The 51,967-nt window shown below is 29.4% G+C and carries 41 protein-coding genes; 12 read left to right on the top strand and 29 right to left on the bottom strand.

The window, feature by feature from the left end:
- Both BLS77_RS14005 and BLS77_RS14000 read right to left on the bottom strand, forming a co-directional pair.
- Positions 1–261 (bottom strand): transposase (locus BLS77_RS14005; RefSeq protein ID WP_139164846.1); only part of this gene is annotated, 261 nt, incomplete at its 3' end.
- A 95-nt stretch (positions 262–356) separates the two neighbouring features.
- Positions 357–752 carry a DUF2871 domain-containing protein gene (locus tag BLS77_RS14000; protein ID WP_089971148.1) on the bottom strand — a complete coding sequence of 132 codons (396 nt, stop codon included), beginning with the start codon at positions 750–752 and terminating at the stop codon, positions 357–359.
- 156 nt (positions 753–908) lie between these two features.
- Between BLS77_RS14000 and BLS77_RS13995 the strand changes: the two genes are divergently transcribed.
- Entirely contained in the window at positions 909–1,550 is a 642-nt protein-coding gene (locus tag BLS77_RS13995; RefSeq protein ID WP_089971146.1) for an undecaprenyl diphosphate synthase family protein, read from the top strand.
- Between the two features lie 219 nt (positions 1,551–1,769).
- Here BLS77_RS13995 and metA read toward each other — a convergent pair whose 3' ends face one another.
- Together metA and BLS77_RS19520 are read right to left on the bottom strand one after the other, a co-directional pair.
- Complete coding sequence (gene metA / locus BLS77_RS13990; protein WP_089971142.1) at positions 1,770–2,702, bottom strand: homoserine O-acetyltransferase MetA; 933 nt, start codon at positions 2,700–2,702, stop codon at positions 1,770–1,772.
- A gap of 253 nt (positions 2,703–2,955) precedes the next feature.
- Positions 2,956–5,070: a DNRLRE domain-containing protein gene (locus BLS77_RS19520; protein WP_139164845.1), complete on the bottom strand. Its 2,115-nt coding sequence runs from the start codon at positions 5,068–5,070 to the stop codon at positions 2,956–2,958.
- Between the two features lie 262 nt (positions 5,071–5,332).
- Between BLS77_RS19520 and ade the strand changes: the two genes are divergently transcribed.
- Together ade and BLS77_RS13975 are read left to right on the top strand one after the other, a co-directional pair.
- On the top strand, positions 5,333–7,069 hold the full coding sequence (ade, locus tag BLS77_RS13980) for an adenine deaminase (RefSeq protein WP_089971139.1): 1,737 nt from the start codon (positions 5,333–5,335) through the stop codon (positions 7,067–7,069).
- Positions 7,070–7,106: 37 nt separating this feature from the next.
- Positions 7,107–8,132 carry a lactonase family protein gene (locus BLS77_RS13975; protein WP_089971136.1) on the top strand — a complete coding sequence of 342 codons (1,026 nt, stop codon included), beginning with the start codon at positions 7,107–7,109 and terminating at the stop codon, positions 8,130–8,132.
- Positions 8,133–8,237: 105 nt separating this feature from the next.
- On the opposite strand, the gene hydF is transcribed toward BLS77_RS13975, so the two are convergent.
- The 17 genes from hydF to celB form a co-directional block, all read right to left on the bottom strand.
- Positions 8,238–9,422: a [FeFe] hydrogenase H-cluster maturation GTPase HydF gene (hydF, locus tag BLS77_RS13970; protein WP_089971134.1), complete on the bottom strand. Its 1,185-nt coding sequence runs from the start codon at positions 9,420–9,422 to the stop codon at positions 8,238–8,240.
- An 8-nt stretch (positions 9,423–9,430) separates the two neighbouring features.
- Positions 9,431–10,807 carry a [FeFe] hydrogenase H-cluster radical SAM maturase HydG gene (gene hydG / locus BLS77_RS13965; protein ID WP_089971132.1) on the bottom strand — a complete coding sequence of 459 codons (1,377 nt, stop codon included), beginning with the start codon at positions 10,805–10,807 and terminating at the stop codon, positions 9,431–9,433.
- A gap of 109 nt (positions 10,808–10,916) precedes the next feature.
- A complete protein-coding gene (gene hydE, locus BLS77_RS13960; RefSeq protein ID WP_089971129.1) occupies positions 10,917–12,017 on the bottom strand; it encodes a [FeFe] hydrogenase H-cluster radical SAM maturase HydE in 1,101 nt (366 codons plus the stop codon).
- A gap of 77 nt (positions 12,018–12,094) precedes the next feature.
- Positions 12,095–12,343 carry a TM1266 family iron-only hydrogenase system putative regulator gene (locus BLS77_RS13955; protein WP_089971126.1) on the bottom strand — a complete coding sequence of 83 codons (249 nt, stop codon included), beginning with the start codon at positions 12,341–12,343 and terminating at the stop codon, positions 12,095–12,097.
- A gap of 672 nt (positions 12,344–13,015) precedes the next feature.
- Positions 13,016–14,743: a sensor histidine kinase gene (locus BLS77_RS13950; protein ID WP_175490864.1), complete on the bottom strand. Its 1,728-nt coding sequence runs from the start codon at positions 14,741–14,743 to the stop codon at positions 13,016–13,018.
- 37 nt (positions 14,744–14,780) lie between these two features.
- Positions 14,781–15,461, bottom strand: coding sequence for a response regulator transcription factor (locus BLS77_RS13945; RefSeq protein ID WP_089971119.1), 681 nt, complete (start codon positions 15,459–15,461; stop codon positions 14,781–14,783).
- A 272-nt stretch (positions 15,462–15,733) separates the two neighbouring features.
- Positions 15,734–17,647, bottom strand: a complete 1,914-nt coding sequence (locus tag BLS77_RS13940) for an ABC transporter ATP-binding protein/permease (protein WP_089971117.1) — start codon at positions 17,645–17,647, stop codon at positions 15,734–15,736.
- A complete protein-coding gene (locus BLS77_RS13935) occupies positions 17,647–19,617 on the bottom strand; it encodes an ABC transporter ATP-binding protein/permease (protein WP_089971114.1) in 1,971 nt (656 codons plus the stop codon). Before BLS77_RS13935 ends, BLS77_RS13940 begins: the two co-directional genes overlap by 1 nt.
- 247 nt (positions 19,618–19,864) lie before the next feature.
- Complete coding sequence (gene hcp, locus BLS77_RS13930; RefSeq protein WP_089971111.1) at positions 19,865–21,523, bottom strand: hydroxylamine reductase; 1,659 nt, start codon at positions 21,521–21,523, stop codon at positions 19,865–19,867.
- A gap of 99 nt (positions 21,524–21,622) precedes the next feature.
- A complete protein-coding gene (locus BLS77_RS13925) occupies positions 21,623–22,834 on the bottom strand; it encodes a phosphopentomutase (RefSeq protein WP_089971108.1) in 1,212 nt (403 codons plus the stop codon).
- Positions 22,827–24,002: a YhfX family PLP-dependent enzyme gene (locus BLS77_RS13920; RefSeq protein WP_089971105.1), complete on the bottom strand. Its 1,176-nt coding sequence runs from the start codon at positions 24,000–24,002 to the stop codon at positions 22,827–22,829. The genes BLS77_RS13925 and BLS77_RS13920 overlap by 8 nt, the downstream gene beginning before the upstream one ends.
- A 124-nt stretch (positions 24,003–24,126) precedes the next feature.
- Positions 24,127–25,035: a phosphotriesterase family protein gene (locus BLS77_RS13915; RefSeq protein ID WP_089971103.1), complete on the bottom strand. Its 909-nt coding sequence runs from the start codon at positions 25,033–25,035 to the stop codon at positions 24,127–24,129.
- A gap of 11 nt (positions 25,036–25,046) precedes the next feature.
- Positions 25,047–26,306 carry a YhfT family protein gene (locus BLS77_RS13910; RefSeq protein ID WP_089971100.1) on the bottom strand — a complete coding sequence of 420 codons (1,260 nt, stop codon included), beginning with the start codon at positions 26,304–26,306 and terminating at the stop codon, positions 25,047–25,049.
- A 1-nt stretch (position 26,307) separates the two neighbouring features.
- Positions 26,308–26,682, bottom strand: coding sequence for a DUF2620 family protein (locus BLS77_RS13905; RefSeq protein WP_207648694.1), 375 nt, complete (start codon positions 26,680–26,682; stop codon positions 26,308–26,310).
- Between the two features lie 59 nt (positions 26,683–26,741).
- Entirely contained in the window at positions 26,742–27,101 is a 360-nt protein-coding gene (locus BLS77_RS13900; RefSeq protein WP_089971099.1) for a PRD domain-containing protein, read from the bottom strand.
- Positions 27,102–27,120: 19 nt separating this feature from the next.
- On the bottom strand, positions 27,121–28,044 hold the full coding sequence (yhfZ, locus tag BLS77_RS13895) for a GntR family transcriptional regulator YhfZ (RefSeq protein ID WP_089971096.1): 924 nt from the start codon (positions 28,042–28,044) through the stop codon (positions 27,121–27,123).
- Between the two features lie 216 nt (positions 28,045–28,260).
- Positions 28,261–29,598 carry a PTS cellobiose transporter subunit IIC gene (gene celB / locus BLS77_RS13890; RefSeq protein WP_089971094.1) on the bottom strand — a complete coding sequence of 446 codons (1,338 nt, stop codon included), beginning with the start codon at positions 29,596–29,598 and terminating at the stop codon, positions 28,261–28,263.
- A 580-nt stretch (positions 29,599–30,178) separates the two neighbouring features.
- Between celB and BLS77_RS13885 the strand changes: the two genes are divergently transcribed.
- The gene (locus tag BLS77_RS13885) at positions 30,179–31,876 is read left to right on the top strand and encodes a methyl-accepting chemotaxis protein (RefSeq protein ID WP_089971092.1); all 1,698 of its coding nucleotides are present in this window, start codon (positions 30,179–30,181) and stop codon (positions 31,874–31,876) included.
- A gap of 79 nt (positions 31,877–31,955) precedes the next feature.
- Here the strand turns inward: BLS77_RS13885 and BLS77_RS13880 are convergent, their stop codons facing one another.
- The 3 genes from BLS77_RS13880 to BLS77_RS13870 all read right to left on the bottom strand — a co-directional run bounded on the left by BLS77_RS13880 (position 31,956) and on the right by BLS77_RS13870 (position 34,499).
- Positions 31,956–32,624 (bottom strand): nitrite/sulfite reductase domain-containing protein, encoded by a 669-nt coding sequence (locus BLS77_RS13880; RefSeq protein ID WP_089971089.1) that lies wholly within the window; start codon positions 32,622–32,624, stop codon positions 31,956–31,958.
- A 280-nt stretch (positions 32,625–32,904) separates the two neighbouring features.
- On the bottom strand, positions 32,905–33,708 hold the full coding sequence (gene yidA, locus BLS77_RS13875) for a sugar-phosphatase (protein ID WP_089971085.1): 804 nt from the start codon (positions 33,706–33,708) through the stop codon (positions 32,905–32,907).
- Between the two features lie 125 nt (positions 33,709–33,833).
- On the bottom strand, positions 33,834–34,499 hold the full coding sequence (locus tag BLS77_RS13870; RefSeq protein ID WP_089971084.1) for a DUF3862 domain-containing protein: 666 nt from the start codon (positions 34,497–34,499) through the stop codon (positions 33,834–33,836).
- Between the two features lie 289 nt (positions 34,500–34,788).
- Between BLS77_RS13870 and BLS77_RS13865 the strand changes: the two genes are divergently transcribed.
- Positions 34,789–36,873, top strand: a complete 2,085-nt coding sequence (locus tag BLS77_RS13865) for a bifunctional metallophosphatase/5'-nucleotidase (protein ID WP_089971081.1) — start codon at positions 34,789–34,791, stop codon at positions 36,871–36,873.
- 142 nt (positions 36,874–37,015) lie between these two features.
- On the opposite strand, the gene BLS77_RS13860 is transcribed toward BLS77_RS13865, so the two are convergent.
- The gene (locus tag BLS77_RS13860) at positions 37,016–37,582 is read right to left on the bottom strand and encodes a glycerol-3-phosphate responsive antiterminator (RefSeq protein WP_089971079.1); all 567 of its coding nucleotides are present in this window, start codon (positions 37,580–37,582) and stop codon (positions 37,016–37,018) included.
- A 440-nt stretch (positions 37,583–38,022) separates the two neighbouring features.
- Here BLS77_RS13860 and BLS77_RS13855 point away from each other — a divergent pair, with 440 nt between their 5' ends.
- The 5 genes from BLS77_RS13855 (at position 38,023) to BLS77_RS13835 (ending at position 43,682) form a co-directional block, all read left to right on the top strand.
- Positions 38,023–39,462, top strand: coding sequence for an NAD(P)/FAD-dependent oxidoreductase (locus BLS77_RS13855; protein WP_089971075.1), 1,440 nt, complete (start codon positions 38,023–38,025; stop codon positions 39,460–39,462).
- A gap of 15 nt (positions 39,463–39,477) precedes the next feature.
- Complete coding sequence (locus tag BLS77_RS13850) at positions 39,478–40,737, top strand: NAD(P)/FAD-dependent oxidoreductase (RefSeq protein ID WP_089971072.1); 1,260 nt, start codon at positions 39,478–39,480, stop codon at positions 40,735–40,737.
- A gap of 6 nt (positions 40,738–40,743) precedes the next feature.
- The gene (locus tag BLS77_RS13845; protein ID WP_089971069.1) at positions 40,744–41,112 is read left to right on the top strand and encodes a DUF1667 domain-containing protein; all 369 of its coding nucleotides are present in this window, start codon (positions 40,744–40,746) and stop codon (positions 41,110–41,112) included.
- A gap of 285 nt (positions 41,113–41,397) precedes the next feature.
- Complete coding sequence (glpK, locus tag BLS77_RS13840) at positions 41,398–42,888, top strand: glycerol kinase GlpK (RefSeq protein WP_089971065.1); 1,491 nt, start codon at positions 41,398–41,400, stop codon at positions 42,886–42,888.
- A gap of 86 nt (positions 42,889–42,974) precedes the next feature.
- On the top strand, positions 42,975–43,682 hold the full coding sequence (locus BLS77_RS13835; protein WP_089971062.1) for an MIP/aquaporin family protein: 708 nt from the start codon (positions 42,975–42,977) through the stop codon (positions 43,680–43,682).
- Positions 43,683–43,778: 96 nt separating this feature from the next.
- Here the strand turns inward: BLS77_RS13835 and BLS77_RS13830 are convergent, their stop codons facing one another.
- Complete coding sequence (locus BLS77_RS13830; protein ID WP_089971060.1) at positions 43,779–45,224, bottom strand: DEAD/DEAH box helicase; 1,446 nt, start codon at positions 45,222–45,224, stop codon at positions 43,779–43,781.
- A gap of 232 nt (positions 45,225–45,456) precedes the next feature.
- Between BLS77_RS13830 and BLS77_RS13825 the strand changes: the two genes are divergently transcribed.
- The gene (locus BLS77_RS13825) at positions 45,457–46,608 is read left to right on the top strand and encodes a hypothetical protein (protein WP_089971057.1); all 1,152 of its coding nucleotides are present in this window, start codon (positions 45,457–45,459) and stop codon (positions 46,606–46,608) included.
- A 132-nt stretch (positions 46,609–46,740) separates the two neighbouring features.
- Here the strand turns inward: BLS77_RS13825 and BLS77_RS13820 are convergent, their stop codons facing one another.
- On the bottom strand, positions 46,741–47,901 hold the full coding sequence (locus tag BLS77_RS13820; protein WP_089971055.1) for an aminotransferase class I/II-fold pyridoxal phosphate-dependent enzyme: 1,161 nt from the start codon (positions 47,899–47,901) through the stop codon (positions 46,741–46,743).
- On the bottom strand, positions 47,898–48,380 hold the full coding sequence (locus tag BLS77_RS13815) for an Lrp/AsnC family transcriptional regulator (protein ID WP_089971052.1): 483 nt from the start codon (positions 48,378–48,380) through the stop codon (positions 47,898–47,900). Before BLS77_RS13815 ends, BLS77_RS13820 begins: the two co-directional genes overlap by 4 nt.
- Before the next feature lie 447 nt (positions 48,381–48,827).
- On the opposite strand from BLS77_RS13815, the gene BLS77_RS13810 reads away from it, so the two are divergent.
- Entirely contained in the window at positions 48,828–49,970 is a 1,143-nt protein-coding gene (locus tag BLS77_RS13810) for an AI-2E family transporter (protein ID WP_089971050.1), read from the top strand.
- Between the two features lie 64 nt (positions 49,971–50,034).
- On the opposite strand, the gene BLS77_RS13805 is transcribed toward BLS77_RS13810, so the two are convergent.
- The coding region (locus tag BLS77_RS13805) for a YhgE/Pip family protein (RefSeq protein WP_175490863.1) at positions 50,035–51,967 on the bottom strand (1,933 nt) is incomplete at its 5' end.

The following is a 51,967-nucleotide window of genomic DNA, read 5'->3' as shown; positions in this document are numbered from 1 at the left end:
AGATAACTTTCCATAAAAATATTCCTCAATTGCTTTAAGTTTTAATGCTGAAGAATAAGATTTATTATGTGGTTTATGATAAAACACTGATTCTCCGAATTCTTGATATTTCTTAGCCCAGTTACGTATGATACCGCCTCTATTGCAACTATAACGAATCCCTAATTCTGTACATATTTGATAGATGCCCTTGATACCCGATAGATAATCCTCAACTGCTTGAATTTTATCTTCGGGAGTATACTTATATTTTCGTCCCATAAAAAATACCTCCAAAGTAGATTTTGGTTATTTACCATGTCTACTTTGGAGGTATCATATCATTATTTTGCAATAGCCTTATTTTTTTAAATGCTTTATTTAATTGACTTTTTTAGAATTACCATAAACCAAACTAAAGAAATTCCAAATATAGCATGTGATAAACCAGCAATATGGCTAAGTCCTGAAAAATCTTTACCAGTTACTTGTAAAATACCTCTTGCTACTAATGTTGATAACATATATATTAATGCAACATTGTGGAATATCAACCATTTTCCAAAGTGTTTTACCTCTGATATTTTGAAATTCTTTTCTAATAATAAAACTATTAAGAAAAATAAAAATCCTAACACTAAAACATGTGAATGTACCGCTCCTAGAACTGTTTGTCCCTCAAATCCATTAATCTTAGTAAATTCTCTATAAAAAACTCCTAAAACTAATCCTAAAACTAAATAGAACATTGATAAATTTAAATATTTTTTCATTATGTTTTCATCCACTAATTATTATCTTTTGATATTTATTATTCATTCTATATCTTATTTCTTTTTAAATCAATTATTATTTTATTATATTTATTGTATTTAAAGATTATCTATAGGTAATACTTTAATAAGAATACTTTTAAGGAGGAGATTTTTATGAGAGTACCAAAACATATAGGTATAATCCCTGATGGCAATAGACGATGGGCACTTGGGCAAGGTTTCTCTAAAGATATGGGGTATGCATCTGGTATAGATCCTGGACTTCTAGTTTTCAAGCTATGCCAAAAAGAAAATGTAGAAGAATTAACCTACTATGGTTTTACAACCGATAATGCTAAACGTCCTACAGTTCAAAAAGAGGCCTTTATCAAGGCGTGTATTGATGCGGTTAAATTAATAGAAAAGGAAGATTCTGAAATACTTGTAATGGGAGATAGTGAATCTCCTGTTTTTCCAAAAGAATTACTTCCATATACCACTCGCAGGGTCTTTGGAAAAGGTGGAATTAAAGTTAATTTTTTAGTAAATTATGGATGGGAATGGGATTTAAATGCTTTAAAATCTTCTGATTCTAAAAGAAAAAATATCACAAATAATATTATGTCTAGCGATATTTCTCGTATAGACTTAATTATACGTTGGGGTGGTCGAAGAAGATTAAGTGGTTTTTTACCTGTTCAATCTGTGTACTCTGATTTTTATATTATAGAAGATCTTTGGCCTGATTTTATTGAAAAACACTTTTACGATGCAATAAATTGGTATGATAAACAAGATGTAACTCTTGGTGGCTAACCTTTTTTTATATAGTAAACATTCAAATAAATATCAAGTCAGTATGCTATTTTGCATCATACTTTGTTGACCAGATCTGCCTATAGTACACATTATCAAAGGAACCGGTCTCCTTATCTGATGCAAAATATATGTTTCATCCTGACTTGTTATTTATTTTCATGTACCTAAGTCATCTTTGTAACTTATTGGCTTAGTCAACTTCATAAGCTAAATGAATTATATTAAAGTCATATTTTTTATATCATTAATATTAAATGGAGTGTTTTGATAAACACAATAATTTAACCAATTTCCAAAAACTATGTTAGCACTTCCACGCCATCTTACCATTGGTGTACAATCTGAATTGTCATTTGGAAAATAATTTTTAGGAACATTTATTTTCAATCCTTTTTCGATATCCCTTAGATATTCATCCCTTAATGTATTTCTATCATATTCTAGGTGACCAGTAATAAATATTTGTCTTCTTTCTTTTGTTGCTACAATAAATACTCCTGCATCTTCTGACTCTGATAATATTTCTAATCCTTCTACCTTTTCTATGTCTTCTCTTTTAACTTCTGTATGCCTTGAGTGTGGCGCATAAAATATATCATCTAACCCTCTTGTAATGTCAGCATTAGGATTATTTACCCAATGAGGAAATACTCCAAACATCTTTTCTTTTAGTGGGTATTTTTCAATTCCATAATGATAATATAATGCAGCTTGAGCGCCCCAACAAATATGTAATGTTGAAAATACATTTTCTTTACTCCATTCCATTATTTCTTTAAGTTCATCCCAATATAATACTTCGTCAAAATTCATTTGTTCTACTGGTGCCCCTGTAATTATTAACCCATCGAACTTTTCCCCTTTTATATCATCAAAATAATTGTAGAATTTTTTTAAATGCAAAAGAGATGTGTTTTGAGAAGTATAACTTTTAGTTTGTATCAGCTTTACCTCTACTTGTATTGGAGTATTTGATAAGTATCTTAAAAGTTCATTTTCTGCCTGAATCTTTTTTGGCATTAAATTTACTATAGCTATTTTTAAAGGTCTAATGTCTTGAGTCTTAGCTCTTTCCATATTCATAACAAATATATTTTCACTAGACAAAACCTTAAAAGCTGGTAATTCAACTGGAATCTTAATTGGCAATTATACCATCCCCTTATAAACTAATTAAACCATAAATTGGTTTAATTTTAAACATCAATATAATTTTAGGTTATAAAAAAATATTAAATAATATATACAAAGTACTTAGACTTGATAATTTAAAAATATCTTACTAAAACAAAAAACCTTAGCAAAGAGTATACTTTAAGGTTTACCCAATGCTAAAGTTCTTTTAAAACATATTCTAATTTAAAATTATTTGTCTATTATAAAAACTATAACAATATAGTTTTTATACGTTTGCTCCTGTATAACATGCACCTGTATAAGTTGATGGAATACCTGATATTTGATCTATATAACACATACCAAGAACAAATCTGTTTCCACCTTTTGTAACGCTTACTACAGATTGCCCAACAGTCTCTATAACCACATCTGTTAAAGAAAATCCATTACCTTCTACATCTATATCTATTGCTGTAGTAGGAATAAATGTTTGTAGGTTACATAAAGAATTTTTAACAGTATTTGCACATCGGCTACAAGTATTAGGAATATTACATCCAGTAGGAATAGATACTGGTGTTGTAGTATCAACTCTAAATCCTGAAAGACTACATATAGGATATAGACTAAAATCTCCTTGAGCATCTGCTAAAACAACAGTAAAATCATTTATACATTTAATTACATCATTTGGTCCCCCTACCGATCCTATAGTTGTATTTACTGTTGCTAATTCTATACCAGTTACTCCAATAACTTGTATTAATGCTGAATTCATACCGTCAAGACAACCTTCTTCACCACAAGGACCAGTCGCTCCTGTTGCTCCAGTACAACAAGGACCAGTTGCTCCAGTTGTTCCTGTTACTCCAGTTACTCCAGTTACTCCTGTTACTCCTGTTACTCCTGTTGCTCCTGTTGCTCCTGTTGCCCCAGTTCCCCCAGTTCCCCCAGTTCCCCCAGTTGCTCCAGTTGCTCCAGTTGCTCCAGTTGCTCCAGTTACTCCTGTTGCTCCTGTTGCCCCAGTTTCTCCTGTTGTTCCAGTTGCGCCTGTTGCTCCTGTTGTTCCAGTTTCTCCTGTTGTTCCAGTTGCTCCAGTTGTTCCAGTTGCTCCAGTTTCTCCAGTTGTTCCAGTTGCTCCTGTTGCGCCTGTTGCTCCAGTTTCCCCCGTTGTTCCAGTTGCGCCTGTTGCTCCAGTTGCTCCGGTTGCTCCAGTTGCCCCAGTTGCTCCAGTTGCTCCAGTTGCTCCTGTTGCTCCAGTTTCACCTGTTACTCCAGTTGCTCCAGTTGCTCCTGTTGTTCCTGTTACTCCTGTTGCCCCAGTTGCCCCAGTTGCTCCAGTTGCTCCAGTTGCTCCAGTTTCACCTGTTACTCCAGTTGCTCCTGTTACTCCAGTTGCTCCAGTTGCCCCAGTTGCCCCAGTTACTCCAGTTGCTCCTGTTGCTCCAGTTGCTCCTGTTGCTCCAGTACAACAAGGTCCAGTCGCTCCTGTTGCGCCTGTTGCGCCAGTTACTCCGGTTACTCCGGTTACTCCGGTTACTCCAGTTGCTCCAGTTCCTCCGGTTACTCCAGTTGCTCCAGTTACTCCGGTTCTTCCAGTTGCTCCAGTTGCCCCAGTTCCTCCTGTTGCTCCTGTTGCTCCTGTTGCTCCAGTTGCTCCGGTTCTTCCAGTTGCTCCTTTCCTTCCTCTACGACCTACACAACAACAACAACAATTATCATGACATTTATCATGACATTTATCATGACATTTATCATGACATTTATCATGACATTTATCATGACAATCATCATGACATTTATCATGACAATCATCATGACATTTATCATGACACTCATCATGACAATCATCATTGCAATCATTGTGACAATTATCTCTATATGAAACAATTAAATAAGGTGGGTTAATAACATTTATAGAGCTAAATTTACAGAATAACTCTTTATTTACACCTTCTATTATTATTCCATAATTCTCTTCGCCCTCTTCCCATTTATTAACAATATTACTTATATCTATTTTTATATATCTCCCACTATAGGATTGGTTTACCATAAACTTAGATGACTTATTATAATCAATTTCATGTATGTTACTTAAAGTAACACTATTTGCATCAAGTCCTTTAATATTTCTTTTAACTATAAAATTACTCTCATAACAATTACTATTTGATATAACTTCCTTTACAAATAGATACAAATATGCAGATTTAATTATTTTATATTTTATTTCTGACACATCAAATCTTATTAAAGTTTTATATATATCAAACTCATAACGATTTGTTAATCTAACTCCCGCAAATAAATCTACTGAGTCTGAGAAATTTTTATAAGGTTCTAAACTAGTTACATAACTACTATGCGTAGCCTTTATCTTAATACTATCGTCCAACCCAAACCACCGCCTTAATATTATATTTATACTTATATAATATTAATATGTGCCTCAATATGTTCATAATATATTATATTACGACTATTATATATTAAAATTAATTAACTAATTTTTAGTCACACATTTTTAAATATCTTAATAATAGTCTATTTGACACTATACTTCTTATTAAATATAATGAATAACAATAACCTTGGTATAATATATTACTATTAAATCTTAATTCACAAAGGTTAATTGGTTTAAAGGTGGTTTTATAATGGATAAAATTAATTTTATAGAACAAATTAAAGCAGCTTCAAAAACTGAAACTTGTGACTTAGTCATTAAAAATGTAACTATTATAGATGTATTTCAAAATGATTCTTTTATTTCTGATGTAGCTATTAAGCATGGATATATTGTTGGTATTGGTGAATATAATGGTACTTTTACTATTGATGGAACAGGAAAGTATATTTGTCCTGGACTTATTGATGGACATGCCCATATTGAATCTTCATTAACAACTCCAAAGGAATATTATAAGGCTGCACTTATTCATGGAATAACTTCAATAATTACTGACCCTCATGAGATCGCTAATGTTTTAGGGATAGCTGGTATAGAGCTTATGTTTAAATTAAGTGAAAACATACCCTTTGATTTTTACTTTATGTTACCATCTTGCGTTCCTGCAACTTCATTTGAAAGTAGCGGTGCAGTACTAGAAAGCGAAGATTTATCTCCTCTTTATACTAATCAAAAAGTACTTGGACTTGCTGAAGTAATGAATTTTCCTTCTGTTTTAAATTGTGATGAAAAGATGATAAATAAAATCTGGGATGCTAGATCTAAAGGATTAATTATAGATGGACATGGCGCCGGTTTTGATAAAATAATGTTAAACGCATATACTACTGCTAATATAACAACAGATCACGAATGTCATAATGCAGATGAAGTCATAGATAGAATAAGACGTGGTATGTATGTTTTAATACGTGAAGGTACTGTAGCTAAAAATCTTAAAGAATTAATAAAAGCCACTTCAATTGCTAATAGTAGACGTGTTTGTTTATGTACCGATGATAAGCATATTGATGATTTAATTGAAAATGGAAGCATAGATAATTCGATAAAAATGGTAATAGAATATGGTTTGAAACCAGAAACAGCTATTCAAATGTCCACTTTAAATACTGCTGAATGTTATGGTTTAAAACATAAAGGTGCAATAGCCCCTGGATATATAGCCGATTTCCTAATTTTAGATGAATTAAATACTTTTAAAATAAATTCTGTTTATAAAAATGGTAATCTTGTAGTTAAAGAAAATAAACTTATAAATATTGATGAGAAAGATTCTGTAATAATAAATATAAAAAATAGTATTAATCTTCCTCCTCTATCAAAAGAAAGCTTTAAAATAGATATTAAAGATAAATCTATCTTAAATGTAATTGAAATTATTCCAAACAAGCTTGAAAGTAATCACTTAAGGATTAATATTAACGAAGTTGCTATTAATGATGAGTTTACATCATCTACGACCTTAGATTTATTAAAAGTAGCTGTAATTGAAAGACATAATGCTACTGGCAACATGGGGCTTGGCATTCTTAAAGGTTTAAATATAAAAGAAGGCGCGATTGCTACAACCATTGCTCATGATTCTCATAATATGATAGTTTGTGGCTCTACAGATTCAGATATGCTATTTGCAGTTGAAGAACTTAAAAAAATAAAAGGTGGCATTATAGTTGTAAAAAACAAAACTATATTAGCTTCTATTTCGCTTGAAATTGCTGGTTTAATTACCTCACGTAAATCTGAAGATGTTATAAAAGATATTAACAACCTTAACTTAGCTGTAAATAAAATTGCACCTACTATAAACTTTAATCCATTTTTAACGTTATCATTCCTATCACTACCTGTAATTCCCACTATTAAAATTACAGATAAAGGTTTGTTTGATGTAATTAAATTTGAGTTTATACCTGTTGCAGAATAATTCACCTAAATTTTAACCATAGGAGTGATATTATATTATGAATACTTATAGAGGATATATTGGAACTTATACTAAAGGCGAAAGTGAAGGTATATATAATTTTTCCTTAGATAATACTACAGGACTAATTTCTAATATCAGCTTAGCTTCTAAAATTGAAAACCCAACCTACTTAACAATTAACAGTAACACTAGAAAGTTATATTCTGTTATAAAGTTAAATGATGAAAATAATAACATATGTGGTGGTGTGGCTTCTTTTAATATTAATGATGATTTTACTCTTACCTATTTAAACTCATCCTCTTCCTCAGGAAAGCCACCTTGTTACGTGAGTTTAGATAATATAAATAACACTGTATTTTCAGGTAATTATCATGAAAAAAATATAATTTCCTATAGCTTAAAAGAAACCGGTGAACTTAATAATATTATTTCCGAAATTATTCACAAGGATAAATCTCATATACATTTTGTAGATTTAACTCCTGATAAAAAATATTTATGTGCTGTTGATTTAGGACATGATGAAGTTATTTTATATAATTATAATCAAGGGTTTATAGGTAATAGATTAATTTTAAAAGTTAAAAAGGGATCTGGTCCAAGACATATAGTATTTCATCCAAATGGAAAATTTGCTTATTTAATATGTGAATCCTCATCTGAAATAGTTATTTTATCTTATGACTCAATTTTAGGATTTAATATATTAAATTATATATCTACAGTTCCTGAAAACTTTAATGGTATTAATTCAGCCGCTGCTATTCGCATAAGTTCAGATGGTAAATTTCTTTATGGTTCAAATAGAGGGGATAATTCACTTGTAGTTTATTCAATATGCAACTCTACTGGTAATTTAACCTTAATTAATATTTATAGAACTTATGGTGATGGTCCTAGAGATTTTAATTTAACTCCAAATGAAGATTTCATTGTAATTTGTAATGAACTAACTAATAATCTAACTGTTTATAAGAGAGATATTCTTAATGGAACATTATCACTTGTTCAGAAAAACATTAATGTTCCTACACCAGTATGTATAACTTTTTTATAATTCTCCTTATATTTAATCTATTTATATGGTTATCTTTTCACAAATTTAATATAAATAAAAGCTATCTAAATTTGAAAACTGCATAACTTAGATAGCTTTTTACTACTAATAAATACTTAATGTTCTCTTCAGTATCCCTGTTAAATATGCAATAACTACTCCATAGTTTGTTATTGCCACATTATTTTCTTTGCAGTAGTTTATTCTATTTATCACTGTTTTTCTATTTATCATACAGGCCCCACAATGAATAATTAAATCATATTTTTTTATATCTTCAGGGAAATCACTCCCTACTCTAAATTCATAGTTTAATTCTGCACCTACATATTTATTAAGCATTTTTGGTATTTTAAATCTTCCTATATCTTCATGGGAAATATTATGTGAACAGCTTTCTGAAATTAATATTTTAGAATCTTTATTTAACTCTTCAATTTTCTTTGCACCTTGCACAAATGAGTCTAAATCACCTTTTTGCCTTGCAAATAATATTGAGAAACTTGTTAGTTTAATGTTTCGCGGAACTATCTTATCTACATTTTTAAAAGCTTGTGAATCTGTTATTACTAAATCCACATCTTTAATTTCTTCTAATGCTGATTCTAGTTCTGTATCTCTCACAACATAGCTTTTTATCCCATGATCTAAACAATCTCTTATACATTGAACTTGTGGCAAAATTAATCTTCCCTTTGGAGCTTCAGAATCTATTGGCACAACTAAAATAACCTTACTGTTATAAGGTAGTAAATCTCCAACTAGAGGGGAATCCTCCTCTTCTAGTTCTATTTTCTTAATTAGTTCTTCCTTTAACTTTTCTATTCCCTCACCTGTTCTAGATGATAAAAATATTACATTTTTTAAAATTTCTTTTACTTTATTAAGCTCTTCTACACTAGCTGTATCTACCTTATTAATTACAGTAATATATGGAATATTATACTTCTTAAATCTTAATTTTATTTCATTATAATTTTCTATATCTAAATCATTAATATCCATTACATATAATCCGATATCAGTCTTCTTTAATACCTCTAAGGTTTTCTTAACTCTTATTTCACCAAGTTTGCTTTTATCATCAAGCCCTGCAGTATCAATAAACAAAACTGGTCCAACTGGGATTAACTCCATAGCCTTTGAAACTGGATCTGTTGTTGTACCACGAGTTTTTGAAACTAAGGACACTTCTTGATTTAAAATGCAGTTAATTAAAGATGATTTACCTGCATTTGTTTTTCCATATATGGCTATATGTTTTCTATTTGAGTTTGGTGTACTATTCATGACTCCTCCTAAAGATATAAATCTCTTTCACCTTTTTTAAGTTTTTCTATATTATTTTTAAGAAGTATTTTTATATCATCTCTTTTAATTCTTTCTGATTCCTTTTTGACTAAGGCTTCTGCCTTTTCTAAAATTTCTTTGTCACCATAATCTAAAGCAAATTCCATTAATGTCATCATTGCATTAGGCTCACATACATTTTGTATTTCACCTGATTTTGCAAGCTTCATAAATCTTTCACCAGTTCTTCCTTTTCTGTAACAAGCAGTGCAATAACTTGGAATGTATCCATCATCAAGTAATCCTTTTAAAACTTCTAAAGTTGATCTGCTATCTGAAGTAATAAATTGTTCTATGCTTCCACCTTTTTCTCTTTCTGTGTATCCACCTACCCCAGTGCTTGAACCTGCACTTACTTGAGAAACTCCATATTTTAATACTTCTCTTCTAATTTCTGCAGTTTCTCTTGTAGACATAATTAACCCTGTAAATGGCACTGCTATTCTAATTATTGCTACTAATTTCTTAAACATTTCATCTGTAAGAAGGTTTGGAAAATTTTCTAAAGTCATTCCCTCTGCTGGTTTAATTCTTGGCATAGAAATTGTATGGAATCCAACTCCAAATTTCTTTTCTAAATGCTCGTTGTGCATCATTAATCCTAAAACTTCGAATTTAGGATCTGCAAGCCCAAATAGTACACCAGCTCCAACATCATCAACTCCAGCTTCCATTGCTCTATCAAAAGCTGTTAAATGATAGTTATAATCTCCTTTTAATGATTTTGGATGCATAGCTTCATAACTTGGTTTATTATAAGTTTCTTGGAATAATATATAAGTTCCGATATTAGCTTTCTTTAACTTTTTATAATTTTCAACAGTTGTTGCTGCTATATTAACATTAACTCTTCTAATTTCACCATTTCTATTTTGTGTTTTATAAATTGTATCTAAACATTCTAAAACATACTCAATTGGTGCATTTACGGGATCTTCTCCAAGTTCTAATGCCAATCTTTTATGTCCCATTTTTTCTAATATTTTAACTTCTTGTGCAACTTCTTCTTGTGTTAATCTTCTTCTTTTAAATGTATTACAGTTTTTATATCCACAATAAACACAATTGTTCACACAATAATCACTAACATATAGTGGAGCAAACATAACAATTCTTTTACCATAAATAGATTCTTTTATCTCCCCAGCTATTTTATACATTTCTGATAGTTGCTCTTCATTATCAGTTTCAAGTAAAATTGCTATATCCTTGTGAGATAATCCTTTGCTTTTTTTTGCTCTATTTAATACCTCTTGAATTTCTTCTTTTGTTGCATTTTTTGAACTTTCTAAAACCTCTTCAATATATTTGTGATCTATAAACATACCCATACCGCCTTTTAATTATTATATTTTAGAATATACTTTAAATATTCTAATTTGATTTTCATATAAATGTTTTCCAAATTATTATTTGCTTTTTATATACTATACTCTAATAATCACCCTCTAAAGTAAATGTCCTTTTAACATCATTTTTAATAACTTTTTTAGTTTGCCAAGCTATGTTATCCCCTCTTGTAATTTCCACTTCAAACCCTGCACCTTTAATTCTATTTTCTATGCATAATCTACATTCAGCGGCTTCATCACCTGTACATATTTTTCCATCATATAATGAATATTTTTCCCTAACACTTGTTGGCGAAAGATTTGGCATAACAACATTTCCACCTGCCTTTATTCCCTTTTCTCTCCCCTGTGTATCTATGCTTCCAAGTGCTGTAGTAGATGGAAGTAGCACATCTGGATTCATAAGTCTTATTAATGCTAGCATTGTAGTTGTTTTATCTACACTACCACCAATTTCATTTGCAAGGTTTGTATCCTTATGTGGTATAAATGGTCCTATTCCACACATTTGTGGCTCTAAATCTTTTACAAACCTAAGATCATTAACTAAATCTTTATTTGTTTGCCCTGGTAATCCAACCATAAATCCTGGACCTATTTGGAATCCTATTTTCTTTAAATTCCATAAACACTCTCTTCGATTTTCAAAACTTGCACCAGGATGAAACTTTTCATAAAGTTCTTTAGTTGCAGTTTCATGTCTTAAAAGATATCTATCAGCCCCAGCCTTAAACATTTTTTCATAAGATTCATAACTTCGTTCTCCAAGTGAAAGTGTTATTGCATTATTTGGATATTTATCTTTTATTTTAGTAATAATTTCAACCATTATTTCATCTGTAAAAAAAGGATCTTCTCCACCTTGAAGCACATAAGTTTTATATCCAAGTCTGTCTCCTATATCTGCACAGTCAATAATGTCTTCTATTGTTAATCTATATCTATCTGCTTTTTTATTACTTACTCTAATACCACAATACTCACAATTTTTAACACAATAATTAGTAAATTCTATAAGACCTCTCATATACACTTTATTTCCATAAGTTCTCATTCTAGTAGCATGAGATTTTTCCACAAGATACTCTTTACTATCAACATCTAAATTATCAAGAATATATAATAATTCTTCATCAGTAGTATTATTTGTTTCATATAATTTGTTTATATATTTTTTTATCATCCTAAAACCTACCTTTAATCTTAGGTATCTTCAAAAAAATAATAAGTCCCTATGTCATTCTATTTTTTAAAGTTCCCTTATAATTCTTTTTTACTAATAGCTGTTTTAACCATTACTCCTTCTATATTTCCAAGTTTCCCTGTAAGACTATTTATTTCATCTAAATCTCCAATTACCGTTATTGAAATTACTGATACCCCTTCTTCAAAAGGTATTCCCATACGGCCTCTAATGCTTCCTCTAAAAGTTGAAACAACTTCATTAAACTCTTGTTGGCATTTTTCTGGTTCCTCTAATATTGCACTTACAACTGCTATTTTTTTCATTTTATTATCCACCTCTTTATATCCCCTGTAGCTCTGCTACACAAGATTTCTTTACTTAAAATAATCCTCAATTAAACTAAAAAAAACCTAGCCTTCTAATATATAGAAAGCTAGATTTAAACTCTATTATAAATTGACTTTTTATTCAGCACATCTAAACAAATCACTATTAAAGTAATTTATTACAATCTGCCATCATTGTATAACTAAACCATAGTAAACCTAAAATATTATAAATACTAATTACGGTATATTCTAAAATAACCATCTGATATAATAGCACCTTTGACTGTTATTTTAAATATTCCTAAAGCATATAACATTTATTAATATTATGCTTTCATTATTCAATAAATAATAGTTTCAACTCTAATTGCTTATTATCATAGTTTTCTTTCAGATTAGATTTAGTTATTTAAAAATAATTTATCTTTTCTGTTAGATTAATTTCTAAGTATTATTAAACAAATATATAAAGATTAATCTCTAAACATTTGAATAATAAATATCTATTTATTTATTATATCACTTACAGTCAAATTACACCATTTTTAAAATACACTTTATTTTTCTTTAATTTTTTCCTTAATTAATAAATCTATTTTTTCATCATCATCCATACTACCTATTAAAACTAATTTACCCAAATTCACCTTTATCTTAACTTAATATCTAATTTGATAAATTATTTTCATAACATTCTAAGTCAAAGAAAAATATAACACTATTACTACCACTTTCTACACCAAAGTTACTTCCATGTAACTCTAGAATTATTTTAACTATAAATAGTCCTAGTCCTGTTCCCCCATATTTTTTATTTCTTGATTTTTCACCTCTATAAAATGAATTCCATATATTTTTCAAATCCTCTTCTTCTAATGTAACTCCAAAATTCTCTATAGTAAATTTATATTTTTTTCCATCTAACTCTACTTTAAGATTGATATTCTCTCCACAAGGTGTATATTTAATTGCATTTGTAAAAAGGTTTGTTATAACTTGATTAATTCTTTTTTCATCACCTACAGCAATAGCTTCATCATTTATATCAATATTAAAATTTAGTTTTTTCTTATTTATCATAGATCTTAGTTTATCATTTTCCTTTAAAATCACTCTACACAAATCAAAAGGTTCTTTCTTCAACTTAAATGCTGGTGATTCTAGCTTAGATATTTCTAGCATCTCTTTAACTAAGTCATTCATTTTACCAGTTTCCTCTAATATATCATCATACATTTCTGTGGTGTATATTCCATTTTTTATTCCACCAATAACCCCTTGTATTATAGTAATTGGAGTTTTTAATTCATGAGATATATTTGCCACTAGCTCTTTTCGTTTTTCCTCTTGAATACTTTGAATATTAATATCTTCTTTTAATTTTATATTAGAACTCTTAAGTTCATTTAGAGCTCCTTGTAAATTATCTGAAATTAAGTTTAGGGAGTTTCCTAATGTTCCTATTTCATCCTCTCTATCTACCTCGTAATTATGATTAAAATCACATTCTGATATTCTTTTTGCAACCTTACTCATATCAAGTAATGGTCTTATCATAAATTTAGAATAAACTATTGATATAATTATAACTAGAATTAATATAATAAAAAATATAATAAAATAGAAACCATTCATTGTCCCCATTATATCATTTACTTGAGATAAATTTGAAAATGCTACTACACTACCATTTCCTCTACTCTCACTATTAAGAAGTATTTCATTATCTCCACTTGGGCTCTTTAACTTAGCCTCATAATTTTTATTATTAAGTATATAATTATTTTCATCTAAACTTAAATATAAGTCTATGTTAATAAAATATGATTTACTTTCATATTTTATATTACTAACAACTCCTGAAACATTTATATTACTATTCGATGAATTCAGACTATACGCAGGTTTTAAAATCTCTGCTGCTACATTTAACTCACTTGGCACTATATCGTAAATAGGTTTGATTTCAACATTATTTACAAATATTTTACTTAGAAACACATATCCATAGTCATCAGACATACCATATGTTTCCACCCTATCTCCTTTTTTTACTTTTACATTTTTAAATTGATCGCCTAACACTATTCTATACTCATTTCCTGAAATATCATCATTAACTATAATATTTTCCGATTGCATATAGTCGTTCATATTTATATTTTCATTATAATCTTTTGATCTAAAAGCTAATGTTATTCCACTTTCCTTATTAACTGTCCTTATATAATCCATTATTTTCACTTTATCATTTTCATAATTAAGCAATGTTGAAAATTTATTCACCTCTATCTTTAGATCTTTTGCTTTTTCATTTAAATAATATTTTTCAAAATATACTGTTTGAAAAAATAGTTGTGAAACTACTATACATACTAGTATTATTAAATTCATAAAAAATAATTTGTAGAATATACTTTTTTTAAATAATTTATTCAATATCAAATTTATATCCAACTCCAAACACTGTTTTTATACAATATGACTTATGCTTTAAGCTTTTTCTTAGCTTCTTTATTTGAGAATCTACAACTCTAGTATTTCCATAATACTCATATCCCCATTTTGTTTCTAAAATCTTTTCTCTTGATATAACAATATTTTTATTTTCCATTAAATACGCTAAAACCTCAAATTGCTTAGGCTCTATTTCTATTTTTTCTTCATCTATATAAACTTCTACCTTTAATTTATCTAATTTTATTCCATTGTATTCTAATATATCTTCTTTAATATTTTGTGACATTGAATCAATTCTATTAAGTAAAACCCTAGATTTAGCTATTAAAATATCTATACTAAATGGCTTAGTTATATAATCATCTACGTTTAATTCATATCCCATTAATATATCCTCTTCCTCAGACCTTGCAGTAACCATAATCACGGGAACATTAGATTCCTTTCTAATCCGTCTTAAAACTGTAAAACCATCTAGCCTTGGCAACATAACGTCTAATATAATTATATCTATACTTTTATTAAACATTTCAATGCCTTCAACACCATCCTTAGCACTATAAGTATTAAATCCATTGTGACTAAAATAATCACAAATCATTTTATTTATCTTCTCCTCATCTTCAACTATTAATATATTCTTATTATTCATTTTGATCTCCACCTTATACAATAAATATATCACAAAAGTCTATCTACAATAATATCATCTTATACTTATATACTAATATAAATGTAACCTTTTACCCTTAATAGTCACTAAAAAATCACAAATTATTCACTATAAATTTTTAGACTAGATTTAAATTTAATCTAGTCTAAAATTAATAATATATTTTTTCTATTCATCTTAGGCACTTTCAAATAAATACACCAAAGGCGGGCAGGGCCATAGACCAATTTGCTAGTCTATTTTCAAGTGCCTTATTTTCGTAATGCTACTGCCGGTTCTGTTTTTATTAACTTCATATTTATAACATATGATATTCCTACCGTCAACACCAGGTTTAATCCCATTAGAATTAAATATGATACTACATTTAAATCTAATTTATATCCAAATTGCATTACATATACAATATCTAACACCTTAAATAAAAGTATTGATGTAACTATTGATAATGCTGAAAAATACAAACTTTCTTTAACCATTATTTTTTTCATATTTCTCATAGAATATCCTAATGCACCAAGTAATCCTACCTCTTTATATCTTTCTATAGAAATTTTATAAAGCATAACTACACTTATTAAAATTCCTATTATTAATATTAAATATGATAATACTGTGTATAATTTTATTAGACTAGTAAAAGAATCTTGGAAAGCTTTAATATCTAATGATTTTGTAAACACGCTTATATTATCAGCTTTAAGTTCTTTATCAACAGATAGAATATCATTAAAATTTTTCACATCAAAGGATACTGCTGCTGGATTATTTTCATCAATATTATATTTACCATATATATCTTTCTCCACATCTGTACTTACTATGAAGTCTTGATACGAAGAGTTACTTAACCCTGATACTGTTAACTCTACCTTCTCTATTTCATTGTTTTTATTGCTATATTCAAGATATATTTTTTCGCCTATTATATCTTCTATATTCGACCTCATCCTATTAGCTATATTTGATGAAATTACAATTTCAAAACTTCCATCCCTTGGCATGTCTCCATAAGCCATAGTTTCTTTTGAAGTTGCTGTTGGAACCTTAATTATCATATCTAAATTTTTATTATTATAAATAATTTTAAGATTCTCTAGTTTATATTGATAATATACATCCTCCACTCTATCCATAGCATTTAACTTATTAAATATAGATTTTATATCTTCATTAACTATTTTACCATTATCATATACAGGCACTTGTCCTTTATTATAAAATATATTATTCTCTTTAAACTCATTTATTAAATTATTAGTAATATTTTTAGATGCTAGTGCTCCTACAAATGCCACTGATCCAAATGCTATTATTAGCGCTGCTACTATAAACTTAACCATATGAATTTTAAAGTTTTTTAAGCTTAACTTCATTGCAGTATTATTACTTAGTTTAGGAATCAAAGCTTCTTCTTCAACACTTCCCTTATGTCTTAAATCATTTCCCTCTTCATATTCTAAGTTTTTATCTTCATATTCTAAGTTTTTATTTTCTATAATATTCACATCTGAATAAACTTTTATATTAAAATTATCTAATTCAATTACTTCATCTGCATAAGCTGCAACTTCCTCATCATGTGTTATTACTACAACTATTCTATCTTTAGATATTTCCTTTAAAATCTCCATAATACTTTTAGTAGCTTCACTATCTAATGCACCTGTTGGTTCATCTGCTAAAATTATTTTAGGATTATTTACTAAAGCTCTTGCAATTGCAACTCTTTGTTTTTCTCCACCACTTAAGGTTTCTATACTTTGATTTATTTGTCCTTTAAGTCCAAGTTTAGTTAAAAGTTCTACTGCCCTTCTCTCTTTTTCCTTTTCACTTATACTATCATTTAGATGTATTCCCATTAATACATTTTCCAATGAAGTATAACCTTTCAAAAGATTATACTGTTGAAAAATAAACCCTACATTATTAAAGCGATATTTACATAATTCATCCATACTTAAACTATTAATATTTAATTCATCTATAATAATATCTCCACTATAATCTCTATCAAATCCAGCTATTAGATTTAATAAAGTTGTTTTACCAGACCCACTTGGTCCTAAAAAACATGTAAATGAATTACCCTTAAAACTATAATTAGTATTACTATATATTTTAGATTCATCAAAATTTTTACTTAGATTTTTTAAAGTAATCATTATCTATCACCTGTACTTAAATTATTTTTCACCTTCGTATTAGCGCATATTAATGATGCTATAATGCCCATAATAATTCCTTGAATTAAAATTATAAATATTCCGAGCATTATACTTTCAATTCCTGATGCTGACATATTAAACATTTTTCCTGAAAAATTATTTATTACTGGTGATGCTACTATAAATATAGCTATTGATAGTAGGGATGTTAATAGATACTCTACTATGCTTAATTTAAATAAACTTTTATTTGAATATCCATTGATTTTAAGGATTGCATACTCTGATTTTCTTAAATAGGAATTTATTAATGTTACTGCTAATGTAACAACTATTGCTACAATTGCTATTATTAATGATATTGAACTCGATTGTTCACTTGTAGTGTTACTTATTTTAAGTATATCTTTTACAGATTCAAACTGTCCCATAGGTGTTATTCCAAGCTTATTCATTTCTTCAACAATTGGCATAATATCCTTCACTTCTTTAACTCTCATTTCAAAAGATAAATTAGTTGTGCTGCCATTAGATTGTTTTTTTAATTCTTTAACAACTGCCATACTATAAATAAATGAATCTTCTGGTTCAAATAAAATAATCCCACCCTTTTCATCCTCATATTTTACTGTTGAATCTATTACTCCTACTATTGTTAAATCATCAACTACAACTTCTTTTTGCAATGGTTGTCCTGATGACCAATCAAATGAAATACCTTTAACAGAAATTTTAGTGCCCACAACATCTTCTGACTTTAACTTTAGTCTTTCAATAACTAATTTAGGTATTGCCACTTCTCTTTTACTTTGATTTGGCATTGCACCATAAACTAATTTTTCCATACCAGGGTAGTTACCGCTATTTTCAACTTTATAATTACTCTTTATTCCATTAATTGAAATAACCATATCTGAAATTGGCTCTCCCACTATAAAATGTTCTATTCTTGAATCATTCATATACTTATCAACTAAACTTGATACATCTTGCTTTACATCTATATTACCACCATTTGAAGAATTATCTCCACTAGTACCACCTGCACTAGTAACACTAATTGGCACCATTATATCTCTTAGTTTATCACCTTTCTCACTTATTAACTTATCAATAATTTCCCCTTGCTCATTAACTATACTTCCACTAAAATTTAGAAGTAGAAAATATGATGACATTACTAATATTAGAGAGGTCAACACAAATTTAATTCCAAGGCCTTTAAAATTTTTGAACCCTTGAGAAACTGCACCTACAAATGATAACTTAGGTTTTATAACTGATTTTTTAACATTTGCTATCTTTTCTGTAGCTGATTTAGAAATTGCTTCTATTTGACCACCTTTTAAAAGAAAAGTATTACTTTCATTATCAACTAACGACTTATCATGGGTAACTACTATAACTATTTTTTCTTTAGATATTTTTTTTAAAGTGCTCATAATAACCTTTGATGATTTACTATCTAAAGCTCCAGTAGGTTCATCTGCTATTATTATATCAGGATTTTTCACTAATGCTCTAGCTATTGCAACTCGCTGTTTTTCTCCACCGGATAACTTTCCTACATTTTTTTTAGCAAGTTTTGCAATGCCTAATCTAGTAAGAATTATATTAACTTGTTTATTCTTTTCATCTTCACTTAAATTTGATAATTCTAAAACTAACTTTACATTATCTGCTACTGATAAATGATTTAAAAGCTGAAAATTCTGCCATATAAATCCTACTGAATTATAATAATACGAATCTAATTGGCTTTTACTAAAACTCTTTAAGCTCTCACCTTTAAAAAATATTTCTCCATCAAACTCATTATCAATACCACTTATTAATTTTAAAAGAGTAGATTTACCACTACCAGATGAGCCTAATATAAAATTAATGCCTCCATTAAACTCTACATTAATATTATTTAAAACCTTAACCTCATTAAATTTCTTAACAATATTTTTAAGTACTAACATTTCACTCTCTCCTTCACCTTAATCTTTTTTCAGATTTTCTAAATATAATATCCCATATATTTATGACAGTGAAATGTATTAGTTATGACTTTCATGTGCCCTTTTTCATATATACCCACCTCAAAAAAATGATACTCCTTGACCCTATGTTAAGGTCAAGGAGTATCTATGTTATTCAATAAATAATAGTTTAAACTCTAGTTGCTTATTATCATAGTTTTCTTTCAGAATAGATTTAGTTATTTTTTTAATTAGTTAATTGTCTTAAACAAGTTTTTAAATCGTCTTCTGGAGTGCTTATTGGTCTAATATCAAAAGTATCTACTAAGTATTGTAATACGTTAGGTGTTATAAAAGCTGGCAGTGTTGGTCCTAAGAATATTCCCTTTATACCTAATGATAATAATGCTAAAAGATCTGCTACTGCTTTTTGTTCATACCATGATAATATAATTGATAGAGGTAATCCATTTACATCTGTATCAAATGCATCTGCTAAAGCTGTAGCTATTTTAACTGCTGAATATGCATCATTACATTGACCTATATCTAATAACCTTGGTAACCCAGCAACTTCTCCAAAGTTTAATTTATTGAATCTATATTTACCACAAGCTAAAGTTAATATAATACAATCCTGTGGTACCATTTTAGCAAAATCTGTGTAGTAATTTCTTCCTGATCTTGCTCCATCACATCCACCTATTAAGAAGAAATGCTTTATTTTACCATCCTTAACAGCTCCGACTATTTCATTTGCATGAGAAAGTGTAGCTTTATGTCCAAAACCTACTAATATTTCATGTTTTTCTTCATCTTTTTCAAACCCTCCAAGTTCTAGGGCTTTATTTATAATTTCAGTAAAATCTTTGTAACCATCCTTATTTTTGGGAACGTATTTTATAGCATCCCAACCAACAACACTAGTTGTAAATATTCTATCTTTATAACTTGGTCTTGGTTTCATAAGACAATTTGTAGTCATTAATATACATCCTGGAATATTATCAAATTCTTTTTGTTGATCTTGCCATGCTCCACCAAAATTTCCTACAAGATGTTCATGTTTTTTAAGTTCTGGATATCCATGTGCTGGTATCATTTCTCCATGAGTATATATATTTATTCCTTTTCCTTTTGTTTGTTCTAAAAGCATTTGCAAATCATTTAAATCATGTCCTGAAACTATAATAAATGGACCCTTTTTAACCTTTACATTTACCATATGAGGAGTTGGATTTTCATAAATAGTAGTGTTAGCTTCATCTAATAATCGCATTACCTCAACACTAATTTCTCCAGTTCTCATTGTCATTCTAATTAAATCTTCTAATACAAGTTTATCATTAGTTGTTGCTTCAAGACCTAAAAAATAAAATTGATCTACTTGCTCACTATTATATTTTATAGCTCTTGCCTGATGTCCATAAGCTGAAACACCTTTTAATCCATAAACTATTGTTTGTCTTAATGAACGTATATCTGCATCTACCTCTTGGTCATACATAATACCTGCTTTTTTTGCATCTTCAAGCATTTCTTCTTTTGTATTACTTAAGTTATATGTAGCCTGCACTGGGTAGTTATCACTATATTTAGCTTTTTTTCTTAACCCTTCTTTAATTTGTTGAGATTCCTTTAAAAGTTCTACATGAACCTCTGCATCAAAATTTACATTAGTTAAAGTTGTAAATAAACAATTTTCAACAAACTCAACTATTTTTTTATCTATAATTTCTCCTTTATCAATTAAAGTCTTTGCATAAATGCTAATTCCTTTTAATTGATAAACGATCAAATCTTGAAGACATGCAACCTCTGGTGTCTTTCCACAAACACCAATCTTTGTACAGCCTTTCCCCCCTGCTGTTTGCTCACACTGATAACAGAACATAGGATTTTCCATAATCACAATCACTCCTTAATTTATTTATCTCATAATTATTTATCTCCTATTAAACTAAACTTATTCCTATAACAACTAATTTTTTAAACTTTTGACCCCTTACCCCTTTAATAAATCCAAGAAACTCTGCCCATTTTCTGTTTTATCTCCATTGAAAAAGTCGCTAACAGTTGCTCCAACATCACCTAAAGTTTTACGTTCTCCAATATTAATATTTTTTGCAGTTTTATTATAAATTAATAAAGGAACCTGTTCTCTTGTGTGCTTTGAATGTCCAATTGTAGGATCATTTCCATGATCTGCTATAACCATTAATAAATCATCCCTACTAATTAAATTCATAAGCTCACCTATATACTTATCTGCTATCTCCAAAATTTCTGAATATCTTTCTACACTTTCACAATGACCTGAAATATCAGTTTCTTGAATATTAGTGCATATAAACCCATTGTCTAAATTTTTAAATTCACTAATTGTTCTTTTCATTATTTCTTTTGTATCAACCATTGTAATACTTTTCCCCTTTATATTAGTAACTATATCTGCTACTTTTCCTATTAAAACAGACTGTATTCCCCTATCAGTAAGAATAGTTTGAACTTGTTTACTATAGTCTACACCATAGCCTAAATGTATACATCTATATCCATTTTTATAAACTCCTGTTTTTGGAGTATCTAATCCTATATATCCATTTCCTTTTGATAAAGTATTATCTTTTAGATCCTTTAACTTTACATCTTTCCCACCAAATACTATTACCCTTGAAGCCTTAGCATATTTTCTTGTAATTTTTCCAACCTCTAAAGCTTCTTCAAACTTAATCTCATCTAAAATAGTTGTTACATTATAAGCTTGACCTAAATCTGTATCTATATTATCAGCTATTACTATTCCATCATTTATTATTAAAATATAGTCCTCACCACTATAATACTTTTCTACTTTATACTCTTTTTGTAAAAGGATTTTCTCCAAATCCACTATTATAGATTTTAAAGGTTCATTAATAGGCTTTAATGGAATACTCCCCATTATCTCTTGATGACCAAAATAAGTATCTGCACCATAATGCATCAAGTTCATCTTTCCAACTACTGCCTCTTCACTATATTTCATATTATCACTTTCATATCCCATAAGATTCATTATCCCTAATTTTTCAAGAGATTTTAACCTTAAACTTTTATTATCTTCCAGGATATGTCCAAAGGTATTTGCTCCTATATCTAAAGGTCTTACCTTATAAACATCATCCATATACCCAATTCCAAATCCATCTAAAACTATTACAACCACTTTACTCATAGCTATACCCCTTTAATAAGTTTCCTTGGCTATCATATCTGCCTATTATTTTTCCTTTCCCACTTTGTATTCCTTCTACTAATACAACTGTACTTCTTGTAACAAAAATTTGAGTTCTAAAAGCCATGATAACAGTATCTCCTATATTAAATTTTTCCTCTAAAGGTAGATAATAATCAATATTTTCTAAAGGAATAGATCCAATTTTTGTTTTAACACTCTCTTCTAAACTTTTACCAACTAATGCATTTTTTAGATTTCCTCGTGGATAAAATCCACCTCCATAACAATATGCTTTACTATATATATTGTGCGATATCTCAGTTACATAAACCATTGCAGGTATCTCTTTTGCATCCTCTAACTCATTAATTGGGATTGTACCCGTTAATCCATGCCCTGGCTCTCCTTGTGTTCCCCCACACTTTCTTATTTTTTCCAAGGTCTCACAACAAGTTAAAGATGGTACATTCATTTCTGTAATATTTATTTCTGCAATGTTATTTAATATTTCTTTAGCTTTTTGCAAAGTTTTTATATTTTCTGTTGAAATTATTTCTTTATTCTCTCTATCATATATAAAACATGGAAAAGAAGTAACTCCAACTAACTTAACATTACTACAAGCTACTATTTCCTCAGCTATACCTTCTAATTCATTTAAATTTAAACCACCATATTGCCCCGGATATTTAATATCCTCATCTGAAATAACTTTTAAAAATATCTTCTGTATTTTATTTAGCTTTTTTGCTACATTATTTATTTCATGTATTTTATCTAATGAATATGAGGTTATATATTCAACACCATATTCTATTACCTTTTCCATAACACCTTTAGGAATTTGTCCTATATGCCCACAATGAGCTATAGGAATATTATTTTCCATCATAACTAATGCTTCTTGAAAATCAACTACTACTGCACCCTTATATCCCATTTCTATTAATTTCTTAGCAATCCACGGATTTCTACCTATTTGTTTAGTCATAAAAAATAATTCTATATTATTTTTGTCTGCTTCACTTTTCATAATCTCTGCATTTTCAAGTAATATATCTAAATCAATTACATAAGTATTAGGATAAATTTCCCCACTATTATGGAACTGAAACGCTGCTTTCACAAGATTTTTATTTCGTTTTATAGTTTTATCTAAAAACAATTTCCTCACCCCATTATTCTTTGAATCAATATATTTTATTTTGTATATTTACTTTAAGCGTATCCAAATAAACAACTAATCATTGTCCTTTACTTATTAGTTATTTTAATTCAGCTTAAAATAACTAATTCTTATCTATTACTCTAGCAATATTCCCACCAATTAACTTAGATAGTATCTTACTATCTACCCCATTAATTTTTAGTTTACTAATGAACTCACCTAATACAGCTGTATAACCTGTACCATTGTTAATTTTCAAATGTGATTTTCTAGTTAAATCCTGCGATAAAACTATTTTATCTTCATATCCCATTTCTAAAAGCTTTAATAGGTTGTATAATCTAACATCATCGTCTAAATAACTATTTTTTGATATTGTGTCAAAAGCCACATTTACACCACTAGATAATATTTTCTCAATAACCTTATAATTTCTATTTAAATCAGAATGTCCAATAATCACTTTATCTAAATTTATCCCACTTCTACTAAACAACATAGCTTGTTCTAATCCCATTGTTCCTAAATCACAATGTGTTGTAATTGCTGCTCCGGTTTTTTCGCTTGCTATAATACATGCATTAAACACCTTTTTTTCCAGCTCTGTAATTGTATTTAAACTAGATCCTATCTCTCCAATTATTCCGGCTCTAATATTAGTATCATCAATTCCGAAAGTTAGCTCTTTAATCATTATTTCTGCTATTTTCTCTTCTGCATTATCGCGAGCTTTATTATCATAATATTTTTCCATGTAGAAACCTGTACTTGCTACTATATTAACCTTAGCTTTTTCCGATATATATTTTAGCTTTAAATGATTTCTTCCCATACCTTCATTAGTTACTTCAACAATACTTTGTAATCCTAGCTTTTTTCCATAGCTTATCTCATTAATCATAGTTTTGCAGTTATCTAATACTGAATCTTGCTCATTCCTAATTAGTGATAAATCTATTATTATATGTTCATGTGCTAATGTGATTCCTAATTCTTTCTTATCAATTAACCCACATACTGTTTGTATCATTTTATCTCCTCCTATACTAAAGAAATAATCTTTGCCCCTATCACTACAATTATCATAGCTAACGGCCCTATAACTACCTTCATTACTTTTAGTTTAATCTTTTTATTTAATATTATTAGAAGAATAAACATTGTTATTCCTAATACCCCACCGGTTTTAAAGGTAACTAATGCCCCTCCAATTATAAGAGATATTTCTAAAATTTCCATCATTACAGTTCTTATAACATCTGCTAAATCTCTTAATTTCGGATATGTGTTAATAAGTTTCCATATTAATTTTAAAACCTTTTTATCTAAAAATAATGTTAATAAAAAAACAATTAAAAATGCACTAATTGAATTAGGTGCAACATATCCAACTGTAAATGTAAAAATTCCAATAATAGAATTAACACCCGTTATATTTATAGTAGTAATTACAAAAGGTAGAAATGCTAAAATTCTTATTAAATCTAATATTGCTCCTTGAATATTGGCTTCCTTTAATATATAAGCTTCTGACATAATATTATTGTTTAACATCATGAATAATGTTGGCTCTGATCCTCTAACAATTCCAATATTCACTACAATAGCTAAAAGCCCTGATAATATTGATATTAATATTGCTTTTTTATTAGAAAGCTTACTATCAAAACTCCAAGTATAGCTTATCTTTTCTAAACTTTTACACATATTAATAGTTATAATTACTAATATGATAGTGGCAAATATAAATGTAATAGAATTAGAATATTCATAAACATAAATATGAGTAATTATTTTCACTATTAAAGTAGCTATGCCACTAAGTATTCCTTTTGTCTTCCCAAAGAATCTGTATATAACCACTATAGGTACTAATGAAATTAGTATTATTACACTTCTAGATAATAATTCTAAACTACTTAAATCTATTCCTACAAAATTTATTAAAGTTGTAAAACTGTATAATAGTATTGTTAATGATACTCCAAAAACAAATCCACACCCAAAGGCATTTTTTTTATTTTTAGAATAAATCCCTATAATATCTGTAGGTAAAAATAGTATCCACGGATTTAATGTAGCTGTAAGGGCTGAAATTATTATTCCTAAAGAAATTATAAATCCCTTTGACATGTCAAAAGAAATCTTAGTTAGCTCCTTTTTATCCATTCTTCCATTTATAACCTCAGGTAATATAGGACGAACTCCATCATTGAATACTCCTATTCCTCTATTTGTTATAATAGCGGCTAACCCACAAATTATCCCCATAAGAATAGAAACACCTGCAAAATAATACATTTTACTTTTCTACTTTAATCTTATTAATTATTGCTTCAATTAGCATAGGAACTGTTTCCTCTATAGCTTCAACTGCCATTCCATATACTATCTTACCCATATTTACTGTTTCTTTTATTTTGTCCCTATTTGCTCTTTCACCATTTTTAACTATTGTAACGCAATTTGTATACCCAACTAAGCCTATTAATAGGGCTATAGCTGCTCCACCTCCACTGTTACAAGCTCCAAAGTAATAATCAACCTCTTTTTTTAATAGCATTTGTCCACCTTCAAAGTCATTAGACACTATTACCTTAATATCTTCATTATTAATTTTAAGTATTGCTTGCTCCATTTTTTCCTTACTTAACCCACCTATAGCAATTCTAATCATATTATCTCCCCCTATTAAATCTTGCATTTTTAAATATCTAAGAATTTTGGACTGGTTATTTATTTTACGGCTCCTAATAAAGTACATAGATGCAATATTATAAATGAATCTTCTGCTTTTTTTATTTTATAATTTACCTTTTCTTTTATATCTTTTAAAATAGCTTCTGCTTTATTATAATATTCATTAGTATAAATCTCTTCTAATAAGCTTTCATCTAAGCTATTAATTTCTTCGCCCTTCTCATCTCTACTAAAGACAGCTGAAAGATGTGTTATAAACATTTCTCCATTCTCCTTAGATAAATCTATGTTAAAGGAATTCTCTATTAGATTTATTATGGAATTTAAAGCCTCATAATTATTTCGTGAAATAACCTGAAGCTGCTTTAATAGAATAACTCTCTCATTAATATTCATAATTTTAACCTCTACTAATTTAATATTGTGGGATAATTTCACCAGCAATAACTTGTCTTTGCTTTTCTAGTACCATATTCGCATCTAAAAATTTATTAATTAACTCTTTTATTAGCTTATTATCTTTTTTTATTATTATCACGGCTTCAGTATCATCCATATTGTAGATATTATCGCTAATTAAAACATAGTTTAAATTTTCATTGCTTTTTATATTTTCATCTATAGTCCATATGGCTCCATCAATTTCTTTATTCTCGATGCTATTAATTAATTGATTATACTTTAAAGAAACTAATTGTACTTTTCTCTCGTTAAAATAGTTTAGTGTTAATTTAACTTGATCTTTAGAAGAATAATCTATTCCCACTTTAAAATCATCCTTTTTTATATCAGTTTCCCGCCTGAAAATTAATCCATGGTTATCAACATAGGTATTCTTCCCAAAGGAAGTAACAATCTCTATATCTTCCTCTTCATCTATATAATGCTTTGCTGTAAACATTGATGTTATTGCAAAATCATACCTATTTCTCATTAAAGATTCTAATCTATTATTTCCGCCTCTCATAAATGCAAAATTAAAAGGAATGTCCATATTTTTCATAGTTTCACTTATTCCAGTTGCAAGCCCTTCATATTTTTTTGAATAAGGAAGAGGCATCACACCTACAATATTATCAATTCCAGTTAATGCAATTAAAGCATTATAATCTAAATGTGTTATAAAGCTTCCTAAGTGACCTCTTGACTCTATAGCAATTAGATTTTGTTCCTGTAATATTTTTATTGCTGTTTGAACAGTTCCTCTTGAAGTTTCATATTTTTCTGAAATACTTCCTACTGTATCTATTCTATCTCCAATATTTTTACTGAAAAATTCTTCAGCTAAAGCCATAACAATTATTCCATTTTTCTGCATTAAACTTTTTTTAATATCCATGTTGTCTCCTTAATATACATTATTTCGTATATTAAGAATAACATATCTATTTAAATTTAACAATATTTATCATATTTTGAAAATTAAAATTCAATGTGCAAAATAGACTAACATATTAATCCTATTATTATTTGGAAAGTACCTTATGTAGGATGCTACTTACCGGGGAGGTAATAACTTACTCCTACATAAAGAGTACTTATTAATTATTTTAATTTAAGTATCTAAAGAAGCCCTACTCTCTGTGGTAAAAATATTTTCTTCTTCAACTTTTTTCTTGTCCCATAATTTAAAGAAAGGATAATATATACCCATAGCTAATAAAATGTTTACAAGTTGCAACACTGCTCCTGATAACTTTCCACCAGTTGCAATATATCCCCCTAAAATTGGTATCATTGTCCAATCCACAAATACTACTGGTTTTGCAACTAACCCACTACTCATTGCAAAATAACTAACAATTGCAACTACTACTGGTGCTAGTATAAATGGTATAGCCATAATAGGATTCATTACAAGTGGCATACCAAATATAACTGGCTCATTTATATTAAATATTCCAGGTCCAATAGATAATTTTCCAAGACTTTTTAATTGCTTACTCTTTGATAAAAATGCCATTAAAATAACCAAGGATATTGTAACTCCCGCTCCTCCTATAAATACAAAGATGTTAATAAACTGATCCGTTACTATATGTGGTATTGGTTGTCCGGCTTGAAAAGCTTGTGTATTTTGAACCATTAAGTCTAGCCATATAGGTCTCATTAAAACGATTACTATGGATCCCCCATGAATTCCTAAAACCCAAAGTAATTGAACAAGTATAATTGCAACTATTGCTCCACCTAAGCTTCCGCCAATAGCACCTAAAGGTTTCGCTAAAATTTGGAATATTATATTATGAACACTCCCAAATGATGTATTCTCTATACCAAGTCTTAGTAACCAAAACACTACTATACATACAAAGGCAGGTATTATAGCCATAAAAGATCTAACTACTGCTGGTGGCACTCCTTCTGGCATCTTAATTATAATATTTTTCTTTATAATAAACCTATATATTTCTATACATATCATTGCTACTATCATTGCTACAAACATACCGCTAGCACCCATTTGTGCTTTAGGTATAACATTTTTAACTGTATGTGCTACTGTTTCACCTTCTGCTGTAAATAACACTTGAAAAGGTGTTACTACGAAATAACAACTTAATGCTATTACAGTACCAGTAATGGCATCTAGTTTATATGCCTTTGATAAACTATAAGCTACACCCATAGTTACAAAAATAGCTACTAAATCCATAGTTGCACCTAAAGGATAAAGTAGCTTCTCTAGCCAACTTGCTCCAAAAATACCAGCCATGAAATCACCATATCCCGGTATAGGTAGACATCCTAATACTAAAAATACAGATCCAATCATAATACATGGCAGTGATAACATTACCCCTTCTCGAATAGCTGTTAAATGCCTTTGATTATTTAATTTACTTGCAATAGGTAATAGTTTTTCTTCTAAGTAAGATAAAAACTTTTGCATAAATTCATCCCCCTTTTTATTTTTAATTAACTATACTTTTATTTTCATATCCCCTTTCTAAATTAATTTTTTAATCAATATACAATATACTGTATATTGTATATTGATAGTTTATCACCCTCCTCCATATATTGTCAATGATTATTTTCATTTTATTAAATAATTTATTCTTTATCAATTAAAGTCCTTACCTAAACACTTATTTCTTATAATTATGTATTATATTCAAAATTAATTTATCTATAATATAACTCTTTTATATTTATGATTATCCTATAATTAAGTTAGTATATGTACTTTCAGGAAAATAAACCTCATAAAGCGACAAAAACATCTCAGAAATTGGGATGTTTTTTGCATTCTTTTTATATATATTTACTTTTCATTGTAAAATCATTTATAAATCCTTGCGTAAATAGTCGAATGTGAAATACTTATAAAAACGAAGGTTTTAGTAGTGTTTCTGTTGTATATAGGGGTTAATCCTATTTCAGTCCCTAAAGAAGTTCTTGCTTTTCTGTTATAGTGAAATCAGAATATAATATAGCTTATTCACTATCATAAGAGGGGAGATATAAAAATGAAAATTTCAAAATTTTTGAAAATTTCCGGGATTACATTTATTGTTATTGCATTACTTGCTATTTTTATGACTCTATATTTAAATACTGGGTTAAACAAGACAAATATAGCAGTTAAAAATGCAGCAGAGTTTAAACAATTAGGTATTGATTTAGCAAATTCATCAGATTATTTGACTAATGAAGCTCGTGCTTATGTACAATTTGGAGATAAAATACATTTTGATAACTACTGGAAAGAAGTTAATGAAACTAAAACTAGGGATAGTGTTGTAAAAAGATTAAAAGAGTTAAATGCTCCAAAAGATGAATTAGCTTTAATTGAAAAAGCAAAACAAAATTCTGATGCGTTAATTGCTACAGAGGATGCAGCAATGAAGGCTGTTGAGGGGAAAAATTTTGATCAAGCTAGAATTTTAATGTTTAATTCTAACTATGAAGCAAATAAAAAAATAATTACAGATCCGCTTATAGAGTTTCAAAACAAGATGAATGCTAGAGCTCAAAACGAATCTGATTCTGCACAAAAAAACTTAGATTTAATAATTAAAGCAACAAATACTCTTATAATAATAATGATTTTATTTATTATTTTTATATTTACTGTGCTTCACATTAAGATTTCTAAGCTACATATATTATCTGAAAAACTTGAAGAACTATCAAATAATGAGGGTGACTTGACCACTAGGATAGAAATAACTTCTAAAGATGAAATTGGAGATATTTCTACTGCTGTTAATAAAATAATGATCACTTTACAGACTTTAGTTAAAAATATTAATACTACAACAGCTGATGTAAACGAAGAAACTAAAAATCTTTTTAATTCCATTAAAGATATTTCAGGCAAAATGAAATATATTAATAAAGCTTCAAGCCATATATCAGATGGAACCTCTGATTTAAGTGCTATAACTGAGGAGATTAGTGCCTCTATAGAACAAGTAGAAGGTACATCTATTGATCTTAAAGACAATGCTGAAATAGAAAATGTTTCTGCAAAAGAGATAGAAGTAAGGGCTCTACAACTTAAAAGTAAAGGAATTAAATCTAGTGAGGAAGCTAAAATTATTTTCAATGAAAAAAACAATAAAGTTATGCAAGCTATAGAGGAAGGTAAAATAGTAAATGAAATTCACTTAATGACTGAATCTATAAAAAGCATTGCAGCTCAGACTAATCTTTTAGCATTAAATGCTGCAATTGAAGCAGCAAGAGCTGGCGATCAAGGAAAAGGATTTGCAGTAGTTGCAGATGAAGTTCGTAATTTAGCAGAACAATCCACTATAACAGTAGCAAATATTCAAGGAGTTGTTTCTAAGGTACAAGCTTCATTTGATAATTTATCTGAAAATTCTAAGGATTTATTAACATATATTGAAAAAGATGTTACAGAAATATATGACCTTCTTTTTCAGACTGGAGTAGATTATGAGCAAGATGCTAAAGCTGTTGCCATTAGAGCAGAAAGCGTTACTGTTGCCGCTACAACAATGTCAGAGTCTATGAATCAAGTAGGTCAAGCTGTCCAAAGCACAATATTAACTGCCGTAGAAACCGCAGGAAATGCAGAAGATATTGCTAAAAGTACAAGAGAAGTGCTTACTAATATGGAAACAATATCAGTTGTTGCCGATAGACAAAGTGAGCTAATTGAAAGCTTAAATATGCTAGTAAACAGATTTAAAGTCTAGTTTGCAATTAGGTATTTAAAAAGAAATATACCATCTAAGATAGGTTAATAAATCTTGATTAACCTATCTTAGATGTAAATTACTTTAATTTTACATCTAAAAGAACTTTTTCTTTAAAATTATCTAGTCCAACTCTATCTATAAAGAATCCCATTTTTTCTCCTGCCTCAGCATTTTCTTTATAATATTTAAATACTGAATCCACAAGGTTTAATGTCTCTTCTTCTGTTAATTCCTTAGCAATAATATCTGCAATTCTTGGGTTATACCCTGCAGAGCCTCCTACAACTACCATCATTCCTGGTTTATCTGCTATAACACCTACATCTTTACTATAAATACCTCCACAAGCATTAAGACAAGCCGCTACTCCTATTTTAGTTCTACAAGGCATTTCTTCCCATTGATATTTTTTAGAAAGTTTCATACCTATTGCCATTGTATTATGCTTTGATCTTTTACAAAATGCTGCTGGACACATTTCAACATTTTTAACAGAATTTTGTGATTTAACTGCTGGTTCCATTTTAAGTTCATCCCAAATTGCAGGTAAATCCTCATCTTGTAAATTAGTAATTAAAATTCTTTGACCAGAAGTTATTTTCAAAACTCCATGATATTTTCTTGCAACTCCTGCAATTTTTTCTAATGCCTCCGGGCTAACAAATCCACCTGGGATATGCGGAGTTATTGCGTAAGTTCTTTTTCCATCTCTAACTTTCTGTAAGTTACCATATGTATTACCCATAAATTTTTCTCCTTTTTATTTAAAGTGTATTATATATACCTATTTTACTATAATCTAATAGGCTTTGCAAAAGTTTTATTCTGTTTATTTTTACATATTAACATAGATACTATACACTCTATGTTAATATTGATTAAAAACTTATTAAAGATGGTACTGTTATTACTTCTATTAGAAGTTTAAAAGTTCACCTACCTAATTAATCTCAACACTAAAAATGCTATGAAGTAAAGATTTTTCTCTACTTCATAGCATTCTATAGTTATAATTTATATTTCTTTTAAAGTACAAATTTTTCTATAACTTTAGCTACTCCATCATTTTCATTAGTATCAGTTATATAATTTGCAACCTTTTTAACTTCTTCAAAGGCATTTCCCATTGCAACTCCAAGTCCTGCATATTCAATCATATGAAGATCATTGCCTGCATCACCCATAGTTATTATTTCTTCTCTTTTAACTCCTAAATGTTGAGCTAAAAGTTCAACCCCTGTCCCCTTATTAGCTTCTTTATTTAAGAATTCTAAGAAGAACGGTGCACTTCTAACTACAGTATATTTATCGTAAAGTTCTTTAGGTAAGTTATTTACAGCCCTTTGCAGAATTTCTGGCTCATCTATCATCATAATTTTTATCATATTATCTTCTGCATCAATATTATCAAAATTAAATTCTTTAAAGTTTATTCCATTTATATCTGCTTCTACTAAAGTATATTTATTACTTTTAGGAGTTATTAATCCTTCATTTTCAGAAAAAGAATGAATATTCACTTTAAGTTCTTTACTTAAATTATACAAATATATTGCATCTGATCCCTTTAAAGTCCTCTTTGATATTATTTCTTTATTTTTAGTTTTTTGAACTAATGATCCATTATAACTTAATACATAATCATTTTCTCCAAGCATATCAAGTTCTTCTAAATATCTATGTACCCCTTCTATTGGTCTTCCTGTTGCTAAAACAACGGTAACACCTTTATCTCTAGCTGCCTTAAGGGCATCTTTAGTTCTTTGCGAAACTGTTTTATCTTCTCTTAATAAAGTTCCATCCATGTCAAGTGCAATTAATTTGTACATAATCCTCATCCTCCGTAATTCAAATTTTATTATAATTATATCATATAATGGCGCTGCAAATAAAAACTACCCAAATTAATTGAGTAGTTTAATACATATCATCTACTGACGTGTTATTTTATTTATTATTTTAGATTAAATTGAGCTTTCATTTGAAGTTTTTCACCTGTGAATGTAAAACTTGCATTAGATCCATCTTTATTTATCCAACTATACATTACTGATTCAATATCCATAATTTTACTTCGAGATAAAATTTGTCCTTCTCCAATAATAGCTTTAACTTCATCATAAGTCATGCCTTCTTTAACTTCATCATACTTAGCTGATGTTATCTTAGCATCCATATCTTTAAGTCCCATTTGAGCTTTTCCTGTTACAATATCATTCTGAATTGTAACATTCATATTGCTTATACCAGTTCCATTCCATTGATATATAGCAGTTTTTATTCCACTAACCTCTGCTGAACTGAGCTCTTTTCCTTCTCCAAGCAATGTTTTTACATCTTCATATTTAGAACCCATGTTAATTTTATTGAAATTTTCAAAGTTTACTTTGGAGTCTTCTTTTACGCTTCCAACACTACTATTTGAAGCAGTTGTACTTTCTGATTTTTTCCCACCACTTGTAGTAGCTACTATAATTACAAATACTATTACTACTAATATTCCTGTAAGCACCTTATGCCTTCCTAAAAAGCTTCTTTGATTCTTACCACAATGAACACATTTCTTAACGCCTTTTGCAATTTCTTTATCACAAGCCTTACATTTTATCATTTTACTCATTAAAAATCCCCCTTAATTTTGAATTCCATTCAATATATTACCATGTTTTCATAATTAGTTCAATTAAATATAATATTTGCATTTATTTATAAATATAAATATCTCAAGTTAGTTTTTTACACTAACATTGTGGATATTGCTATTTCAGAAAGGTTTGATTTTTTACCAGTTATTCCATCTTGTTTTAATTCTTTTTATTGAAACCGATTGCATTAAGTGGTATAATTTTCAAGTATGTGTCAATTAATACATATAACCTACTGATTAAAATTTCTAAGGAGGATTTAAAATGAAAAAATTTATTCTAACTGCAATGTTAACTTGTATTTTTTCAATCAATTCATTCGCTCTGTCAGACGGTAAAGTTACTCCTGCTGCTGAAAATACTGATAATGTAAAAGTAACTATATTAGGTAGCTCAGATCTTCACGGACGATTTGTTCCATGGGAATATGCCTCAGATAAAGAAAATATGACTGGTAGTTTAACTCAGATATCATCCTTGGTTTCTAAATTAAGAAATGAAAATCCAAACACTATTTTAATTGATGCTGGTGATGCTATTCAAGATAATATGGTTGAAACTTTTAACAAAGGTCCAGTTCAACCTATGGTATTAGGTATGAATTATCTTAATTACGATGCTTGGGTTATGGGAAACCATGAATTTAATTTTGGATTAGATGTTCTTAAAAATGTAACTAGCCAATTTAATGGAGCAGTTCTTGGTGGAAATATTTACAATACTGACGGCTCTAGATTTATGGATGCAACTACTATAATTGAAAAAAATGGAGTGAAAATAGGAATTATAGGTATAACTACTCCTATGATAGCTCAATTTGAAAATCCTGATCATATTAAAGGAATAGAATTTAGAGATACAGTAAAAGAAACAAAGAAAGCTATTGCGGATTTAACTGGAAAAGTTGATGCTATAATTGGCGTTATGCATATGGGTCTTGAGAATGAAAATAACATTCCAAATACAGGAATCTCAGATATAGCAAAAGAATGTCCAGAACTTACTGCTATAATTGGAGGTCATATGCATGCATTAGTTAAAGAAACAACTATTAATGGAGTTCTTATAACTGAACCTAGTAAATATGGACAAGCCTTATCAAAGATTGATTTAAATTTCACTAAAAAAGATGGTAAATATCAATTAGATAGCAAAAAGACAGACGCTATAAATATTAATAATTTACCTTCAGATACAAACCTTGAAAAATTATTAGAACCATACCACAATAACTTACGTGAAAATGTTAATAGTCCTATTGGTGAATTAAAAGGAATTAATATGGTTGACGAAAATGAAATTGCTGGAATACCAACTATACATATGGACGATACTCCATTAGTTGATTTTTTCCATGAGGTATCCCTATATTACAGTAATGCAGATGTTATTGGTTTAGGTATTGATAACGATGCTCCAAAACTTGATGTTGGACCAATAAAGAAAAAAGATATTGCTTTTAATTACAGATATACTAGTGGTGAAATAACAGTGTACGAAGTAAAAGGAAGTGACCTAAAAAAATATATGGAATGGTCTGCCGGTTATTATAACACATTAAATCCTGGTGATATAACTGTAAGCTTTAATCCTAAAAGAAGAGCATCAAAATATAGTACAAATGATATGTTTGGTGGAATAAATTACAAAATAGATTTAACTCAAAAAGAAGGAAATAGAATAAAAGATGTAAAATTCAAAGATGGTAGAGAAATTAAAGATACTGATGTTATTAAACTTGGTATGAACTCATATAGAATGGAACAACTTTTAGCTAAAGGCGGAATTTTTGATGGTTTGAGTTTTAATAAGCTTTGGGATTCAAAAGTTGCTATTGGTGAAGAAGCTGGAACTATACGAAATATGTCTATAGATTATATTATGAATGTTAAGAAAGGTCTTATAGAATCTAAGAAAGAAAATAATTGGACAATCTTAGGGATTGATAGAACTTCAAAAGAATATAAGAAGGTTGTTGAATTAGTAAACAATGGAACTATTAAAGTTCCATCAACAGAAGATGGAAAATATACTAATATAGCATCTATAAATATAAAAGATCTCCCTAAAGATTCTTTAATAGATAACGCTGATACTATTACTCCTAACATTCCTAGTACTCCGGTTACACCTACCACTCCTGGTGATACTAATATTATTAATACTACTGATACAACTATTGCTACATCCACTAATGAAAGCTCAACTACTTTAAAAAGTGATATAAATAAAGCAAACGCATTACCAAAAACAGGTAGCATTTTAGATGCTACTGCAATTATTACTTTAAGCTTAATTAGTTTAGCATTAGGTGCATTCTTATTAAGAAAAAAACATAAGGTATTGTAAAATAAATGTAATTAATAATTAAAAACCACCTTTCATAGTGATTTTGACACTTAAGTCAAATTCACTCTATGAAAGGTGGTTTTCTATATTTTTAGGAATAATAAATATGTATAAATGTTTACTTTTAGATTCCTTACTATTCCTAAGATAAATTCCATAATTCTTGTTTTGTTGTTGAAATAGCCATTGCCCCTGCACTAATTGATTCCATTATATCTTTCTTAGTCTCAATTAATCCCCCTGCTATAATTGGCACCTTCACTTCATTTCCCATCTTTTTAATAATTTTACTTGCAACTCCAGGCATAACCTCTACTGCATCAGGAAGTACTGATTGTATATTTCTTATTCCGGTTTCTAATGATAAAGAATCTACTGCAAATATTCTTTGTATTGCGCAGAATCCTAATTTTTTCCCATTTTTTATATTTGTTGCTCTTGTAGATATAATTCCATAAGGTTGTCCACATTCTTTTATAAAAAGCATCCCTGTATGATCGCCCTTTAACCCTTCTATTAAATCTACATGTACGAATACTACTTTCCCAGCCTCTTTAAGCTTCTCACATATCTTCTTTATAGTCATTATGCTTCCATATAATACAAAAACAATAAGAACCTTACTAGTAATTACATTTTTCAAATCTTCATCATTTCTTATGGCTGCAATAACTGGATTCTCTATTAGCCATTCTTCTAATTTCTCCAATGATGTTTCCTCCAAAATTTTATTTTAGTTTAGGCATATCCAAATAAATTACAAGAGCACTTACTTGTTATTTATTTAAAAATGTCTTCTATAATATACTGAAAAATAGCGACATAAATTAAGGGGCTACTTCCTTGAATTATGTCGCTATTATACTTAGTATATCCTAATTAAATCCAGTTTATCACAATCTTATTTTTCTTTCAAGTAAATTGGTATTATTATATTTTTATTGAAAATTAATAAAAAATTTACTTCTTAATTTTAAAATTATATTTAATAAAAAGCAATTTTTTTAAATTAGGCTTGTATTTTTTCAATTATTCTGTTAATATAAAAATACAATAATGTATGGGCGGAGAAAAGAGAGCCTTGATTTATGGGTATTTTATACCTATTAGTCAAGGGTCTCTTTTTATTTGCATTTAGGAGGTAAAATAATGTTTGACGTAACTATTGTTGGCGCTGGTATTATTGGCTGCGCAATATCAAGAGAATTGTCTAAATATAATTTAAAAACATGTGTACTTGAAAAATCTATTGATGTTGCTTCTGGTACAACAAAAGCAAATAGCGCAATTGTGCATGCAGGCTTTGATGCTAAGCCTAATAGCTTAAAAGGAAAATTAAACGCAAAAGGCAATGCAATGTACACACAACTTGCAAAGGAATTAGATTTTCCCTTTAAAAGGAATGGCTCATTAGTTCTATGCTTTGATGCTGAACACATGGTTGATCTTGATTCTTTACTAGCTCAAGGTAAAAAAAATGGTGTTCCTGATTTAGTTATTCTTGATGGAGATCAAGTTAGAAAAATGGAACCTAATGTAACTGATAACTGTGTTGGTGCACTATATGCTCCTACTGGAGGAATAGTTTGTCCATATGAAATGACTGTTGGTTTTGCTGAAAACGCATACATTAATGGTGTTGAGTTTAAATTTGAAACTGAGGTTACTAATATAGAAAAAAATTCAAATAATTATATTGTAAAAACTAATAAAGGTGATATTGAAACAAAAATAGTAATAAATGCAGCTGGTTTATTTTCAGATGACATTAATAATATGGTGAGTAATGAAAAGCTTAAAATAATTCCAAGGAAAGGCGAATATGTTTTATTTGATAAAGCTGTAGGAAATTTAGTAACAAATACTATTTTCCAACTTCCAACTAAACTTGGAAAAGGAATTTTAGTTACTCCTACTGTTCATGGTAATCTTCTAATCGGACCTACTGCTGTAGATATAACTGATAAAAATAATCTTTATACTACACAAGAAGGTATTGTTGAGATTGTTTTGAAGGCTCAACTTAGCATTCAAACTCCCCTTCCTATGAATATGTCTATAACCTCTTTTGCAGGTAATAGGGCAACTAGTGAATTAGATGATTTCATAATTGAAGAAGTTTCTGATGCTAAAAACTTTATTAATGTTGCATCAATTGCATCTCCTGGGCTAACTAGCGCCCCAAGTATTGCTGTAATGGTATCTGATATGATAGTAGAAAAATTAGTTCCTGAAAAAAATATGAGTTTTAATCCTATAAGAAAAGGTATAAGAAAGTTCAGCGAAATGTCAAATGAGGAAAGAAAAGCAATAATTAAGGAAATACCTGAATACGGAAAAATTGTTTGCAGGTGTGAATCTGTAACAGAAGGTGAAATAATAGAGGCTATAAGAAGCCCTCTTGGAGCAAAAACACTTGATGGAATTAAAATAAGAACAAGAGCTGGAACTGGAAGATGTCAAGCTGGGTTCTGTGCAACAAAAATTGTTGATATTCTTTCAAAAGAACTTAATATATCTCGCTCTGAAATCACAAAATTTGGTGGTAATTCTACTTTGTTAGTTGGAAAAAATAAAGAATCTTTATAAATTGGAGGGGTATATATGCAAGAATATGATTTAATCATAATTGGTGGAGGTCCTGCTGGGCTTGCTGCTGCAGTTTCTGCAAAAGATCAAGGTATAAACAGCATTTTAATTATAGAGAGAGACGATGAATTAGGTGGTATCTTAAACCAATGTATTCATAATGGTTTTGGTCTTCACACCTTTAAAGAAGAGTTAACTGGTCCTGAGTATTCACAAAGATTTATTGATAAGGTTATAAGTTATGGTATTGAATTTAAGTTAAATACTATGGTATTAGATGTAAATGATAATAAGCAAGTTACCGCTGTAAATACAGAAGATGGTATCCTTGAACTTCAAGCTAAAGCAATTATACTTGCAATGGGATGTCGTGAAAGACCAAGAGGCGCTCTAAATATACCAGGTTCAAGATGTGCTGGTATTTATACAGCTGGAACTGCTCAAAAATATGTTAATGTTGAAGGTTTAATGCCTGGAAAAGAGGTAGTAATACTTGGTTCTGGAGATATAGGTCTTATAATGGCAAGAAGAATGACTCTAGAGGGTGCAAAAGTAAAGGCATGTGTTGAATTAATGTCTTACTCCGGTGGCCTTAAAAGAAATATTGTACAATGCTTAGACGATTTTAATATTCCTTTAAAATTAAGTCATACTGTTACAAATATACATGGAAAAGATAGACTTGAAGGCATTACTATAGCCCAAGTTGATGATAACAGAAAGCCAATTAAGGGTACTGAGGAATATATTGTTTGCGATACATTACTATTATCGGTTGGACTTCTACCTGAAAATGAACTTTCTAGAAATGCAAATGTTAAACTTTCTAGAGTTACTGGTGGTCCTATAGTAGATGAAAGTATGCAGACAAGTATTCCTGGAATATTTACCTGTGGCAATGTGCTTCACGTTCACGATTTAGTAGATAATGTAACTACAGAGAGCTATACTGCTGGTAGAAATGCTGCAAATTATATAAATGGAATTCATAAAGTTGGAAATATTATTGATGTTTTCGCAACAGATGGAGTTAGGTATACAGTACCAAATACTATCAATCCTGAAAATGTTGACACTGTACTAGATGTTAGATTTAGAGTTGGAGAAGTATTCAAAGGTGCTTATATTTCTGTTTACTTTGATGAAGCTCGAGAGATGCATTTAAAGAAGAAGATTCTTACACCAGGTGAAATGGAAAGTGTTAAATTAACTAAAGCAGTTTTTGACAAATATAGTGAATGCAAGAAAATTACTATTAAAGTAGAAAAGGAGTAATGAATTATGAGTACAAGAGAATTGACCTGCATAGGATGTCCGATAGGTTGTGCTCTTACAGTAGAGCTTGAGGGCACAGAAGTTCTAAGCGTAAAAGGAAATACCTGTAAGATAGGTGAAACCTATGGCAAAAAAGAATGTACTAATCCAACAAGAGTTGTTACTTCATCTGTTTTAGTAACCGGTGGAAAAAACGAAATAGTTCCTGTAAAAACTCAGCAAGATATCCCAAAAAATATGATTTATGACTGTGTAGCCGAATTAAAAAATGTTGTAGTAAAAGCCCCTATTTCTATAGGTGATATTGTACTTGAAAATGTACTTAACACAGGTGTAAACATTATTGCAACTAAGGATGTTAAAGTGAAACATTAGTATTAACTTTAGGTAAATATCTCAAAAATAAATTCTATAAATAATTAAGTATTATGTATATTATTTATAAAGTATAATATACATAATACTACACTAATAAAAATAGATTTTATTCTTAATTCAATAATCTTTAACACAATAATAAGTTTATTGAACTTAAGAATATTACAGTATTAATCTAAAGTATTTAAATCAAGATGAATTTACGCTATTGATCAATAGCGTTTTTCTATAAACGTTAAGCAAACGTTTACCAAATAAAATGAATGAGGAGTGTACAAAATTATGGCTAAGTATGTAATGTCACTAGACCAAGGAACAACAAGTTCAAGATGTATTTTATTTAATAAAGAAGGTTTAATTGTAAGTGTTGCACAAAAAGAATTTACACAAATTTTCCCTAGCCCAGGTTTGGTTGAGCATGATCCAATGGAAATTTGGGCTACTCAATTAGGTGTAGCTCAAGAAGCTATGGCTAAAGTTGGTGCAACTGCAACAGATATATCTGCTATTGGTATTACTAATCAAAGAGAAACTACAGTAGTTTGGAATAAACACACTGGCGTTCCTGTGTACAATGCAATTGTTTGGCAATGCCGAAGAACAGCTGGTATGTGTGATGAATTAAAGGCTGTAGGCTTTGATAAAGTTGTAAGAAATAAAACTGGACTTATCCTTGATGCTTATTTTTCCGGAACAAAAGTAAAATGGATACTTGATAATGTTGAGGGTGCTAGAGATGAAGCTGAAAAAGGCAATTTACTATTTGGTACTATTGATACATGGTTAATTTGGAAATTAACAAACGGAGCTGTTCATGTAACAGATTATACAAATGCCTCTAGAACACTTCTATATGACATTCATGAATTACAATGGGATGATGAAATACTTGAGACTTTAAATATACCTAAGTCAATGCTTGCCGAAGTAAAACCATCAAGTTATGTTTATGGATACACTGATAATTCAATATTTGGTTCTCCAATACCAATAGCAGGTGCTGCTGGTGATCAACAAGCTGCCTTATTTGGACAAACCTGTTATCAAGCTGGTACTGCTAAAAACACTTATGGAACTGGTTGTTTCTTGCTAATGAATACTGGTGAAAAAGCTGTTGATTCCCATAATGGTTTGCTTACAACTATAGCTTATGGTATTAACGGAAAAGTTAACTATGCTCTTGAAGGCAGTGTATTTGTTGCCGGTGCAGCTATTCAATGGTTAAGAGATGAATTAAGAATGATAAAGACCGCTGGTGAATCTGGAGAATATGCAAGTATGGTGGAAAGTACTGACGGTGTCTATATGGTACCAGCTTTTGTTGGACTTGGAGCACCATATTGGGATCCATATGCAAGAGGCGCAATAGTTGGTTTAACTAGAGGAACTAAGAAAGAACACTTTATAAGAGCAGCTCTTGAATCTATAGCCTATCAAACAAATGATGTATTAAAAGCTATGCAAGAAGATTCAGGAATTACACTTAAAGCTTTAAAAGTTGATGGTGGAGCCTGTGCTAATAACTTCTTAATGCAATTCCAATCAGATCTATTAGATGTTCAAGTTGATAGACCTGAAGTTATTGAAACAACAGCTTTAGGAGCTGCCTATTTAGCTGGACTTGCAGTTGGCTATTGGAAAGATCAAGAAGAAATTTCAAAGAATTGGGCACTATCAAGATCCTTCAAGCCAAAAATGACAGAAGAAAATAGAACTGAACTTTTAAAAGGTTGGCATAAAGCAGTTGGAAGATCAATGGACTGGGCAAAATAATTAAAACTATTTTTAATTATTAGAACCCAAGTGAAAACTTAATTTTTATTCTAATCTAAACAAATTATGTAGGGGGTATAAACAATATGTCACATTATTATGCAGAGTTTTTTGGAACAATGATACTTATTCTTCTTGGTGATGGTGTAGTTGCAAATGTATGTTTATCAAAAACAAAAGGAAATAATTCTGGTTGGATAGTTATAGCTTTTGGTTGGGCATTTGCAGTTGGTGTTCCCGCTTATATCTTTGGACCTGCAAGTGGCGCTTCTTTCAATCCTGCTCTCACTCTTGGTCTAGCTGCAATTGGTAATTTATCATGGTCACTTGTACCTGGTTATATACTAGCTGAGCTTCTAGGAGCTATGGCAGGTGCAATTTTAGTTTGGTTAATGTATTTCCCTCATTGGGAAGCTACAGAAGACAAAGGGGCAAAACTTGCTGTATTCTGTACTGGACCTGCAATTAGAAATACACCAGCAAACTTTTTCTCAGAATTTCTTGGAACATTCGTATTAGTATTTGCATTATTAGGAGTTGGACAAACAGCATCTGCTCCTGGATTTGGACCACTTATTGCTGCATTTATAATTTTAGTAATAGGTTTGAGTTTAGGTGGTACAACAGGATATGCTATTAATCCTGCTAGAGATTTAGGACCTAGACTAATTCATGCAATTTGCCCTATTGCCGGTAAAGGTGATAGTGATTGGGGATATGCATGGATACCAGTAGTAGCTCCAATTTGTGGTGGTATTTTAGGTGCATTAGCATTCGTTGCCTTATTGGGTTAAATTTAACCTTTAATTTTATTAGTTTTTAATTGACTTATTTATTATTTTTTAATAAAAAGCTGTGAAGTAACAACTTCACAGCTTTTTCCATTTTCATTATTTATTAGCTTTTTGTATTCTTATTGATTTTCCTTTTATAGTTATTTCTTTATTATTTTTAACTACCGCACTCCCCTTGCCATTTAAAATATCAACAAAAGAGCAAGTATCTTGAATATCTATAATACCAATATCTTCTCCTGTTAATTCTTTTAAGTTGCTTAAAGCTCCAACTACATCAATAGCTCTAAGTTTTTTCTTTTTCCCACCTGTAAGATGTATTTTAGTAACGTCTGTATGTATAGCTACTTTTTTAACACCTTTATTTAATCCAAAAGCTTTTTGACTTTCTTTGAAAATAATCTTTCCGACCTTAACCTCTTCATCACTTGGATGTTTACCTTCTTTTATTTCATATCCAACATAACTTTCTACTGATGATAAAAATCTTTTTTCAAATTTAGAAACAAAGGAAATTGCACACCCTTCACGGCCGGCTCTCCCTGTTCTTCCTATTCTATGGACATAGTTTTCTGTTTCTCCTGGTAATTCATAGTTAAATACATGAGTAATATTATCAACATGTATTCCACGTGACGCTATATCAGTTGCAATTAAAACCTTAAATTCTTTATTTTTAAATCTTTCCATTGTAGATAATCTATCTTTTTGCTCCATATCTCCATGAAGTTGCTCAACCATTACACCATCTTTTTTAAGTTTATCGTGTAGTTCTCGAACTTTATCTTTTGTATTACAAAATACAATTGCAGCATCTGGAGTATTTGCATAAAGATTTCTTGTAAGCGCATTTGCTTTTTCATCATATTCAAGTTGTAGAAAACTTTCTTTTATTTTATCTCTATTAAATACCTCTGATTGTACATTTAGTATTTTAGGATTTCTCATATATTTTCCACATAATTTCTCAATTATTTCTGGAAGTGTAGCTGAGAATAATGCCGTTGTTCTATCTTTAGGCATAACTTCTAAAATTTCTTTAATTTGATCTATAAATCCCATACTAAGCATTTTATCTGCTTCATCTATTATCACAAACTTTATATCATCAAGTTTTAAGTTTCCTTTTCTTATGTGGTCACTAATTCTTCCCGGTGTTCCTGATACTATATGTACTCTTTGTTTAAGCTCTCTAACTTGTTCATGAAAAGGTTGCTTTCCAAAAACAGCTGCCGCTCTAACTTTTTTAAGTCTCCCTATGTTAGATATATCTTCTTTTACTTGAAGTGCAAGTTCTCTAGTTGGAACAAGTATTAACCCTTGTACTCTTGATTCTTCAACTTCAACCATTTCACATAATGGAATACCAAAACTAGCTGTTTTACCACTACCAGTTTGAGATTTCACTATAATATCTTCTCTATTTAAAATATGAGGTATTGCTTCTATTTGTACTTCTGAAGGTTTTTTATACCCTAAATTTTCTAAAGCCTTAACTATATCATCACTTAATTTTAATTCACTAAATCCTTTGTTTTCCATGCTTATCTCCTAACCTTTCTATAAATAATATATCCATTGTACCTTATGTTCCTACAATAAACAAATTTAACAACTCTATTATATAATTATTCATCACTTAAATCTTTATCCACAGTTTTAGTAATTAAATTAGATTTATTTTTTCAGATAAATCAAGTATTTCTAACAACATTTACCATATGTTAATCAAGTGGTATAATTAGTTAAAATAGTAAATGGAGGAATAACTAATATGAAGAGAAAAACAGAGTTTACAGTATTTTTTGTAATAGTCTTCTTGTTAATAGCTCTAGTAATACTTATATTTTTAGGATATAAACCTATGAAGAAAATTATTAAGAATTATAATGTAGAAAGTGTTTATATTGAAACCTATAGAGATAAAATGCCAGGTAATAAGGAGTTTAAATTTGATACTATTATAAAGTATAAGGATGGTACTACTGAAAATTTAACAGATTTAGATTATAAAAGTAGTGATGAAAATGTAATAACTTTTAACGAAGGTAAAATAGCAACAAAAAATAAAGGTACTGCTACTATAAGTGTTACTTACTTAGGTAAGTATGCTGAAAGAAGTGTTGAAGTTGTTTCAGATGATGAGGTTTTAAATGATTTAAGTATAAGTCATCAAGTTGTTTTTAATTGGATATTTGAAGGAGATATTTTGAAAATTTGGTGGAGTGGTGCCCCTGATCTAAGAAGATACACAATAACAAAAAAAGAAGATGGTGAAGATGAACAGATTATAGTAAGTAGAGAAATTGGTACTGAGTTTAGTGAAAAGATTACAGATTTCAACAAGAACTCCGAGTATACACTTTATCTAATAAGTGACTTTGGAATATCTCAAAAAATAAAAAGTATAAATACAAAAGATATAAATACATCAAATAATTCTAATAATATAAAAAATGAAAATAGTAATAAATCAAATACAGATGATAAAGATAAATTGAAAAATACTACAGATGATGTTGGGTATAAGATGATAGAAGAAGCTAGTGAGAATAATAATTTATATCCAAGATATGAATTACGATCTGGATTAGTAGTTGTTAAATTAAATGCTGATGGTGCCTGGGATTCATTGTATGTATATAAATATATTGAGGATGGAAAAGTGAAAAAATTAAAGTACAGGATAGGATCACCAATCGGAACAGAGTATTATTTAGAATTTAACTTTAATGGGCAAGTTTATAAAGATGCTGGAATTGTAAAAAATGATACTACCCTTAAAGAGTTTATCATACCGCAGGATATGAAAGAGGGAGATTTGATTAAATATAAGATAAGAGGAAAATTAAATAATACGGAAGCAGAATATATAGGAATAGATTATTATTCAAAAGATAACTTCAAGGATTATGAAAATGATTAAGTATAAAACTTAAGATTATATTTACTGGTTACTTCTTCAACTAGTACGTGACCATTCTGATCACATAAAACAAAAAGATTACAGAGAATACACCGTAATCTTTTTGTTTTATTTTATATTAACTTATTTTCTTTAATCATTAATAAATCTTTCTATTCTTTTTAATGATTCCATTATATTTTCCATTGAAGATGCGTAGCAAGCTCTTATAAACCCTTCTCCACAATCTCCAAAAGCATTTCCTGGAATTACTAATATTTTTTCCGTCTTTAGAAGTTTTTCACAGAATTCATCTGAAGTCATACCTGTAGATTTAATACATGGGAATACATAAAATGCTCCTAGAGGCTCAAAACAATCAAGTCCCATTTTTTTAAACCCATCAACTAACACTCTTCTTCTTCTATTATATTCCCTAACCATAGTGAAAACACTATCGTCTCCAGATTTTAAAGCTTCAATTGCTGCAAACTGCGAAACTGTAGGTGAACACATTAATGCATATTGATGTATTTTTTTTATAGCATCTATTAATATAGGATGACCACAAATATATCCAAGCCTCCAGCCAGTCATTGCATAAGCTTTAGAGAAACCATTAATAACTAAAGTTTTTTCCTTCATTTCTGGGAAACTCGCAATAGATACATGTTTTTTATCATAAGAAAGTTCTGCATATATCTCATCTGAAATTACTATTACATCTTTATCTTTTAAAACCTCTACTATACCAGCGAGTTCCTCTCTAGTCATAATAGCTCCTGTTGGATTATTTGGGAAAGGAATTATTACAACTTTAGTTTTAGGTGTAATAGCTTCTTCTAACATTTTAGGTGTAAGTTTAAATTCATCTTCTGCTCTAAGATTTAGTACCTTTGCTGTTGCACCTGTAAAGGCTGTACAGCCTTTATAAGCTACAAAGCTTGGCTCTGGAATAATAACTTCGTCTCCAGGTCCAACTAAAGCTCTGAGTGCTATATCAATGCCTTCGCTTCCCCCTACTGTAACTAATATTTCATCAAGCGGATTATATTTAAGATCAAATCTTCTATCTAAATATTTTGCAATTTCTGTGCGAAGTTCAATAAACCCAGCATTTGATGAATAATGTGTATGTCCTTTTTCTAAAGAATAAATTCCAGCTTCCCTAACATTCCAAGGGGTAACAAAATCCGGTTCCCCAACTCCTAGTGATATTACATCTTCCATTTCATTGATTATATCAAAATACTTTCTTATACCTGATGGGGGCATATTTCTAACATTATCAACAATCATATCTTCTAATATCATACGAAAATATCCTCTCTTTCAGTCTTTTTCTTTTCTTTAAATATTCTTCCATGATCTTTATATTTCTTAAGCACAAAGTGAGTAGCCGTTCCTGTAACATATTCTTGTATAGCTAGTTTACCTGATACAAACATTGCTACTTCCTTCATAGTTTTTCCTTCAACTATAACTGTTAAATCAAATCCACCTGAAGACATTAAATAACAAGCTTTAACTTGCTTAAAATTATATATTCTTTCAGCAACTTTATCAAAACCCTCTCCTCTTTGTGGAGTTATCTTAACTTCAATTAATGCTGTAACTGTCTCTTTCCCTGTATTTTCCCAATTTATAAGAGTAGTATATCCTGCTATTATGTTTTTTTCTTCATAATCCCTAATGGCATCCCTAACCTCTTCTACTGATTTTCCTGCCATAATAGCAATTTGCTCATCACTATATCTACTGTTTTTTTCTAAAATTTCTAGAATTTCTTCCATAATTCAAAACCTCCCTTTTTTATCTTTAATATAAATCGGTATAAAAAAACCTTCCTCCAAGTAATGGACGAAGGAACCACTTCACTGCACCCCCTAAGTAAGGGACATTCAAATAAATAGCAATCCAAAAACTTTTTATAACTAAATTAGAATAATTAATATTCTCCAAAGTCACTATTTTCAACATTTTTGCTATTTCTCTATATTATAATGCTAATGCATATTAATTTCAATACTTTAACTATAGTATCTTTATTACTTTTATATTATTTCCTAACTTTCAAGGTATATTTTCTTAATTTATTGTTTTGTATTTCTATTGTATGTATAATTAATTATCATAGGTCGTTTTGATATCCTAAGGAATATTCAAAAAAATAACTAGTCAACTTCTGGCCTATTTTGTTTCAGATCCCTAACTAAAAAAATATAAAGGTTGTGTAATATTTGAATAATGAAGGAAAATCAAAATTGAAGCAATATATTTTGATAGCAACTTATATAATAGTTCTATCTTTTATATTACTTAATTTATCTGCACTAAACTCTGGACTTGGTAAAACTTTATCAATACTTAGTCCCTTTACAACTGCAATAGGAATTGCTTTTGTATTTAATTTACCAATGAAATTATTTGAAAACAAAGTTTTTAATTTCTTAGATAATCAAAAATCTCCTACAGCTAAGAAATTAAAAAGACCACTTTCTATTTTGGCCACTATTATTACTATTTTTGGATTATTAATAACACTTATAGTTTTTGTTATTCCTCAACTAGTAGAAAGTGTTTCAACACTTGTGGATTCTGTTCCTGGATATATGAGATCATTTGAACATTTAATTAATCAATATGTTAATTCTACAGAGTTATTAAAAATAATTAGCGACAAATTACTACTTGCATGGAAAGATATACTTCAAGTTGGAGGTCAACTTCTTGGAAATTCTTTAAACGGTATATTAAATGTAACTATAGGTATAACAAGTGGCGTTGTTAACTTTATTCTTTCATTAGTTTTAGCAATTTATATGTTAGCTAGTAAAGAAACTTTACTACTTCAATTAAAGAAATTTATTTATGCCTTCAGCAAAAGAAGCTTTGCAGATAGAATTATGGAAATAGGTAACATCGCTAATGTTACTTTTGCTAGTTTCATTACTGGTCAATGTATAGAAGCAGTTATAATAGGATTCTTATGTTTTATTGGAATGACTATACTTGCGCTACCTTATGCTTTATTAATTAGTGTAATTATAGGTGTAACTGCATTAATTCCGATTTTCGGAGCATTTATAGGAATTATACCTTCTGCATTTATTATTATGATAATTTCACCAATACAAGCAATGATATTTGTTATCTTCATAATTGTGCTTCAACAATTTGAAGGTGCATTTATATATCCAAAAGTTGTTGGAGGTTCTATAGGGCTTTCTGCAATATGGGTTATGCTTGCAATGCTAGTTGGTGGTAGTCTTTTTGGCTTCCTTGGAATGTTACTTGGTATTCCAACATTTGGAGTTATATATAAACTAATTAGCAGATCTACAACTAATAAATTAAAATCTAAAGATATATCATTTAAGTAAAATATCTTCAAAGAAAAAAGAACACAATCTATGCTATAACTTAGCTACGATTGTGTTCTTTTTATTACATTCTGTCTGCTGCTATTTCGTCTGCTCTTTTTTCTTTTCTTCCTTCAATTACTGATTGGAATTTTTCTCCAGCATTTTTAAATACTATTGATATTGTTAAGAATACAACTAATACTATCGCTAGTATTGATACATCTTTAACTATTACTGAGTAGTCAATTACTGTTGCTGATATTACTTCTCTATACGCCTCTACTACATAAGTAAATGGCATATAAGGATTTAATACTTTAAACATATTTGGTACTAATTCTAATGGGAATGTACCTGCACATGCTGTTAATTGAAGTATTAATAATACTATTCCAAGAAGTCTTCCTGCATCTCCTAGTAAAGATATTAAACATTGAATTATTGATATAAATACTAGTGAGAAGAATATTGTAAGACCTATATATAATGGTACATTACCTGGTTTTAACCCAAGAGTAAGTACTACTACACTTACTAATATTGCTTGCATAACTCCTATAAATCCAAATGCTACAAACTTCCCTGCTATCTTATCAAATTTAGATAAATTTTCATCATCATGAGTTTGTGTTGGTATAACAAAGAACATCATAATTGCACCGATCCATAAAGAAAGTGCTATAAAGTAAGGTGCAAAACCTGTACCATAATTAGGTATTGGGTTTATTGGTTCTACATTCATTTCTGCTGGTTCTCCTATATACTCACCCATTGTTTCTGGTGAATTTATAAGACCTGCTTTAATTTCTGTAGCTCCATCTGCAAGTTTAGTTTTTAATTCTTCTGAACCATCATAAAGTTTAACAACTCCATCTTTTAGTTCTGGTACTTTAGCTGATAATTCCTTTACGCCAGTATTTAATTTAGTTTGGCCATCAACTAATGCGTTTGATCCTACCATCAGGTCTTTTGATCCTGAATATAATGCTGTTACGCCTTGGCTTAATGCAGGAATATTTGAATATAAATCATTTACACCTGTATTTAATTTACCTTGACCATCAACTAATGCATTTGATCCTACCATCATTTCTTTTGATCCTGAATTTAATGCTGTTACTCCTTCACTTAATGCAGGAATATTTGATTTTAAAGCACTAAGTCCTCCATTAATTTGATTAGCTCCACCATTTAGTTTAACTAATCCAGTGTTTAATCCACCCATATTATCTGAAAGAGATTTTAATCCATTTCCAAATGACTTTGGTGTTTCTTCATTTATTCCGGCTTCTAATCTATTTAATCCACCGATTATTTGATTAACGCCACCATTTACTTCTGCTACACTACCTATTAATCTAGTCGTACCAGCTGCAAATTCATTTACTTGCCCAGTATATAATTGCATACCACCCTCAAACTTATTTAACTCACCATTTAAATTTTCTGAACTTTTTGTAAGTTTTGTAAGTTTTTCCGGAGTATCTTTATTTTTATCTTGTAAGGATTTTAATTTTCCTAATGCTATTGCTATGTTTGCATCTTTATCTTTTGAATCAGGGCTTTGCATAGCCTTTACAAGATCTTTTCCAACTGAGTCCATTGTTGTTGAAGAAGTGTTTACTCCATCAATAACTTCATCAATTCCAGTTTTAATATCACCATAACCGTTTTTAATTAAAGTTGATGATCCTGCAAATTTATCACTAAATGGTTTTAAATTTTCTGCCCCTTTACTTAATTTTTCTAGCTCTGCTTTTTTGTCTTCTGCATTTAATTTTGCACTTAATCCATTAGCTCCATCTTGTAATTTTGTTACTCCTGGATAAACAGTTGTCTTAAATGCTGAATATAAACTTTTACTACCATATGCTAATTTATCTGATCCATCTTTTGCTTCTAGCATACCATTTTTCAAGTCATTAGATCCACCATATAATTGATCTACTCCACTACTTAATGTTGGAATTTTACCACTTAAAGTTCCAAGACCTGTTGATATTGCTGAAACTCCA

Source organism: Clostridium gasigenes, assembly GCF_900104115.1.
Lineage (GTDB): Bacteria > Bacillota > Clostridia > Clostridiales > Clostridiaceae > Clostridium > Clostridium gasigenes.
Note: the sequence above shows the minus strand (reverse complement) of the source record. Positions and strands in the feature narration are given on the sequence as shown.

Excerpts from the sequence above, each read along its gene's own strand:
- BLS77_RS14000 (WP_089971148.1), bottom strand. The coding sequence starts at position 752 with ATGAAAAAATATTTAAATTTATCAATGTTCTATTTAGTTTTAGGATTA.
- BLS77_RS13995 (WP_089971146.1), top strand. The coding sequence starts at position 909 with ATGAGAGTACCAAAACATATAGGTATAATCCCTGATGGCAATAGACGA.
- ade (WP_089971139.1), top strand. The coding sequence starts at position 5,333 with ATGGATAAAATTAATTTTATAGAACAAATTAAAGCAGCTTCAAAAACT.
- BLS77_RS13975 (WP_089971136.1), top strand. The coding sequence starts at position 7,107 with ATGAATACTTATAGAGGATATATTGGAACTTATACTAAAGGCGAAAGT.
- hydF (WP_089971134.1), bottom strand. The coding sequence starts at position 9,422 with ATGAATAGTACACCAAACTCAAATAGAAAACATATAGCCATATATGGA.
- hydG (WP_089971132.1), bottom strand. The coding sequence starts at position 10,807 with ATGTTTATAGATCACAAATATATTGAAGAGGTTTTAGAAAGTTCAAAA.
- hydE (WP_089971129.1), bottom strand. The coding sequence starts at position 12,017 with ATGATAAAAAAATATATAAACAAATTATATGAAACAAATAATACTACT.
- BLS77_RS13955 (WP_089971126.1), bottom strand. The coding sequence starts at position 12,343 with ATGAAAAAAATAGCAGTTGTAAGTGCAATATTAGAGGAACCAGAAAAA.
- BLS77_RS13950 (WP_175490864.1), bottom strand. The coding sequence starts at position 14,743 with ATGAATTTAATAATACTAGTATGTATAGTAGTTTCACAACTATTTTTT.
- BLS77_RS13945 (WP_089971119.1), bottom strand. The coding sequence starts at position 15,461 with ATGAATAATAAGAATATATTAATAGTTGAAGATGAGGAGAAGATAAAT.
- BLS77_RS13940 (WP_089971117.1), bottom strand. The coding sequence starts at position 17,647 with ATGATTACTTTAAAAAATCTAAGTAAAAATTTTGATGAATCTAAAATA.
- BLS77_RS13935 (WP_089971114.1), bottom strand. The coding sequence starts at position 19,617 with ATGTTAGTACTTAAAAATATTGTTAAGAAATTTAATGAGGTTAAGGTT.
- hcp (WP_089971111.1), bottom strand. The coding sequence starts at position 21,523 with ATGGAAAATCCTATGTTCTGTTATCAGTGTGAGCAAACAGCAGGGGGG.
- BLS77_RS13925 (WP_089971108.1), bottom strand. The coding sequence starts at position 22,834 with ATGAGTAAAGTGGTTGTAATAGTTTTAGATGGATTTGGAATTGGGTAT.
- BLS77_RS13915 (WP_089971103.1), bottom strand. The coding sequence starts at position 25,035 with ATGATACAAACAGTATGTGGGTTAATTGATAAGAAAGAATTAGGAATC.
- BLS77_RS13910 (WP_089971100.1), bottom strand. The coding sequence starts at position 26,306 with ATGTATTATTTTGCAGGTGTTTCTATTCTTATGGGGATAATTTGTGGG.
- BLS77_RS13905 (WP_207648694.1), bottom strand. The coding sequence starts at position 26,682 with ATGATTAGAATTGCTATAGGTGGGTTAAGTAAGGAAAAAATGGAGCAA.
- BLS77_RS13900 (WP_089971099.1), bottom strand. The coding sequence starts at position 27,101 with ATGAATATTAATGAGAGAGTTATTCTATTAAAGCAGCTTCAGGTTATT.
- yhfZ (WP_089971096.1), bottom strand. The coding sequence starts at position 28,044 with ATGGATATTAAAAAAAGTTTAATGCAGAAAAATGGAATAATTGTTATG.
- celB (WP_089971094.1), bottom strand. The coding sequence starts at position 29,598 with ATGCAAAAGTTTTTATCTTACTTAGAAGAAAAACTATTACCTATTGCA.
- BLS77_RS13885 (WP_089971092.1), top strand. The coding sequence starts at position 30,179 with ATGAAAATTTCAAAATTTTTGAAAATTTCCGGGATTACATTTATTGTT.
- BLS77_RS13880 (WP_089971089.1), bottom strand. The coding sequence starts at position 32,624 with ATGGGTAATACATATGGTAACTTACAGAAAGTTAGAGATGGAAAAAGA.
- yidA (WP_089971085.1), bottom strand. The coding sequence starts at position 33,708 with ATGTACAAATTAATTGCACTTGACATGGATGGAACTTTATTAAGAGAA.
- BLS77_RS13870 (WP_089971084.1), bottom strand. The coding sequence starts at position 34,499 with ATGAGTAAAATGATAAAATGTAAGGCTTGTGATAAAGAAATTGCAAAA.
- BLS77_RS13865 (WP_089971081.1), top strand. The coding sequence starts at position 34,789 with ATGAAAAAATTTATTCTAACTGCAATGTTAACTTGTATTTTTTCAATC.
- BLS77_RS13855 (WP_089971075.1), top strand. The coding sequence starts at position 38,023 with ATGTTTGACGTAACTATTGTTGGCGCTGGTATTATTGGCTGCGCAATA.
- BLS77_RS13850 (WP_089971072.1), top strand. The coding sequence starts at position 39,478 with ATGCAAGAATATGATTTAATCATAATTGGTGGAGGTCCTGCTGGGCTT.
- BLS77_RS13845 (WP_089971069.1), top strand. The coding sequence starts at position 40,744 with ATGAGTACAAGAGAATTGACCTGCATAGGATGTCCGATAGGTTGTGCT.
- glpK (WP_089971065.1), top strand. The coding sequence starts at position 41,398 with ATGGCTAAGTATGTAATGTCACTAGACCAAGGAACAACAAGTTCAAGA.
- BLS77_RS13835 (WP_089971062.1), top strand. The coding sequence starts at position 42,975 with ATGTCACATTATTATGCAGAGTTTTTTGGAACAATGATACTTATTCTT.
- BLS77_RS13830 (WP_089971060.1), bottom strand. The coding sequence starts at position 45,224 with ATGGAAAACAAAGGATTTAGTGAATTAAAATTAAGTGATGATATAGTT.
- BLS77_RS13825 (WP_089971057.1), top strand. The coding sequence starts at position 45,457 with ATGAAGAGAAAAACAGAGTTTACAGTATTTTTTGTAATAGTCTTCTTG.
- BLS77_RS13820 (WP_089971055.1), bottom strand. The coding sequence starts at position 47,901 with ATGATATTAGAAGATATGATTGTTGATAATGTTAGAAATATGCCCCCA.
- BLS77_RS13815 (WP_089971052.1), bottom strand. The coding sequence starts at position 48,380 with ATGGAAGAAATTCTAGAAATTTTAGAAAAAAACAGTAGATATAGTGAT.